Source organism: Pseudomonas sp. GL-B-26, assembly GCF_019947405.1.
In the GTDB taxonomy this organism is placed as follows: domain Bacteria; phylum Pseudomonadota; class Gammaproteobacteria; order Pseudomonadales; family Pseudomonadaceae; genus Aquipseudomonas.
Map to the genome: position 1 here is coordinate 57,672 of NZ_JAGYGJ010000022.1, position 44,429 is coordinate 102,100.

A 44,429-nucleotide genomic window follows, 5' to 3' on the forward strand; every position below is an offset into this window, starting at 1 on the left:
CGGTCGCTGGTGCCGTATTCCATCAGATCCGCCAGTACATCACTGACCAATCGATTGGCTTCAGCTTGCTTGAGCAAGGCCGGAATCTGCCGAATGGCCAGGGATTCAGGGCCCAGACGCTGCAATTCAAAGCCCAGGCGCTGGAACCACGCGACGTGTTCTTCGGCGCAATCGGCTTCACGCTGACTGACCGCCAGGGACTCCGGCACCAGCAACGGCTGACCGCTCAGGCCTTCGCTGGCCATGGCGATTTTCAGGCGTTCGTACATGATCCGCTCATGGGCCGCGTGCATGTCCACCAGCACCAGCCCTTGGGCGTTTTCCGAAAGAATGTAAATGCCTTTGAGCTGCGCCAGTGCATAACCCAGCGGCGGAATATCGTCCTGTCCGGCCGGCAGCGCGACCGCGTTCGCTTCTGGCAACGGCGCAAAAAACTCGCGATAAGCTGCCTGGGCCTCAGCAACCGGCACGCCGGACTGAGGCCGCGGCGAGTACTGATATTGATAACCGGCACCAGCGCCCGAGCCGGCCGGCGTATTGAACGACGGCTGAGCCTGAGGCTGTTCCAGCAAGGCATTGGCCGCCAGACGCATTTCGCCCTGTGGACCGAACTCGCCAGCATCAATGCCGGTCGGTCGAACGATGGCCGTCGCGACAGGCGCGGCCAGATGGTCTTCCGGCCGCACATCGCCCAAGGCGCGGTGCAGGGTGCCATAGAGGAAATCATGAACCATACGCCCGTCACGGAAGCGCACTTCGTGCTTGGTCGGGTGCACGTTGACGTCCACGCCTGCCGGATCGACTTCGAAAAACAGCACGAATGTCGGGTGCCGACCGTTGAACAGCACGTCGCGATAGGCCTGGCGCACCGCGTGGGCCACCAGTTTGTCGCGTACAGCACGGCCGTTCACAAAGAAGTACTGCAAGTCTGCCTGGCTACGGTTGAACGTCGGCAAGCCGACCCAGCCCCACAAATGCAGGCCATTGCGCTCGATCTCGATCGGTAGCGCCTGCTCGAGGAAACCCGAACCGCAAATCGCCGCCACACGCCGGGCACGAGCCGCGTCGTCATGGGCTTCGTGCAGGCTGAGGATGGTCTTGCCGTTGTGGCGCAGATGGAACGCCACGTCGAAGCGCGCCAACGCCAGACGCTTGATCACTTCTTGCAGGTGATCGAATTCGGTTTTTTCGGTTTTGAGAAACTTGCGTCGCGCCGGGGTGTTGAAGAACAGGTCGCGCACTTCCACCGATGTGCCCACCGGATGGGCCGCGGGCTGCACGCGAGGCGCCATGTCCCGGCCTTCGGTCTCGACCTGCCAGGCCTGATCGGCATCTTTAGTGCGAGAGGTTAGGGTCAGACGCGCCACGGAGCTGATCGACGCAAGGGCTTCACCACGAAAGCCCAGGCTCATGACCTGTTCAAGGTCTTCCAGATTACGGATCTTGCTGGTGGCGTGACGCGCCAGAGCCAGCGGCAGGTCATCGGCAGAAATGCCGCTGCCATCGTCGCGCACCCGCAGCAGCTTGACGCCGCCCTGTTCCACGTCGACATCGATACGCCTGGCGCCGGAGTCGAGGCTGTTTTCCAGCAGCTCCTTGATCACCGAGGCCGGGCGCTCAACCACCTCACCGGCGGCAATCTGGTTCGCCAGTCGCGGGCTGAGCAGCTCGATGCGAGCCGTATTGGTCAGCACCTGGTTCATTCTTTGGCCGCCAGTTCAGTGCCGGGGATGGTCAAGTGCTGACCGATCTTGAGCTCATCACTCGACAGGTTGTTGGCGCTGCGCAGCGTGGCCGGAGACACCTGATATCGCACGGCAATCATAGCCAGCGTCTCGCCGGGGCTCACCCGATGGTCACGAGGACCTTGTGCGATCCCGCCGGAATCACGCAGCCAGGCAATGTAGGTGCCCGGCGGCGGATTCTGCTGGAAGAACTGACGCACGCCGCTGCTGATCGAGCGCGCCAGCGCCTGCTGGTGATTCGCTGCGGCAAGCTTGGAAGCTTCGTTGGCGTTGGAGATAAACCCGGTTTCCACCAGGATCGATGGAATATCCGGCGACTTCAGTACCATGAACCCGGCCTGTTCCACACGTTGCTTGTGCAGCGGCGTGACGCGGCCGATGTTGCTCAGGACCTTCTGGCCGACGTTCAGGCTGGAGGTCAGCGACGCGGTCATCGACAGGTCGAGCAGCACGCCCGCCAGCATGCGGTCCTTGTCGTCGAGGCTGACGTTGCCGGCACCGCCGATCAAGTCGGAACGGTTTTCGCTGTCGGCCAGCCAACGGGCCGTTTCCGAGGTAGCACCGCGATCAGACAGGGCAAACACAGAGGCACCGAAGGCTGCGGCCGAAGGCGCGGCGTCGGCGTGAATCGAAACGAACAGGTCGGCGCCCTTCTTGCGGGCGATTTCGGTACGGCCGCGCAATGGAATGAAGTAGTCGCCGGTGCGGGTCAGTTCGGCACGGAAGCCTTTCATGCCGTTGACCTGACGCTGCAGTTCGCGGGCGATGGCCAGTACCACGTCTTTTTCACGCTGACCGCGAGAGCCCGAGGCACCCGGGTCTTCGCCGCCGTGACCGGCATCAATGACCACAATGATGTCGCGCTTGCCGGCCGGGGCTGGCGGCAGCTTCACTGCAGGCTCCACCGGAGTGACCGGCACCGGAGCGACCGTCGCGACGTTGGTCGGCGCAGGAATTGGCGCGGCGTCGGCCGCGTTATCGAACAAGTCGACCACCAGGCGATTGCCGTACTGGGCGTTTGGCGCCAAGGTAAAACTTTTCGGCGTCACGGCTTTTTTCAGGTCGATGACCACTCGCAGGTCGGTCGGCGTACGTTGAGCCGAGCGCATGGCGGTGATCGGCGTGTTCGAGGTGTTGACGTTCAGCGGCGCACCAAGGGTCGCGCCATTGATGTCGATGACCAGCCGATCCGGGGCGGACAGGGTAAAGACGCTGTGCTGGACAGGACCGGTCAGGTCGAACACCAGTCGTGTGTTGTCCGGAGCCCGCCACAGGCGAACGCTATTGACCTTCGTCTCGGCCACAGCGTCGACGGTCACCGCCAAAAACAACAATCCTACGGCAGCTACCATCGCGCGAAAGCGCATACCTGACCCCATCATTTAATTGGTTTCCAATGCCAAAGCGGCACACCACGACTCGCCACGCGAGCCCTGGGACAAAATTTTCAGCGAACGCCCGCCATCTTGCGGGCTAATGGTAATGGTCAGGTCGGGCTTTGGCAAAAAGCCTGCACCCTTTTCGGGCCACTCGATCAGGCACAACGCGTCGTCTTCGAAGTAGTCGCGGATGCCGAGGTACTCCAGCTCTTCAGGATCGACCAGGCGATAGAGGTCGAAATGGAAGGTCCGGATGTCGCCAATCTCGTAGGGTTCGACCAGGGTGAAGGTCGGACTTTTTACCGCGCCCACATGCCCCAAGCCACGGATGATGCCCCGGGACAGCGTGGTTTTCCCCGCGCCCAGATCCCCCTCGAGAAAAATCAGACCGTGCCCCTCAGTGGTTTGTGCGATGCGTGCGCCAAATGCGGTCATCGCCTCTTCATCAGCCAGGTACAGGGTTACTTCAGACACGGTGCTTGCTCCTCCAACAACTGACGAATGGCTGGAATCAGATCACTGGCCGCCAGCCCACGGCCCGATTTACCTTCTTGCGCGCCAGCATTGGCATGCAGCCAAACGGCCAGGCAGGCGGCGTCGAACGCCCCCATGCCTTGAGCCAGCAACGCGCCGATCAGACCGGCCAGCACATCACCCAAACCGGCGGTGGCCATGGCCGGATGCCCCTGATGACACAACGCCAGGCGCCCATCGGGGCTGGCGATCAGGCTGCCGGCGCCTTTCAGCACCACGACAGCTGTATATTTTTTACTCAGTGCGTGAGCCGCCGCAGGACGATCAGCCTGCACTTCGGCAGTGCTCATCCCCAACAAGCGCGCCGCTTCGCCCGGATGCGGAGTGATCACACAATCCTTGGGCAAGCTCACGTGCTCTGTGGCCAGCAGATTCAATGCGTCGGCGTCCCAGACTTGCGGCAGCGGCGCGTTGGCAGCCGCCGACAAAAGGCTGCGCCCCCAGGAAGCCTGACCCAAGCCTGGGCCAACAACCAGCACGGAAACCTTTTGCAGCAGTTCCATCAGTTGATTGGCCGACGAAGTGCCCAGCACCATGGCTTCGGGAATTCTCGCCAGCGCGGCCGGAACATGCTCACTGCGCGTCGCCACGGACACCATGCCCGCACCGCTACGCAGCGCACTTTGCGCGCTTAGCAGGATGGCTCCGCCAAAGCCGCGATCACCGCCGATCAGCAGGACGTGGCCAAATTTGCCTTTATGGGAGGTTGGAGCCCGGCCCGCCAGACGCGGCAAGTAACTGGCCGTCAGGCGACGTGCACTGATGGCAACTCCATTAAACGACTCGGGGGAGGCTTGCAGATCGTTGAACACCAACTCGCCGACCCTGTCTGCAGCATCGCCGGTGAACAGACCCAGTTTCAGGCCGATGAACGTCACCGTCAGGTCAGCCCGCACCGCAGCACCGAGTATTCGGCCGGTATCAGCGCACAACCCGGAAGGGATATCCACTGCCGCAACCGGCAGCCCGCAGCCATTGATCGCCGCAATGACGCCCGCGTAGGGTTCTCGCACCTCTCCCGTCAGACCGGTGCCAAGCAAGGCATCCAGCACAATACCGCGCAACTCGGACTGTGCGCTCCAGGCTTGAACCGCGACACCTTCGGACACGGCCTCGGCATGGGCCAATGCCGCGTCACCCTGTAAACGCTTGGGATCACCGGCCGCCAGCACCCGCACATGCCAGCCGGCACGTCTGGCCAGCACGGCCACCAGATAACCGTCACCGGCGTTATTGCCGTGGCCGGCCACAACACTCAATTCGTTCGCCGTCGGCCAATGACGGACCAGCGCACGCCAGGTCGCCCGCGCCGCGCGCTGCATCAATTCGAAGCCCGGTGTGCCGGCCGCGATCAGGCTCGCATCGAGTGCTCGCACTTGCGCGGCGCTATACAGCACGTCGGGTAAATCATCTTTAGTGTGCAGCATGCGTCTTCGGGCTCCGATGTCTGGCAGAATTATACGCACCTCAGCTCCGGTTTCTCTCGCCTCATGCCCGCAATTACCACAGACCTGCCCGCCCTCGCCCAATCCATCAAGGATTGGGGCCGCGAGCTGGGCTTTCAGCAAGTCGGCATCAGCGGCCTCGACCTGGCCGAGCATGAGCAGCACCTGGAGCGCTGGCTTGCGGCCGGCTATCACGGCGAAATGGACTACATGGGCGCCCACGGCAGCAAACGCTCACACCCGGAAGAGCTGGTGCCCGGCACGCTTCGGGTGGTTTCCCTACGCATGGACTACCTGCCGGGCGACACCGAAATGGCCAAACGTCTGGCACAACCGGAAAAAGCCTACGTCTCGCGTTATGCCTTGGGCCGCGATTACCACAAATTGATCCGTAAACGCGTGCAACAACTGGCCGATAAAATTCAGGCCGAGATCGGCCCGTTTGGTTTCCGTGCCTTCGTCGACAGCGCGCCGGTGCTGGAAAAAGCCATCGCGGAACAGGCCGGTCTTGGATGGATCGGCAAAAATACCCTGGTCTTGAATCGCAAGGCTGGCAGTTATTTCTTTCTCAGCGAACTGTTTGTCGACCTGCCGCTGCCGGTTGACCCGCCACACAGCACCGAACATTGCGGCCGTTGCACCGCATGCCTCGACATCTGCCCGACCAACGCCTTCGTCGGTCCTTATGTACTCGACGCCCGACGCTGCATTTCCTACCTGACCATCGAACTGAAAAGCGCGATCCCGGAAGATTTGCGACCACTGATTGGCAATCGGGTGTTCGGTTGCGATGACTGCCAGATCGTCTGCCCGTGGAACCGCTTCGCACGCCCCACTGGAGAAAGCGATTTCAAACCACGACACAATCTGGACAACGCGGAGCTGGCAGAGCTGTTCATGTGGGATGAGGAAAAGTTTCTCAGCAACACCGAAGGTTCGCCGTTACGCCGAGCGGGTTACGAGCGCTGGCTGCGAAACCTGGCGGTAGGGCTGGGGAACGCGCCGTCGAGCATTCCTGTGCTGGAAGCGTTGAAGGCCCGCAGGGATTACCCGTCGGAGTTGGTGCGTGAGCATGTGGAGTGGGCGCTGAAGCAACATGAGCTGCGCGCTGGCAGCCATGGAACGAGCCCTTAGCGATGCAAGTTTATCCACTTGGCACTTCGCCCCTTCCCAGTTGATTCAATTAACCCTTCAGCTTTCAATGAACGCAAAACCATACGCACGGTGTCACGACTCACGCCAGGGCAAGCCTCTTCAAGCTCAGTAATCGAAAACGGTAGGGTGCGCTTCAATGCCTCAACTCGAACTCGATCGCTTTTGCCTCCATGGCGCTTATCGATCTTACCGACACGCTCCTCAAACTCCTTGTAAGCGCGAAGTAGCGCGCCCCAGAAATAGTTGAGCCATGGCTGAACATCGTGCCTGCCTTCATGCCAACCTTGAGAGCTGACCTCAAGTGTTTCGTAATAGCTTTCCTTTGAGTCCTCGAAGATCCGTTCAAGGCTGATAAAACGGCCTACGCGATAATCAAACTGGTAAAGCAACAACAAAGTAAGCAGGCGAGCTACACGCCCGTTGCCATCTGAGAAAGGGTGTATGCAGAGAAAGTCGAGAATACTCAGAGGGACCAATACGAGCGGGTCTGCCAGATTCTGATCCAGTACTCTGCGGTACTGCGTGACCATATCGACCATTGCAATGGGTGTCAGATGTGCAGCTACCGGTTGAAAGCGAACACGCGAACTGCCATCCAGATGGCGCTCGATGATGTCATTGTTCGTTGCTTTCCACTCCCCGCCATCCTGCGGTAGATAGCGATAAAGCATGCCGTGCAACTGCCGAATGACGCCCTCGGAGAATGGCATCCCCTCTGCCGCTTCATGGATAAGAGAAAGCGCATCGCGGTAACCCGCAATTTCTTGCTCGGAGCGACTTTTCGGGTCGGCATTTTTGATAATCAACGACTTCAAACGACTTGGCGATACAACCACCCCCTCCAATCGGTTCGATGACTCTGCGGACTCGATGACTGCAAGCTGCTTCAGGTCCTGAAGAATTTCTGGGGATTGGGAAACGAACAATTGTTGCTTGCCACGATACTCACCGAGAGCCCGCAACGTCGCGACCTGCAATCCGTTGTAGCGAAGTGTTGAGAGAAATTCGGGAGTGAGTGACCGCATATATGTTTTACCTGCCAAATAGGGTAATTCAAGCACTAAACAGGGTAATTCAATAACGCACCACCCCATTTATGGACTTTTTACCCTATTTTCACTGAAGAGCCTAAGCGACTTCCTCGACAGGATATTTCGAACACACACTTATCCGACCATGCCACCCCGCTGAAATCAGGCTTCGTCGTTGTAAACGAATTTCGGCATTTCCCAGTGAAAACGGATTGCCAGTAACCGCAACAGGAAGCCGCCAAACAAGGTGATGAGAATCGCCTGTTCGCCGGGCAATTGCAGGTAAATGCAGAGCATGTAGCACCACGCCGCAGCAAACGAGACGCTGGCGTAGAGTTCGCGGCGGAAGATCAGCGGGATGTCGTTGCAGAAGATGTCGCGCAGGATGCCGCCGAAAACCCCGGTGATCACACCGCTGACGGACGCTACGAGCATGCCGTGGCCCATTTCCAGCGCGGTCATGCAGCCGATCAGGGTGAACGCCACCAGGCCCACGGCGTCGAGCACCAGAAACAGCGAGCGCAGATGGCGCATCCAGCGTGCAGCGAAGACCGTGAACATCGCCGCCACTGAGGTCAGCACCAGGTATTCCGGGTGTTTGACCCACGTCAGCGGATAGTGGCCGAGCAGCACGTCACGCACCGAACCCCCACCCAAAGCCGTGACGCAAGCAATCAGCACCACGCCAAACCAGTCCATCCCGCGACGGCCGGCAGACAGGGCACCGGTCATGGCTTCGGCGGTAATGGCGATCAGGTAAAGCATCAGCAACATGGCGGCGGTCCTTGCAGGAAGGCGCGCAGTCTAGCCATTTAGTCGCGGCACCAAAAGAGGGCGAGACCGACACAATCCCATGCAGGAGCTGCCGCAAGCTGCGATCTTTTGATCTTAAAAAATCAAAGTCAAAAGATCGCAGCCTGCGGCAGCTCCTACACAGGGACCGTAGCCCGCAGTCAGAACTTGATGAAATGCTTGCGGTAGTGCTGCAGCTCGGCGATCGATTCGCGAATGTCGTCCAGGGCCAGGTGAGTGCTGCCCTTTTTGAAGCTGTCGCGCACGTCCGGCGCCCAGCGTGCGGCCAACTCTTTAAGGGTCGAGACGTCGAGGTTGCGGTAGTGGAAGAAGCTTTCCAGGGATTTCATGTGGGTATAAAGGAAGCGACGATCCTGGCAGATGCTGTTGCCGCAGATCGGCGACTTGCCCTTCGGCACCCATTGTTCCAGGAAGGCGATGGTCTCGGCTTCGGCTTCGGCCATGCTGATACGGCTGTCGCGAACGCGCTGAGTCAGCCCGGAGCCGCCGTGTTGACGGGTGTTCCACTCGTCCATGCCGGCGAGAATTTCGTCGCTGTGATGGATGGCGATCACCGGACCTTCGGCCAAGGTGTTCAGGTCACTGTCAGTGACGATGGTGGCCATTTCGATGATGACGTCGGTATCAGGGTTCAGACCAGTCATTTCCAGGTCGATCCAGATCAGATTCTGCGGGTTTTGCATGTGTCGGCTCCTAGGCAATGCTGCGCAGTTTAGCCTAGGCAGCCGGCCGGGCGTGCTAAACTCGCGGCCGTTTTACCTAATCGCTGCATTCTTGATACGGAACACCCATGGCCAAACGCCAACTCAATCGTCGTCAAAACTGGCGCATCGAAAAGATTCAGGGCGAACGCGCTGCCCGCGCCGCCAAACGCGAGTCCTCGGCTGTCGAGGCACTTGAGGGTGGCGATCTGGGTCCGGAACAAACGGGCCTGGTGATCGCGCACTTCGGTGTGCAGGTCGAAGTCGAAGCCCTCGATGGCGATTTGGCCGGCCAGGTGTTCCGCTGTCACTTGCGCGCCAACCTGCCGGCGCTGGTGACCGGCGATCAGGTGGTCTGGCGTGCCGGCAACCAGGGCATCGGTGTGATCGTGGCGCAACTGCCGCGCAAAACCGAACTCTGCCGTCCGGACAGCCGTGGTCAGCTCAAACCAGTAGCGGCCAACGTCGACATGATCGTCATCGTCTTCGCGCCACTGCCCGAGCCTCACGCCAACTTGATCGACCGCTATCTGGTCGCTGCTGAGCACGCTGGGATTCGTCCGCTGCTGTTGCTCAACAAGTTCGACCTGATCGACGAGCAGAACGCCCCGGCGTTGAATGCCTTGCTGGCGGTTTACCGCACGCTGGGTTACCCGGTGCTGGAAGTCTCGGCGCACCACGGCAACGGCATGGAGCAACTTCAAAAACAATTGGACGGGCGCATCAGCGTGTTCGTCGGCCAGTCCGGCGTCGGCAAGTCGTCGCTGGTCAACAGCCTGTTGCCTGAAGTCGAAGCCCGTGTCGGCCCGTTGTCCGAGTTGTCCGGCCAGGGCACTCACACCACCACCACCGCGCGGTTGTTCCACTTCCCCGGTGGCGGTGAGTTGATCGACTCCCCGGGTATCCGCGAATTCGGCCTGGGCCACGTCAGCCGTGCCGACGTTGAAGCCGGCTTCATCGAGTTCAACGACCTGATCGGCACCTGCCGCTTCCGCGACTGCAAGCACGACCGCGAGCCGGGTTGCGCCCTGCTCAAGGCGCTGGAAGAAGGCCGCGTACAGCAGCAACGGATGAACAGCTATCGTTCGATCATCGCCAGCCTGCCCGAAACCAGCTACTAAACAGACGCGCCCGCTGCCTCGACACTGACGGGGCGGCGCGCCGCTTGTAGCATCCTACAAATATCCTCACCACTTAAACGTCAGAAACTTCTGTAAGGCTCCTTCACGCCTGCTTGTAGGGGAATTCTCTTTATCCGTGCGGGTCTTGTTGCGACCACTCAAGTGCATACATTCGAGCCCTCTTCGCATTTTGGCGATACCGAGGGATACCCATGCAAACCTATCATTTGTTCATCAGCCATTCGTGGAACTACCCCCACGCCCACGACAACCTCGTGCGGCTGCTCAACGCTAAACCCGGCTTCACGTTCAAAAATTTTTCGGTGCCGCCGGACAACCCGATCATCGGCGCGAAAACCGACAAACAGCTGGAAGAAGCCATCGAAAACAAAATCCGGCCCTGCTCGGCAGTGCTGATCATGGCGGGGATGTATTCGACCTACAGCAAGTGGATCAACAAGGAAATCGAGATCGCCAGGCGTATGGGCAAGGTGATCATTGCGGTGAAGCCGTTTGGTGCGGAGCGGATTTCTACCGTGGTGCGCCGGGCAGCACACGCGGAGTGTGCGTGGAACACCAACAGCATCATCAGTGCCATTCGCACTCACGCGGCGGGTTGAACCATGCGCAAGGGATTGTTCATCGGGATCAACAACTACAACCATGTTTCCCAATTGAGTGGCTGTAGCAACGACGCGATGGCCATGGCGTCAGTACTGAAAACCGACGCCGACGGAGACCCGAACTTCAAGAATATCGTGCTGACCTCAGCCGAAGATTACCTAGGCCGCGAGGTACTCGAAGGCCATATCCAGGATTTGTTTTCCGGGGACTGTGATGTTGCTCTGCTGTATTTCGCCGGCCACGGCAATTTCGACACCGATACCGACGAAGGCATGCTGCTTCCCCAGGACTACAAGTCAGCCAAGGACGGGATACGGCTCAGTGACATTCTGAACTGGGCCACCAAAGCTACTAAAATCAAAAACAAAGTCATCATTCTCGATTGCTGCCAAGGCGGCGCTGCCGGTGAAATGCGGGCCCTGCGTAGCGAAAGTAGCGTGATTGGCGAGGGAATGACCATTCTCACTGCCTGTAAAAAAGAACAGCCGGCAATGGAAGGTTCAAGTCACGGCATCTTCACCGGGCTGTTGCTGCAGGCACTGCACGGTGGCGCCGCCAATATTCTGGGGAAAATCACCCCCGGCAGCCTCTATTCCTTTGTCGACAACGCGCTCGATGCCTGGGAACAACGGCCTGTTTTCAAGACCAATGTGTCTCAGTTCATTTCATTGCGTGAGGTCTCGCCACTGATCCCCAAAGAAATACTGCGCAAGCTCCCCGACTGGTTCGCCGAGGCAGAATCGGTGTTCCCGCTCGACCCAAGCTACGAACCCACCGAAACATCGTTCTATCCAGACCACGGCGATGTTTTCGCCCAACTGCAAAAGTGCAACCGTCACAGCCTGATCGAACCGGTGGACGCCGAGCACATGTACTACGCCGCCATCAACTCCACCAGCTGCCGCCTGACCGCCCTCGGCGCCTATTACCGCGAACTCGCGATCAAAGGACATTTCTGATGCCCGTATTCATCAGCTACCGCCATAGCGATCGGCCCCACGCCATCGCCATTAACACCCGTCTTATTCAAGCCAACATCAAGACCTACTTCGACGTGCTGGATCCGGAATCACAAACCACTGAAGACATCACCGGGGTCATCACCCGCAACATCACCGCGTGCACACACTTGCTCGCCGTGATTTCGGAGAACACCGCACAGTCCTGGTGGGTTCCGTTCGAAATCGGAGAAGCGACCATCAGCAATCGCCGCATCTGCTCGTACCAGGTTGGCCCCAGCGCTTTACCGTTGTACCTCGACAAATGGCCGAAACTGAGCGGCGAAACGGACATCAATTTTTTCATTGATGCTTATCGTGAGGAGGTGATAACCAAACGCTCGATAGGACTGGAATCGATCAGTGAGTCGGTTCGCAGCATCTACAAAGGAAATGCAGACCTGTTCCACGACCAACTCAAGAACCGCATCCGACGCGGTTTCTGACAGACACAAAAAAGCCGCGATGATCGCGGCTTTCTGGTCTTCAGCATTCAGGACTGCGACGTCTTGCATGCGCTGAGCTGTTGACGCACTGCATATGATGCTGTTGAGCAATAACCGCTCAGCCAACAAATCTTACGTCCCAAAATTGGCGTTACAGAGCCCTCTCGGCCAAATAACAGGATTTTTGCACGCTATCAGCGCTAGTGATACCGTGCGAAAAAAATGAATTTATTGAGGCTGAAGGCTACTTGAATGGTCTTGATCAAGCGGTCGCCATCCACCCTTTTGTAACCTTCAGGGTTTGACGCAGGCTCAGCGAGCACCATTTTCTGTCTGATCAATTGCGTGAAGCGAACAACCCTTCTGAGCATTTAACAGGGCTCTGGAGGACTGCCGAGCCCAATATAGATTAGGGCTTAATGAATTGACCGACGGGCGCGAGGTATTGAGAAAGACAGGTATGAGAGTGATGTTCATCACGTCCGGCACCGAATGCCATTCTTAGAACCTTGTCATATTTTTCCGCAGCCACAAGGGACTGAGCGTGTATGAGCTTCGTGCTGATATGCGGGAAACCGTATATTTGGATTGTTTTCAGAATGATCGACTCGACACATTCCACGCGCTGGAAAAGTATCTGCTTTGCTCTATCTGACTGCGACATCAAGATACCCACGAGTGCGCGCTTGTCACCCGTGGTAAATGAGTAAGGTTGCTGATTTTGATAGAGGGAGAAGGCATGCATCAACAACAAAAGCTCGCCACCATCGATGCTGTCGATTTGAAGCAATTCGTCCATGAAATCCAAGTCTTCATCGGCCGCACCAAGCACGCGGCATGAATGGACGAGACTACAAAGCCGATCATAGGATTGGTAGCTGCCGACGCGCCTGGATACGCACTTTTCCACATCATTTAAGTAGAGAGAGTGCTTGGCACTGTCTAGAACGTAGCAATCAGCAAGTCCACACTGAAAAACTGATAAAGCTTCTTCAATCAAGTCACATTGAGCTAGCTTTACCAATATGTCGTTGTCGGTGAGGAGAATCATTTATGCGATCAGTTTCCGCAGTAAATGCTCGCTGTCGTCTTTGAGATTCTCTCGAAGCTGCCGGAAAACAAAATCTGTAACCATCGCCTGATCAGTGCTTTCTCCAGCGATGAAATTTGCGGCAGAAACACACAGTGCAAATATGCTCTTGTTGTTATGAGCGCAATTCAAAACGATATGCGTAGGATCGATTTGATGGTCTTTTCCATACTGCATTGCCATTCGCGCCAGCACAGGTGCTTTGACCAGCTGCTGAAGCTTTAAATTGCCATGAGCATTACCGGTCAATAACTGAATCGCAAACTGGTCTGCGGCAAGTTCGTCGGCATCTTTGTCTAGCGCGTCGCCTTCCTTGATTTCATCATCGACAATCGTTCCATTTGCACCGACATGACCCAAGGCAATATGCCCAAGCTCATGTGCCAAATGGAAAAGCAAGAAACCGCTTTTTCGATTGTTAGAAAGGACGATCGATGGCCGGCCATTGATCGCCATGGCGATGCCATCCATTTTCCGGCCGAGCAGAGGTGTAGCCAAGTGGATAACTGGGATGCCAATGCTCCAACAATAGTCGAGCAACGCAGACAAGCCCACCCAAGGAGCCCCCGACGAAAGAAAGTGCTCCCGAATCGCCAGTGCGTCCGGTGGAGGCGGAGCGAATTGAGTATCGAGCGCAGAAAGCGCGAGGCGCGAGGCGCTACGAGCCAAGGCAACCGCAAGATTCACGTCTGATTCAGAGGTTTTGGCAGACTTTTTAAATCGCTTATCTGCCGGTAAATCGAATTCAATCCGGGGAGGCGTTTCACTGAAAGGACGCATACGCAGGCTTAATGCCTTGGCTAAATAAACCTTGGCTTGCTGCACACCTGACGGCGACGCCTCTACCTCATCTGTCCACCAGTCAGGCAGCAGAAGAGCGAGCTTTTTTTTCGAAATGCCCTGTTTGTCTAAGGCGGAGTAAAGACTTTGAACTGTGGTCATAGATCCTTCCTCCCTAGAATGGCATCACATGAAACGGGTAGCTCAAGCAGTAGACATCATGTCTTGCCGCAAAACTCACGGGACAGTATAGATTCTTTGTAGCAGTTGCAAGGTATGCAGAGATACAGACCGTGTTGCTCATCGGAGTCAGCCAGCGCCCCTGCCGGAACACAGGTTCTGGTGGCACCTCCCCCCTTTTTTAGCCGGTTTCCACAGGTCAAAAAAAGCCGCGAATACCGCGGCTTTCTGATCTTCAGCGCGTTGCCTTTTCCAGCTTCCAGCCCAGCGCATCCAAGGCGTCGCAGCCGTCCTGAATCAACATATGCGCAGCATTGGCGAAATGCTCCAGGTCGTGTCCTTCGGCTTCTTTGACGCACAGGCAGGTGACGCTGTTAAGCAGATTACGCGCGGCTTTGAGTCGGTGGACGGCGGTTTCAAGAAGGTCGGAAGCACGGGCTTCAGTGTCGATGTATAGCGTCGGGTCGACGCTAAAGTTGCCTTGGAGCGGGTGAAATTTAGGCATGACTTGAATCTCATCTGATTGGTGAAACTCCCACCCTTTCGTGGCTAAACGAATTGGGGTGGTAGCTGTACGCGGGTTAGCCAACCGGACAGATGAACCCGGCACACCCGAAGGTGTCCCACGCACAGCCACCATAGACATGTAGATGTCAGGCAGCAAAAAGCGCCGCGATTATACGGGCGCTTGTGCATCATCTGTTACGACTGGCTAAAGTCGATCACCGATTCGTCGGCGACGGACAAACTATAGGCGAGCCTTAAGCGAAGAAAAACCCGGTTTATACGTCTCGGAGACTTCCTACACCTTTCTCGGACATGCCCTCATTCCATGATTTTTACCGCAATCGGTCGGACTTAAATTCATTCTTACAGGCACAAAAAAGCCGACATCGCTGTCGGCTTTTTCATGGGTCACTGCTTGGGTGGATCACCCGGTTTCGGTGTCGGGTTGTCGAACAGGTTCAACCGCTCGCGAAGTTCGTGCGCCGGCAACGGTTCTTTATCCGCCGGCAACGCATTCGGATCGGCTGGCGTGACGGGCACTTCGCCCGGGCCGCCCTGCCCTTGCGCCGGCTCTGGAGCCGGTTCCGTACCTTGCGAACCTTCGATGGCACGCTGGGCTTTCTTGGTCAGTACCACGATGTCGATACGGCGGTTGACCGGATTGAACGGGTGCTCGCGATCGAACAGTGCTGACGAGGCATAACCGACGACACGCGCCACCTGCGCATCCGGATAGCTGCCGGCAACCAGCGCACGACGTGCCGCGTTGGCACGGTTGGCCGAGAGTTCCCAGTTACCAAAGTCACCGGTGCCCGTGTACGGCTTGGCATCGGTGTGGCCGCTGATGCTGATCTTGTTCGGCACCGCTTTGATGGTGTCGGCCATGGCCAGCAGGATGTCTTCGAAGTACGGCTTCAGACGAGCACTGCCGGAGTCGAACATCGGCCGGTTTTCGGCGTCCACGATCTGGATGCGCAAACCGTCCGGCGTGATTTCGAAACTGATCTGGTCTTTGAATTTCTTCAGCTGCGGGTTCTCTTCAACCTTGGTCTGCAGTTCTTGCAGCAACAACTCGAGACGTTCCTTCTCGACCTGCTCGGCCATGCCTTCAACCTGCTCGGCGTCGATGGTCACCTTGTCGGGCTGCGGCTGAGATTTCACCTCGGGGTTGAGGGTGTTCTCCGGCGCCAGGGTCGGCGTACCGCCCAGGTCGATGATGTACGGCGTGCCGCTTTCGGAAAAGCCGACCGGGTCCTTGAAGTAACCGGCGATGGCGATCTTCTGTTCAGGCGTTGCGGTGGACAGCAGCCACAGCACCAGGAAGAACGCCATCATCGCCGTCGCGAAGTCCGCGAAGGCGATTTTCCAGGCGCCCCCGTGATGCCCGCCGGCGATGCGCTTGACGCGCTTGATGATTATCGGCTGGTTATTTTCCATGACTTAGCGACCGCGAACCGCTTGTTCCAGCTCAGCGAAGCTAGGACGATGCGCCGGGTACAGAACCTTGCGACCGAACTCTACCGCCAGCGATGGCGGCATGCCGGAAGCCGAAGCCACCAGCGAGGCCTTGATGGCTTCGTAGACGTTCAGTTCTTCCTTGGCATCGTGGGCCAGGGAATGGGCCAGCGGACCGAAGAAACCGTACGCCGCGAGAATACCGAAGAAGGTACCGACGAGTGCCGCACCGACGTGCAGGCCGATGGATTTCTGATCGCCTTCACCCAGGGAAGCCATGGTCACCACAATACCGAGTACCGCCGCGACGATACCGAAACCGGGCATGGCGTCGGCAATACCGTTCACCGCATGGGACGGATGCTCGAGGTCTTCCTTGAGGCTGTAAAGCTCCATGTCGAACAGGCCTTCAAGCTCATGGGGAGCCATGTTGCCGGAGGACATGATGCGCAGGTAATCGCAGATGAATGCGGTCATGCGTTCGTCTTTGAGCACAGCCGGGTACTTGGCGAAAATCGGGCTCGCGGCGGCATCTTCAATGTCGCCTTCGATCGCCATCATGCCTTCGCGGCGGCTCTTGTTGAGGATCTCGTAGATCAGGCCCAGCACTTCCAGATAGAACGTGTGGTTGAAACGCGAACTGAACATGCCCAAGGATTTCTTGAGCACGTGCAGGGTCATGTAACCGGGGTTGGCCTGCAGAAATGCACCGAGTGCCGCACCACCAATAATCATCACCTCGAAGGGCTGAATCAGGGCGGCAATTTTGCCGTGGGAGAGCACGTATCCGCCGAGCACGCTCGCGAATACGACGATGATGCCGATAATTTTAGCCATAGGTAGGAGAGCACTTACTGAGTCGGGTTCAAGGTCATATTCGGAAGTTAAAAAATCTCTTCTTCTACTTATCGGCAAAACTGCGCCAGACTATAGCCAGTTCAGGCGAAAAGCCAATTTGGCCCGCTCCGGGCATAGGTAATGCAGACGATGATCGCGTCCAACCATGGCTAACGAAACGAACGTTCCAACTCCAAAACCAACCACTCTCGAAGGCTGGGTCAAGCTTCTCGATGGCGTGCGCCTGCCCGTTCCGCAAGCCAGTCATGACCGTGTCTGCAAGGCCATCGCCAACAGTCGCAGCTCTTTGCGCGATATCGCCGAACTGATACAGGACAGCCCCGCGCTGGCCTTGAGCGTGATTCGCGAAGCCAATCGTCACACCCATGGCAGCATGACCGAGCCTGCGGAAAACCTTGAGGTGGCGATCAATCGCCTCGGTTTGAAGCGCACCGAAGAACTGCTCGCCCGCCTTCCCGCCGTGCCTCAGTTAGACACTCCGATCGCCCTGCGTCAGCTGCAGCTGATCAGCCAGCACGCGACCCAACAGGCCAACGGTTTTTTCGCCAGTCGCCTGGCGCGGCTGTGGCAAGACATCCATTGGGGCAGCCTGCTGTTTCTCTCGCCCCTCTGGCCGATGGCGTTGACCCATCCGCAGTTGCTCGAAGAGTGGGAGCTGCGGGTCATGCATAAAGGCGAGTCGGCGCGCAAAGTTGAAAAGCAATTGTTCGGCGTACGCCTGCTGGATATCTGCCTGGCGCTCGTGGACATCTGGCGCCTGCCGATCTGGGTGCAGCAGGGTTATCGGCTGCTGCTCAACGAGCAGCGTGAGCTGGTGAAAGTCCTGCGCATCGCGCGCGACAGCGATCATCCATTGCGCCAGCAGAACCGCCTCGATGACGATCCGACCCTGCGCCGCTGGCTCAATCAACCGGCCAATACGGTGCTGCTGGCCAACGGTCTGGCGCTGTCGGCGCAACAGGCCTGGGACAGTCCGCACAGCGAACGCTGGCAGTACCTGACCAGCCTTTACCTGCAAATGCCGATGGACGAAGTGCAGCAGCAGTTGCACGAACAGGCCGCCAATAGCGCCCGTCATCATGCGATGCCAGACCTTTGGCACCCGGCCGTTTCACTGATCTGGCCGTGGGGCATGAACCGCGTGCACGCGGGCTTGCTGCCGGCCCCGGCACCGACTGCCGAAGACCTGGCGAAATGGCGCAGACAATGTGCAGAGTTGCTGGTCGAGCCGAGTCGCTTCACCAATGCCATGCACTTGACCACGTCTGCCCGGGACGCTTTGGTCGCGTGCGGCATGCGTCGGGTGATGATCCTGATGGCCGACCGCACCCATGACAATCTGCGAGTGCACCAGACGGCCGGGCTGCCAAAAGAAGTGGCCGGTCTGAACTTCGTCGTCAGCCAGAGCACCGTGCTGCAACGCCTGCTCTCGCAGCAGGCCCAGGTACGCCTGACGCCGGCCAACAACGCGCAATTTTCGGCCCTGTTACCGGCCAGCCTGCGCTCACAGTTCGGCGGCGAACACTTGCTGTTGCGCTCACTGGTCAATAATGGTCGGGTGATCATGATTGTGGTGGCGGATCAGGGCGGCGGGCCGTTCTCGGAAATCACCGTGCAAGCCTTCGGCAAAACCGCGCAGTGCATCGAGAAAGCCCTGCACAGCTTTAGTCACCGCGGCCAATGACGCTGCTATACAATCCTCCCCTTTGTGTTCTGGAGACCTCACATGTCTGACTTCTCTGGCTTGCCGCTGGTGATCGAGCCGAGCGACTTGCTCGCCCGTCTCGACTCCCGCGAACTGATTCTGGTGGACCTGACCAGCAGCGCCCGCTATGCCGAAGGGCATATCCCTGGTGCGCGTTTTGTCGATCCGAAACGCACACAACTCGGTCAGGCGCCTGCGCCGGGCCTGATGCCGTCGCAAGCGGCACTCGAAACGTTGTTCGGTGAGCTGGGACACAACCCCGATGCGGTCTACGTGGTCTATGACGACGAAGGCGGCGGTTGGGCCGGGCGCTTTATCTGGCTGCTGGATGTCATCGGCCACAGCAAGTACCACTATGTCGACGGCGGCCTGAAAGCCTGGCTGGCAGAAGGTTTGCCCATGTCGATCCAGATCCCGGCAGCGGTCGGCGGCCCGGTTGCGTTGACCTTGCACGACGAACCCACTGCCACCCGCGAGTACCTGCAAAGCCGTCTAGGTGCCGCCGACCTGGCGATCTGGGACGCACGTGGGCCTCTGGAGTACTCCGGCGAGAAAGTCCTGGCGGCCAAGGCCGGGCACATTCCCGGCGCGGTCAATTTCGAATGGACCGCGGGCATGGATCAGACGCGCAACCTGCGCATCCGCACCGACATGCCGCAGATCCTGGAAAAACTCGGGATCAGCAAAGACAAAGAAGTGATTACCCACTGCCAGACTCACCATCGTTCTGGCTTCACCTATCTGGTGGCCAAATCCCTCGGTTATCCGCGGGTCAAAGGCTACGCCGGTTCCTGGGGCGAATGGGGCAACCACCCCGATACGCCCGTAGAGATTTAAGGTTTTTAAGGACAGTTAATGAATAAGCGTTTGTTTATCCTCAGCCAATACCTGCTGCCCCATCACCTGCTGTCGCGACTGGCCGGCTGCATTGCCGAATGCCGCGTGCGCTGGTTCAAAAACGCGTTTACCGCGTGGTTCGCCAAGCGTTATCAGGTGGACATGTCGCAGGCGCTGGTCGAAGACCTGACGGCCTACGAGCATTTCAATGCGTTCTTCACTCGCGCCTTGAAGGACGGCGCTCGCCCGCTGGACGAGACGCCAGGCGCGATTCTCAGCCCGGCCGACGGCGCGGTCAGCCAACTTGGCCCGATCGAACACGGTCGCGTGTTCCAGGCCAAGGGCCACAGCTTCAGCGTGCTGGAATTGCTGGGCGGCGACGCTGCCAACGCAGCGCCGTTCATGGGCGGTGATTTCGCGACTATTTATCTGTCGCCGAAGGACTACCACCGCGTACACATGCCGCTGGCCGGCACCCTGCGCGAGATGGTCTACATCCCGGGCCGGATCTTCTCGGTCAACCAGACCACCGCTGAAAACGTTCCGGAACTGTTCGCCCGCAACGAGCGTGTGGCGTGCATTTTCGACACCGAGCGCGGGCCGATGGCCGTGGTGCTGGTGGGTGCAATGATCGTTGCGTCGATCGAAACCGTTTGGGCCGGGTTGGTCACGCCGCCGAAACGCGAGCTGAAAACCTTCCGCTACGACGAAGCTGCCCGTGCGCCGATCCATTTGGAGAAAGGTGCAGAACTCGGTCGGTTCAAACTGGGTTCGACCGCTGTCGTGCTGTTCGGGCCTGATCAAGTGAAGTGGGCTGAAGAACTGGCGGCCGGTTCGCCGGTGCAGATGGGCCAGGGCATGGGTCTGGCAAAAGCCTGATCCCTGATCCGACCCCGCGAACGTCTTCGCGGGGTCGGACATTTCGGTGGTGCCGTTACTCTATCTGTCCACGGAAGCCGATCGGCCCTTCGTTGGCGTAGGTATTGGTGCCACTGAGGTTTTTCCCTCCATCGCTGGAGGTCACGCTCAACGCCACAACGTTCTGATTATCCCGACCTCCGATGACCCATTTGCCACCCGGATGCCACGGGGCATCGTTGCCGCCCCATTGATTTTCAACGTTGTACTGGTTCTGGCCCGTGCGTTGAGCCTTGAAACCAATGGGACCTTCACCCGCATACGTCATGGTGCCGGTGAAACTCTTCCCGCCATCGCCCGATTTGATCTCGATCGCGACAACGTTCTGGTTGTCCCGCGCGCCTAGCGTCCAGTCTCCGCCCGGATGCCAGGGTGCCGAACTACCGCCCCATTGATTTGCCACTACATATCTAGACATAAACTTCATCTCCTTGAAGTTACAAAGAGACCTGCCCTGCGTAGGCAGCAGGCCGTACGACTGTGCGTATCCAGTCGCACGACTGTCAGATTAGTAGTACGCCCGGAGGGCATTCGACTGACAGACAAACGGTAGAAATCCATAGCTGCTACAGTCAGGTCATTCACTGCCCATTTACCGGTTGGAGTTTTTCCACGGCATGAATGAGACCAGCCCCCACCTGTTGCTACGCGCCCCGATCCCGACGCAGTTGCGCCTGTCGTTCTGTGAAGCCACCCCGCGTGATCTCAAGCGCTGGATCGCCAATCTCCCCAAAGCCAACATCGGCGAAACCGCTCGTCAGCTGTATCAAGGCTTGAGCGAACTCAACCAGCTGCTCACGCCCAGCGACAATCGCCTGCAATTGCTCGAACTGCTGCGGCCCGAGGTGTATTACGTCTGCAAACACCTTGAGCAGCATTTCCTGCATCAGTCGATTGTCCTCGACGAGCGTTCCCGCAAGATCGCCAACCTCTGCCAGGCGCTGCAAAGTCACTTGGCCATTGGTTATAAACAGATCGTCGTGCGCATCACACCGACATTCAGCAAGGACCGTGCGCCGCTGCTGACCCAGGCGCTGCAACGGGCGATCCATTGCCTGAACGGGCCGTTGATTCGCGCTACCAAACTTTATTGCCCAGTGCCGGAAGGCCTGTGGCTGGAGCTGCATCAGCTCTACCGGATCGCCTGCGCGCACCGGCTCGAGCACACGAGCCTGCGCGATGAGCTGGCCAGCCAGACACAAAACCTGAGCATCGAACAGACTTACGTGGTCGCCTTGCTGCTGGGCGCCTCACGCTGCAACCAACTGCGCCAGCACCAGATTGCCCGGGTTGCCGAGGTGCTGGAGCCCTGGAGCCAATGGATCAAGCTGCAACCCGACAAACCGGCCACCGGGCTGTTTGCCGTCGTGTCAGACCTCGACACCGGACCGCGTTACCGCGCCAAGTTCCGGGCCGAGCAGCAAGAGAGCTTGTTGGGGATTGATCCGCAGCCGTTGGTCGCGGCGATTGAAGCTCATTTGCAAAAAAATGACAGTTCATCGCCGCTGCCCGTGCCAGCAGGGTTAAGCCTGGATACGTTGCAACACCTTCATGCCGCCTGGGGCCAGACGGCCGAGCGCAGTTTCCAGCGCACCGTCGGCCAAGGCACGTTGACCCTGTGCATAGGCATGAGTGCGCTGCACTTTTATCTGGGTGGGCAACGCTCATTCAGCGACATCCTGAAAAACCACGGCGCCCGGCCTGCACAATTTTCGGTAACGTCGGCGTCCGGCCGGGAAAAGGACCAATGGCACCAGGCCTTCGACGCCGCTCCCCAAGGCAATGCAGATGCTCTATTGCCCTACGAAGAGATCGAATACCCGCAGCTTCAGAATGACGACAGCCACGAAGCATCCGACCGCAATCAGCACTTCCCGACCCATGTCCTGTCAGTGGTCAATCACAGCCCCGGCGGTTACTGCCTGGCCTGGCGCGCTGCTGTGCCGGCCGAGTTACAGGCGGGTGAGATGGTCGGTATCGAGGATTCTGCCGGTCAGGGCTGGAGCATCGCGGTGGTGCGCTGGATCCGCCAGGTGCGCGGCGGCGGCACGCAGATAGGCGTCGAGCAGGTTGCGCCCTGCGCCGAGCCTTGCGGCCTGCAACTGGTGCGCACCCGTGATGACCACAGCCAATACCTTCGCGGTCTTTTGCTACCGGAGATCAGCGCCATCGACCTGCCCGCCACGCTGCTTGCCCCGCGCCTGCCCTTTCAGGAAGGCAGCAAAGTGCTGATCAACACCAACGGCCAGGAACGCCGAGCCGGGCTGGATCGGCGGGTGGCGAGTACCAACAGTTTCAATCAGTTCGCCTACCGCCCATTGGAGGCCACCAGAAACGACAACGCCGCGGAGAGCGGCGCTGAGGAGGATTTTGATTCGTTGTGGAAGTCGCTTTGAGGGTAATGCCGGTAACTGTGGCGAGGGAGCTTGCTCCCGTATGGACTGCGTAGCAGTCCTTTTTTGGGGCCGCTTCGCAGCCCAACGGGAGCAAGCTCCCTCGCCACAAGGTTCTTTCAGCCCTGAAACAATCAGAGTTGCCCGTCGCGATCCCGGAAGCCCAGCAGATACAGCACGCCATCCAGCCCCAAGGTGGAAATCGCCTGCTTCGCCGACTGTTTCACCAGCGGTTTGGCACGGAACGCCACGCCCAACCCGGCAATCGCCAGCATTGGCAAATCGTTGGCGCCGTCGCCGACTGCAATGGTCTGCTCCAGACGCAAACCTTCCTTGTGCGCCAGTTCCTTCAGCAAATCCGCCTTGCGCTGTGCATCGACAATTGGCTCGACCGCCACGCCGGTAACCTTGCCGTCGACCACTTCCAGCTCGTTGGCGAACACATAGTCGATACCCAACTTGGCCTGCAATTGCTTGGCGAAGTAGGTAAAGCCGCCCGACAGGATCGCGGTTTTGTAGCCCAGACGCTTGAGTTCGGCGAACAGGGTTTCGGCACCTTCGGTCAGGCGCAGGGAGGCACCGATTGAATCCAGCACGCTGACGTCCAGCCCTTTCAACAAGGCCAGGCGTTCCTTGAAGCTGGCGCGGAAGTCCAATTCGCCGGCCATCGCCCGCTCGGTGATCGCAGACACCTGATCGCCCACACCGGCAGCCTTGGCCAGTTCGTCGATCACTTCGGCTTCGATCAGCGTCGAGTCCATGTCGAACACCGCCAGACGGCGGTTGCGGCGGAACAGCGAATCTTCCTGGAAGGCGATGTCGACGTTCAGCTCTTGCGCGACGCTGAGGAATTCCGCCCGCAGCGCTTGCGGATCAGCCGCTTCCCCACGAACGGAAAACTCGATGCAGCCCTTGCCCTGATCGGCCGGGGTGTCCAGCGGCATGCGCCCGGACAGACGATCGATGTGGTCGATGTTCAAGCCATATTTGGCGGTGATCGAACTCACGGCCTGCAATTGCCCGGCGGTCACTTTGCGGGTCAGCAGGGTCACGATGTGGCGTGTCTTGCCCTGATTGCCGACCCACTGCTGGTAATCCTCTTCGGACACCGGCGTGAAACGCACCTGCTGATCGAGCTTGTAAGCCGTGAACAGGATGTCCTTGAGCACCGACTTGCCTTGCTCGGTGTCAGGAATTTCAACCAGGATGCCGAATGACAAGGTGTCGTGGATCACCGCCTGACCAATGTCGAGAATGTTCACACCACCCTGGGCCAGAACGCCGGTAATGGCCGCAGTCAGACCCGGACGGTCGACTCCCGTGATGTTTATCAGGACGATTTCGCGCAAGGCGCACCCCCGCAGGTGGAAAAAAACCGCATTCTACCCACATTCAGTGACCATCGGGCACCGTGAGCGCTTTGACGGTCTAGGGCCTGTCGCTATACTGCGCGTCAACTTCACGGACAAAAGAGCCGAGCTCAAGTGAACCGGCCCACGCCAGTAAAAACCGATAACTTCTTTCTGCTGATCTTCCGTGCACTGCGCCACCGCCGTGTACCGATTGCATTGCGCATCGCCAGCCATAACGTGATCCTGGTCGCTCTGGCCCTGGTGATCTATGCCTGTGTGATGGGTTTGCAGTTCAAGCAGGCCATGCACGAGCAGGCGGATGCGCTGGGTGAAAGCCTGACCACCCAGACTGCCACGTCCGCCACGGAGCTGTTGGTGTCCAACGACATCCTCAGCCTCAACGTGCTGCTCAACAACCTGACCAAAAACAAGCTGGTGGCTCACGCCGCCATCTACAGCGTGGATAACCGCATCCTCGCCGAAGCCGGTCAGCGCCCCAAGCATAGCCTGCTGGGCGAAGCCGAAGGCATGTACCAGAGCAAGATCACTTTCCAGGACGTGACCGCCGGGCAACTGCGCATCAGCCTGGACATGGATCAGTTCCAGCAGCCGATGACCATCAGCCTGCAAAGCATGGGCATTTTGAGCGCGATACTACTGGCGCTGTCCCTGGCCTTGAGCCTGCGCCTGGGTCGGCACATCTCCACGCCGTTGCTGCAATTGCGGGTATGGCTGCGCCATATCGACGAATACACCCCGGCCACCGAGCGTCAGGATGAGATCGGCGACCTGGCTCGCCAGCTGCACGCCGACTTCGCGCCAGAGCCCGCCGAGCCGGAACCCGCTCCCGAGCCTGAGTACGACGAAAGCGACTACGAAGACGCGGACGATAACGAGCCAACCTTCGAAGTGCGCAATTTGCGTGACCCGAGTTTCGATGAAACCAAGCCTGTGGCCGGTCTCAAACCTGCGCCACGGCGCATTGTCAGCACCGTTGAAGACGATGATGATGACGATGCATTTGCCGACTTGCGTGATGAATCAGCGTCGACCGCGCCGAAACTGGTAGCCAAACCGCAACTATCGAACGTGCCGCAGCACAGCGCGGTACTGGCCGTGCAACTGGGCGCTCAGGATCAACTGCGTCGTCTGCCCCGCACACGTCTGGAAGAACTGCTCAAACGCTATCGCGACTGCCTCGATCAGGCCGCCTCGCTCTACCAAAGCGAGCTGCACACCCTGAACGATGGCAGCACGCTGATGCTGTTCCACACCGAAGACAGCGGCGACGACTACCTGACCAACGCCATCTGTTGCGGTGAGTTGTTGCGGGCTCTGGGCCATCAATTGCAGATCGAAGTCGCTGACAGCGGCATCACCTTGCAATTGCAACTGGGCCTGACCTTGGGTGACGAGCTGTTCGGTCTGAGCCAGATTGATCTGCTGTTGACCGAAACCGCTCAGGATGCGCTGGCCCTGTCGCAACACAGCCGCAACCTGTTGTTGGTGGAGCGCAAGATCGGTGACGACGCGCTGATCCGCCAGCGCGCACGAATCCGACCGATCGCAAGCCCGGAAGGCGCTTGTTGCGTAGAGCGGCTGATGGAGCCTTATCCGTCGATGCTCGAGCGGCAACTGGCGCGGATGCATGAACGTCGGGCGTAAATAGCCCCGTTATGAAAAAGCCCGCAGACGAGTAATCGTCTGCGGGCTTTTTGTTGCTACCTGATTCTTGTAGCAGCTGCCGAGCCTGCGAGGCTGCGTTCGGCTGCGCAGCAGTCGTAAAATCAGTCCGCGCCAGGGGTCATGCAATCGCGCGAACAGGATTTGCGAGGACTTCGGTCGAGCGCGACCCCGGCTCGAACGCAGCCTCGCAGGCTCGACAGCTCCTACAGAAACAACAAAGCCCGCACATGGTGGGCTTTGTTCTTGGATCAATCCAGGCCTAGAACCTGAACACTTCCATATCGGTCCGGATCGGCGACGCCATCGGGATCTTCGGCTGCTTTTCCGCTTCCGCCGCAGGTGCCGCCGGCTTGGCAGCCGGTTTTTTTGGTGCTTCGGCAATCGGTGGCTGATTGGCCAGCGGCTTGAGCGCCACCGAAAGCTGCTCGGCCAGACGCTGCAACAATACACCCTGAGCCTGAACCTGAGCCGCCGTGCCACCGGCATGCTGTTCCTGCAGGTGAACGATGCGGTTATCACGAACCTGGCCACGACGGTCGATCAGACGCCATTGCGCATCAAGGATCGCCGGTTGCGCCTCACCCGAGTCCAGGCGAGTAATCGTCAGAAGAACCTGCACATCCGGCGTGAAGCCCACGGTCGCTGGCGCCAGCACCACGCGCTGGCTGTCGAGATGACCGGCGACCTGACGCAGCAGCAACTGATCGATATCCGACGACAGGCTACCCGCCCAACGACCATCAGCCGACGCTTGCAGGCTGCCATCCGGCTGTCGCTGCAACAACGTTTCGCGTTGCAGGTAATCAGCTACAGTTACCGGACCCAGCAATACAGCCATGCCCGCGCTTTGCGCAGGCTGAGCCGGACTTCCGCTGTCCAGCTGATACAGCGACACCGGTTGGTGAGTGCTGCAACCCGCCAGGCCAAGAACGCCGGCGAGCATCAAAATAAAAGGAAGGCGCAGAGCAGTCATCGTCCCATCCAGGTGGTTGCCACAAGGCTAACCACAGTGAAAATACTCAATAAATATGAAGAACGCTCGGCCACGCCGGCGCTTGAAAGGCCATATCATCCGTGAATATGCGTTCCGACTCCAGCGCCAAAGCGTCGATCTACGCGTTAAATCGTAGATCGAGCGCTCTAGGACGCTTAATTGAGGTTTTCGACGAGCAGCGCATCTACCCTCTGAAAGCCACGTGGCAATTTGTTACCACGACGTCCACGCTCACCTTTGTAGTGTTCGAGATCGTCTGCTTTCAGTGACAAGGTACGTTTTCCGGCCTGCAGCACCAATGTGGCGCCATCCGGCAGAACGGCGATGTCCGTGACATATTCTTCGCGACTGGCCACACGCTCACCGGAAATCCCGATGATCTTGTTGCCTTTGCCCTTACCTAATTGTGGCAGATCGCTGATTTTGAAGATCAGCAGGCGACCTTCGGTGGTCACCGAGGCCAGCCAGTTTTGCTCACGATCAGCCACTGGCCGCGGCAGAATCACCTTGGCGTTGTTCGGCAGACTCAACAGCGCCTTGCCGGCCTTGTTCTTGGCTTGCAGGTCTTCACCCTTGACCACGAAACCATAACCGGCGTCGGAGGCGATCACGTACAGCGAATCGTCTTCCGGCATCAGCACGCACTCGAAGCTCGCCCCCGGCGGCGGCGTCAGACGACCGGTCAGCGGTTCGCCCTGGCCACGGGCCGATGGCAGCGTGTGCGCGGCCACCGAATAGCTGCGGCCGGTGGAATCGATAAACACCGCAAACTGGTTGGAGCGGCCGGGCGCCAAGGCCTTGAAACCATCCCCGGCCTTGTAGGAAAGCCCGGTGGCGTCGATTTCGTGACCCTTGGCGGAACGAACCCAGCCTTTTTCCGACAGAACGACGGTTACTTTCTCGTTCGGCAGCAGATCGTGCTCGGTCAGGGCCTTGGCTTCGGTGCGCTCGACGATTGGCGAACGACGGTCGTCACCGTAAGTTTCGGCGTCTTTGATCAGCTCGGTGCGTACCAGCTTTTTCAGCTTGGCTTCGCTACTCAGCAGGGCTTGCAGCTTGGCTTGTTCCTTGAGCAATTCATCCTGCTCGGCACGCAGCTTCATTTCTTCCAGTCGCGCCAACTGACGCAAACGGGTGTCGAGAATGTAGTCGGCCTGGATTTCGCTCAGGGCGAAACGCTCGATCAGCGCGGCTTTCGGGTGCTCCTCGGTGCGGATGATGTGAATCACTTCATCCAGGTTGAGGTAGGCGATCAACAAGCCGTCCAACAGGTGCAGGCGACGCTCGACCTTGTCCAGGCGGAATTGCAGGCGACGACGCACAGTCTGGACCCGAAATTCCAGCCACTCGACCAACAGCGCGCGCAGGTTTTTCAGCTGCGGCTTGCCGTCGAGGCCGATGATGTTGATGTTGACCCGGTAGCTCGACTCCAGCTCGGTGCTGGCGAACAGGTGCTGCATCAGCGCGTCGTGGTCAAAGTTTTTGCGTGCGCCCGGAATAATCACGATCCGGCACGGGTTTTCGTGGTCGGACTCGTCTCGCAGGTCTGCGATCTGCGGGGCTTTCGACGGTTTGGCCTGCATCATGGCCGCGATCTGTTCCAGCACCTTGGCGCCAGACACCTGATGCGGCAGCGCGGTGACGATGATGTCGCCGTCTTCGATGTGGTACACGGCGCGCATGCGCACCGAGCCCTTGCCGGTTTCGTACATTTTCAGCAGGTCGGCGCGCGGCGTGATGATTTCCGCTTCGGTCGGGTAATCCGGGCCCTGGATGTGCTCGCAGAGCTGTTCGACCGTGGCTTTGGGCTCATCGAGCAAACGCACGCACGCCGTGGCGACTTCGCGCAGGTTGTGCGGCGGTACGTCGGTGGCCATGCCCACGGCGATGCCGGTGGTACCGTTGAGCAGGATGTTCGGCAAACGTGCCGGCAACACCAGCGGCTCGTCGAGGGTGCCGTCGAAGTTCGGGCCCCAGTCCGCGGTGCCCTGGCCCAATTCGCTGAGCAGCACTTCGGAATAGCGCGACAGCCGCGCCTCGGTGTAACGCATGGCGGCGAAGGACTTGGGATCATCCGGCGCACCCCAGTTACCCTGGCCGTCGACCAGCGTGTAGCGGTAGCTGAACGGCTGGGCCATCAGGACCATGGCTTCGTAGCAGGCCGAGTCGCCGTGCGGGTGGAACTTGCCGAGCACGTCACCGACGGTACGCGCCGACTTCTTGTGCTTGGAATCGGCGTCCAGCCCCAACTCGCTCATCGCGTAGATGATGCGCCGCTGTACCGGTTTCAGGCCGTCGCCGATATGCGGCAAGGCACGGTCCATGATCACGTACATGGAGTAGTTGAGGTAGGCATTTTCGGTGAAGTCAGCCAGTGACCGGCGTTCTACACCGTCCAGGCTGAGATCAAGGGAGTCGCTCATGCGGGCCTCATCGGTTCGTTGTCTGGCGCAGCAGCATGGTGCCACCGCGCTGGGTAAATTCAAGTTTGTTCAGCGCGCTCATACCGAGCAGCACTTGCTTGCCATCCAGGCCTGGCACGACGAGGGCGCGCACATCACGCAGCACAATGTCGCCCAGTTGCAGCCGGTCGATGCGGGTTCGGTAACCCTGGGTGCGACCGTTGGCCGTGCTCAGGGTCACCCCAAAGCCTTTTTCCAGTTTCAGCCGTTCGGCCATTTCCGCCGGGATCGACACGTCGGTCGCCCCGGTATCGAGCATGAAATCCACCGGCTGACCGTTGATCTGGCCGCTGGCAACGAAGTGACCCTGTGTGTTGCTGGCCAGTTTCACTTCGATAAACCCTTCGCCCTGCTCAGAGCTGATGACGGTGTTGGGATTCTGCTGACGCGCTTCCCACTGGCCGAAAAACCGCGTCGCCAGAAACAGCGCCGCGCACCAGGCCAGCACCATAAATACCCGACCGGCGCGTTTTCCCGGCGGCTGCTGACTCATGGCTTGGCACTCCAGCCACCTTCAGGCGCGGCAAAGCGCCAGACAATCGGACGTTCCTCGCCATCGGCGCGGGCATCGTTGTTGTTGTCGGTGCCAATCCACGCGCCCTCGGCGTCAATAATCAACGCTTCGGTCAGGCCGTAAGGATTTTTATAGCGGCGATGCGCCTGCAAGGCTTCATCGGCAAACGACCAGCAGCGCTCGACCTTGGCTGTCACCGAATCACGGCGGCAGATCTGGTAAGCGTTGCGCTCAAGGGTAAACAGCTTGCCGTTGAACAGCGACAGGTCGGCAAAGTCTCGGGACACTGCTTTGGCTCGGGGAAACTGCGCCGGCTGCATTTCTTTCCCGGCCTCGCTCAGCAACACACAGCCACCATCGCAATCCCATACCGTTTGCTTGCGCTTGATCAGCAACAAGCCACGGCTTTGACGCTCGGCGGCGAGCCACAATTGATCGCCCGCCGGATTGATCGCCAAGCCTTCAAACAACGCATTGAAGTGCAACAGCATGCCGCTGGCCCGGGCTTCGCGAATCAGCATCGGCGAGATCTTCAGCCAGGACGATGGCCCAACGGGTGGCACTTGCAGAATCGCAGCATGGGATTCGCTCACGATGTAGCGATTACCGGCGCTGTCGCAGGTGATGCCTTCAAAATCCAGATCCCCACCACGGAAAAACGACGCCACCCAGGTCCGCGAACGCAAGCCCCAGGGCAAACCGCTGTCTGGCACCGGCGGCACGCCGATGCCCACGGTTTCGGCGTGCCATACCCTTTCGTGGGTATCGAGCCGGTAAATCTGATCGTCGTCGCGATCGGACACCGTCCACATATCCTTGCCACACTGGGCCAGCCCGGACAGGTTGCCACCGTGCATACCGTCAACGGGATGCTCGGACAACAGGCGCAGTTCCGGCACCGGTTCGGCAAACACCGAAATCGAGGTCAGAAGTAACGCACACGCCAGGGCAAAGCCAACCCGCATCAGCCAAGAACCTCGGCCAGGTTGCCTTTGGATTCCAGCCAGGATTTGCGGTCACCGGCGCGTTTCTTCGCCAGCAGCATGTCCATCATTTCCGAGGTCGCTTCAAAATCCTCCAGCGTCAGCTGCACCAGACGCCGAGTGTTCGGGTCCATGGTGGTTTCGCGCAGCTGCGGCGGGTTCATTTCACCCAGACCTTTGAATCGTGTGACCTGCGGCTTGCCGCGTTTCTTCTCGGCCACCAGGCGATCGAGAATGCCATCGCGTTCGGCTTCGTCCAGGGCGTAGTAAATCTCTTTGCCCAGGTCGATACGGTACAGCGGCGGCATCGCGACGTAGACGTGACCGGCATCCACCAACGGGCGGAAATGCTGGACGAACAACGCGCACAGCAAGGTGGCGATGTGCAGACCGTCAGAGTCGGCGTCGGCGAGGATGCAGATCTTGCCGTAACGCAGCTGGGCGATGTCCGCCGAGCCCGGATCGACACCGATGGCCACGGCGATGTTGTGCACTTCCTGGCTGGCCAGCACTTCGCTGCCATCGACTTCCCAAGTGTTCAGAATCTTGCCGCGCAACGGCAGGATCGCTTGAAATTCTTTATCCCTCGCTTGCTTGGCCGAACCGCCGGCGGAATCACCTTCCACCAGGAACAGCTCGGAACGCATCGGGTCCTGCCCGGCGCAGTCGGCGAGTTTGCCCGGCAGTGCCGGCCCCGCCGTGATGCGCTTGCGCTCGACCTTCTTGCTGGCCTTCAGACGACGGCCGGCATTGTTGATCGCCAGTTCCGCCAGCAACATGCCGGTTTCCGGGTTGGCGTTGAGCCACAGGCTGAAGGCGTCCTTGACCACACCGGAAACGAACGCGGCTGCTTCACGGGACGACAGGCGCTCTTTGGTCTGGCCGGAGAATTGCGGCTCTTGCATCTTCATCGACAGCACGAAAGCGATGCGTTCCCAGACGTCTTCCGGCGCCAGCTTCACGCCACGAGGCAGCAGGCTGCGGAATTCGCAGAATTCGCGCATCGCATCGAGCAAGCCCTGACGCAGACCGTTGACGTGGGTACCGCCCTGCGCCGTCGGGATCAGGTTGACGTAGCTTTCCTGAACGCTGTCGCCACCTTCCGGCAACCACAGCAGCGCCCAATCGACCGCTTCTTTGTTACCGGCCAGGCTGCCGCAGAACGGCTCGTCTGGCAGACGCTCGAATCCGTTGACAGCGTCCACCAGGTAGGAGCGCAGGCCGTCTTCGTAATGCCATTCGACTTTCTCGCCGGTGGCCTTGTCTTCAAAACTGACCAGCAGCCCCGGGCACAGAACGGCCTTGGCCTTGAGTACGTGCTTGAGGCGGCTGATGGAGAATTTCGGCGAATCGAAGTATTTCGGGTCCGGCGCGAAGAACACGCTGGTACCCGTGTTGCGCTTGCCGACGGTACCAATGATTTCCAGCTCGGTTTTCTTGTAACCGTCGGCGAAGGTCATCTGGTATTCGTTGCCGTCACGCTTGACGCGCACCCGGACTTCGTTCGACAAGGCGTTGACCACGGAAATACCCACCCCGTGCAGACCGCCGGAGAACTGGTAGTTCTTGTTGGAAAACTTGCCGCCCGCGTGGAGCTTGGTGAGGATCAGCTCGACGCCCGACACGCCTTCTTCGGCGTGGATGTCCACTGGCATGCCACGGCCGTCATCGCTGACTTCCAGGGAGTGATCGGCGTGCAGGATGACCTGCACCGAGGTCGCGTGCCCGGCCAAGGCTTCGTCGACGCTGTTGTCGATGACTTCCTGGGCGAGGTGGTTCGGCCGACTGGTGTCGGTGTACATGCCGGGGCGTTTGCGCACCGGGTCGAGGCCCGAGAGGACTTCGATGGCGTCTGCGTTATAAGAGCTAGCGCTGGGAGTGGCCATGGGGTCTCGTCGTCCGCCTGTAAAAAGAGTGTTCTGTGAAATAGAGGCGATGGCTCACAGTGCTGTGAAATCGATCGCCTGATACAAATCTGCGCCGATGCCGGCAAAACTCAGCATTGCCGGCAATTGTTCGGCAAAACCCTGAAAACTATGGTCGCCGCCGGCCTGGATGCGCAAGGCACAGGCCCGGTAGTACTGCTGGGCAAGGCGGTAGTCCAGCGTTTCATCGCCGGTCTGCAACCACACCTGATACCGCTGCGGGTCCTGGGGCGCCGGCACTTCCAGCTCGGCCAGGGCCGTCACGTGGTCGTGGGTCAATTCCCAGGCCTCATCGGTATACAGGTTTTTCTGCGTCCCCAGATACCCGTCGAACATCCGGTGCGGACTGACGGCAGGATTGATCAACAGGGCCTTGAGGCCATGGTGCTCGGCCAGGTGAGTCGCATAGTAGCCGCCGAGTGAGCTGCCGACCAGCAGTGGCCGCCCAAGGTCCTCAATCGCCTTGTTCAGCTGACCGATGGCCTCACGCGGATGGTGATGCAAGGCCGGGACGCGCAACTGATCGCTCAAGCCCAGACGTTCCATCACTTGTACCAACTGCGTGGCCTTTTTAGATGAAGGCGCGCTGTTGAAACCGTGGATATAAAGGATCGAACCAGACATTTGAGCTCCCTGTGCGTCGGGTAAAGAGGCGCAGTTTACAGGGTGTCGGGGGAATCGGGGATATCCGCAGAAATGAGGGTGTCTGTGCCGACGCCTTCGCGAGCAAGCCCGCTCCCACATTTGACCTGCGGTGTACACACTCTGTGAACACCCGAGATCCAGTGTGGGAGCGGGCTTGCTCGCGAAAGCCGCGACTCGGTCCTGTTGAATGACAAAAAAATCAATAGCCGTTGGAGCCGTAGTCGACCTCAAAGTCGAAGCCGGTAACGCGTTCCACGCCGGTTTCGAGCTGGCCATCAGGCAACAGCCGCAACCAGCGATACCCCGGCGCCTGGTCACTGACCTTGAAATCATCACTGCCCGGTTCGAACTGAATACACGTCGAAGGCGAGGCAATCAGCCGCACACCCTTGCGAACCTGGTCGATCTCTTGATGCACATGCCCCCATAAAACCGCGCGCACCTGCGGAAACCGATCCAGCACGGCAAACAACGCGTCTGGGTTGCGCAATCCAATCGGCTCCATCCACGCACAGCCGATCGACACCGGATGATGATGGAAGCACACCAGATGATGGCGCTCCGGCGCCTCACTCAACGAACGGGCCAGCAACTGTAGCTGCTCATCCTGCAAATACCCCGGCACCGAACCCGGTACGGCCGAATCGAGCAACGTGACACGCCAGTTACCGACATCCACCACTGGCTCCAGCAACGTGCTCTGCACAGCGGCCTCCGCCATGATCCGCGGCTCATCGTGGTTACCGGGAATCCAGCGCGCCGGCGCATCGAGCTGCCGCGTCAGGTCGCGAAACTGCTGATAGGACTCCAGCGTCCCGTCCTGAGAAAGATCGCCACTGGCAATAATCAGGTCGATCTGCGGCTGCTGAAGCCGCACCAGTTCGATGACTTTTTGCAGGCTGTCACGGGTATTCATGCCCAACAACGTCCCGTCCGTTTCGGCAAACAGATGACTGTCGGAAAGTTGCACCAGCAACGCCGAATCGGCGGTGGTCAATGTGGATACGCTCGGCAAGGCGTTCTCCCAGGGCTGAATCACGGGATGGATGAGTACCGCGATTATGCTGGGGGATGATCAAAAGGGGAAACTTGTGAAGCTGACGCAGTTCACATCTATCGCACGACGGCGTACTCGTGTCCGCAGGCCAGGCAATGGCTCAGCCATTCGCCCAGAAACATATTCAGCTGGGCCTTTTCGTCCGGCTGATGCATTGAGGCATTCGGGTAAGGATAGATGCCGCGAAAGCGTCGCGCATGTTCGGCGCTGACGACTTCGGCCATGCACGCGTCGTGATAGACCTGGACTTCCAGTTGCGGCACCGGCAGCCACGGCAGGCTGTGTTCCTGGCGCACTTGCAGGGTTGTGGTATACGGACAGACTTGCAGCACTTCGAGGGCCAGCACGCCGAGCATCTGGTCGCCGTGGGTCACGGCAATGCGCCGTGCCTCCGGCTCGTTGCGCATGTCCGGCAACAGTCGCATCAGGCGCGCGTAGTTGGCCTCGCAGGAGGCTTGCAGCCCCACAAGGTCAACCCGATAGCGATCGCGCAGTTTGTTTACGACCATAACCCCCTCACTTCAGCGCGGTTCAAAGCTAGCCATTGCAAGGCAATGATGCTGGCCGCGTTGGCAATTCGTCCGTCGCGTACGGCCTGCAGGGCATCTTCGAACGCCCAGACCGTGACGCGGATATCTTCTGCTTCTTCCTCCAGCCCATGCAGGCCGCCGACGCCGGTGCTGTCGCAACGCCCCAGGTACAAGTGCACAAATTCATTGCTGCCGCCCGGCGATGGAAAGTATTTGGTCATCGGCCAGAGCGCCCCGAACACAAGCCCAGCTTCCTCCTGCGCTTCGCGGTGAGCAACTTCTTCCGGTACTTCATCCTTGTCGATCAGACCGGCGACCAGTTCGATCAACCAAGGATTATCAGTCTTGCCCATGGCGCCGACGCGAAACTGCTCGATCAACACCACTTCGTCACGTTGAGGATCGTACGGCAGCACGCACACTGCATCGTGGCGAACGAACACTTCACGATTGATCTCGCGACTCATGCCACCGGCAAACAATTCGTGACGCAAGTGCACACGCTCGAGCTTGTAGAAGCCCTCGTAGCACTTTTCGCGCCGAACGATATCAACGGCGGTCGGAATGGCGTTGGCAAAATCAGTCATGACAATCCTCGTTTACTGCAAATCCGATCCGAGGCTCCTTTTTGTTACTTGCAACCTCGACTTCGCGCCATCCTAACGCGCCCGTGACCTTTGATGCAGCCCCTTTACAGTCAGCGGGATAGACGGTGAGGGCGAAACCAACTCTAATTAGCTTAGTGGCGAACTGACTGCTTCGTTGAGAGTCGAAGCGGATAACTTTTCGCCTTTCCCTGTTTTATGAAGGACGCCCATGTCGCTTTTTAAAATCGCCTCCGTGGCTGTAATCGCCCTGACCCTGGGCGCCTGCCAGAGTTTGTTCCAACCCAACTACCGGACGCCGCTGGAAACTACCCGCGACGCTTCCGAACAGCTGAAACCGGGTTGCACAACACCTGACTGCCCGCTGGTGAACATCGATACGCTGCGCTTCCCCGCCGAACCGCAGTTGGACGGCATCATCGAAAAACGCCTGCTGCAAATGACCCGCACCTCGCCCGACGCCCCGGTGGCGCCGACGCTGGCAGCGTATCGCGAGCAGTTTTTGAGCAGTGCCGGCCCGCGCTACAGCAGCTATCTGCAAGCCAAGGTACGTGAGCAGCATGACGGCTTGGTGATCGTTGAATTTTCCAGCTACCTGGACACCGGCGGCGCCCATGGCACGCCAGGCCGCAGCTTCATCAACTATTCGCGCCAGCAACACAAAGTGCTGACGCTGTCGGACATGTTGGTGCCGGGGCAGGAAGAGGCGTTCTGGAAAGCTGCGCAGGTGGCGCACAACAGCTGGCTGATCAGCACCAAGCTCGATCAGGAACCGGAGTTCGTGAAGCAGTGGCCGTTCCAGAAAACCCAGAACGTGGCGCTGACGTACGGCGGGGTGATCCTCAAGTACGAAGTGAGCACCATCGCACCTTACGCGCTGGGTCACGTCGAACTGAAGATCCCTTACCCTCGCCTGAACGGCATTATCAAGCCCGAGCTGTTTCCTGGCCGTAACTGAAGGCCCGACCCAGCACGAGTTGCAGCAGCCCTGCCAGAATCAGTGACGGCAGGGTTGCGCCGATGTCCGGATACAGATTAGCCAGCAAATGATAGGTGCTCACTCCGCCCAACCAGGCGAGCAACGCCGGCCAGCGCAATGCGGCTGACGCCATGCGAGCACCGCGTTTGCGCAGGATGAAGTGATCCACCAGCACCACGCCGAACAGCGGCGCAAACACCGAACCGATCAACAGCAGGAAGTTCTGGTACTGGGCCAATGGCGCCAGGCACGCGATCAGTGTGCAGATCACGCCGATGGCCAAGGCCAGGTGCTCGACTTTCAAGCGCAACAGAATTCCGCTGGAAACGGCCGCCGAGTGAATGTCGGCGAAGGCATTTTCCGACTCGTCCAACAGGATCAGCAGCAGCGGAATCCCCAGACCTGCACCGGCCAACGCCAACAGCAAGGCATTCACTTCACCGCTCGGCGCGAACGCCAGGGTGTAGGCCACGCCGAGGCTCATCAGCCAGAAGTTACCGATAAAGAAACCCAGCGCCGTGCCGCCAAACACATTTTTCGCACGCTTGCCGAAACGCGAGTAGTCGGCAATCAGCGGCAACCACGAAAGCGGCATGGCGATGGCAATGTCGAAGCCCACGGCGAACGGCATCGAACCATCACCGGCCTGCGCCCACAACGCCGCCAGATCGGCTTTGGCGAACAGGTTCCAGGTCAACCAGATGCACGCGGCCAGCAGCAACCAGATGCCCCACTTGCGCAGGATCTGACGGACGAATGTCAGCGGACCACTGACGGCCAGCAAAGTAGCCAAACCACCAAAGAACACGGTCCAGAGCAGCGGATTGGACAGCAGACTGCCTTCGCTGAACGCCCGCGCGCCGAGCAGGCTGGCGGCGTCGCGCATGACGATGATTTCGAACGAGCCCCAGCCGATCAATTGCAGCAGGTTCAATACGGCAGGCAGGCTAGCGCCTTTTGCACCGAGGCTGAGTTTGAGTGCGGCCATCGATGACAGGCCGGTGTCGCTGCCGATCACGCCGACGGCGGCCAGCAGCAAAACGCCGACCAGGGTGCCGAGGAAGATTGCCAGCAACGAGCCGGACAGGCCCAGACCTGGCGCGAGCAGTGCGCCGGTCTGCAGGACCATCAGGCCGATGCCGAGGGAGAACCACAGGGAAAACAGATCGCGGCCGCCGAAGACACGTTTGTCGATCGGAACCGCAGAATCCGGGGAGTAAGTGCTGGGTTGAATGCTCAAGGGTGTTATCTCAGAGGGACATTTTTTGTTGTGTAGATCGCTATCGCCAGCAGGCTGGCTCCCACAGGGGACTTGTGAACACCACAAATCCAGTGTGGGAGCCAGCCTGCTGGCGATGGGGCCCTTTCAGGCCCCACCTTTTCAGGTCAGATCAAACCTTCTTGTACAGCTGACTGCCTTCCTGTTTGAACCGCTCGGCCTGGTCCGCCAATCCCTGGGCGACTTCGGCGTCGACGGTTTCGATGCGCTGGTTGGCCGCGTATTCGCGGACTTCCTGGGTGATCTTCATCGAACAGAATTTCGGCCCGCACATGGAGCAGAAGTGCGCGACCTTGGCCGAATCCTTCGGCAGGGTCTCATCGTGATACGAACGAGCAGTGTCCGGATCAAGGCCCAGGTTGAACTGGTCTTCCCAACGGAACTCGAAACGCGCCTTGCTCAAGGCATTGTCGCGGATCTGCGCGCCCGGATGCCCTTTTGCCAGATCGGCGGCATGCGCGGCGATCTTGTAGGTGATGATCCCGGTCTTCACGTCATCCTTGTTCGGCAGACCCAAGTGCTCCTTCGGCGTCACGTAGCAGAGCATGGCGCAACCGAACCAGCCGATCATCGCCGCACCGATACCCGAGGTGATGTGGTCGTAGCCTGGCGCGATGTCAGTGGTCAGCGGGCCGAGGGTGTAGAACGGCGCCTCGTCGCAGCATTCCAGCTGCTTGTCCATGTTCTCTTTGATCAACTGCATCGGCACGTGGCCCGGGCCTTCGATCATGCACTGCACGTCGTGCTTCCACGCGATCTTGGTCAGCTCACCGAGGGTTTCCAGCTCACCGAATTGTGCAGCGTCGTTGGCGTCGGCAATCGAGCCCGGACGCAGGCCGTCGCCCAGCGAGAAGCTGACGTCGTAGGCCTTCATGATTTCGCAGATGTCTTCGAAATGGGTGTAGAGGAAGTTCTCTTTGTGGTGCGCCAGGCACCACTTGGCCATGATCGAACCACCACGGGAAACGATGCCAGTGACGCGTTTGGCGGTCAGCGGCACGTAGCGCAGCAACACGCCGGCGTGGATGGTGAAGTAGTCGACGCCCTGCTCGGCCTGCTCGATCAGCGTGTCGCGGAACAGCTCCCAGGTCAGGTCTTCGGCGGCGCCGCCGACTTTTTCCAGGGCCTGATAAATCGGCACTGTACCGATCGGCACCGGCGAGTTACGGATGATCCACTCACGGGTTTCGTGAATGTGCTTGCCGGTGGACAGGTCCATGACCGTGTCCGAACCCCAGCGAATGCCCCAGGTCAGTTTCGCCACTTCTTCTTCGATGGACGAACCCAAAGCACTGTTGCCGATGTTGCCGTTGATCTTCACCAGGAAGTTACGGCCGATGATCATCGGTTCCAGTTCGGTGTGGTTGATGTTGGCTGGAATGATCGCGCGACCGCGGGCGATCTCGTCACGGACGAATTCAGGGGTGATGATTTTCGGCACGCTGGCACCGAAGCTGTGACCGGCGTGTTGCTGGTCCAGCAGGCCAGCGGCGCGCGCCACTTCAAGTTTCATGTTTTCGCGGATGGCGACGTATTCCATCTCGGCGGTGATGATGCCTTTGCGAGCGTAGTGCATCTGGCTGACGTTGGCACCGGCCTTGGCCCGGCGCGGGTTGTTCACGTGGGCGAAACGCAGCTTGGTCAGCTCGGCATCGGCGAGGCGTTCCTGGCCGAAGTTGGAACTCAGACCCGGCAGACGCTCGGTGTCGCCACGGGACTCGATCCACGGCGAACGCACATCGGCCAGGCCTTTGCGCACGTCGATGATGACGTTGGGGTCGGTGTAAGGGCCCGAGGTGTCGTACACAACGACAGGCGCGTTGACCTCGCCGCCAAAGTCGGTCGGCGTCACATCAAGGCTGATTTCGCGCATCGGCACGAGGATGTCCGGGCGAGAGCCCTGAACATAGATTTTTTGCGAGCGGGTAAACGGCTGAACCGATTGCTGATCGACTTGGGCCGAATCACTCAGGTTCGTAGTGTTTTTTAGTTTTATCGTCATCACGGGCTCTCCAGACACACATCCAGGCAGTGGATTTTTGTCGGAGCGAACCTGTAAACGAATGGACGCACGGGCGCTGGGGAAACCAGCAGTGCTGTGCTCAGTGCTCGAGGGGTGTTCGATTGTCGAACAACATCCCGGACGAAGCACAAGAGGACTCGCCGGGTGACGAGAAATCTTGTTCCCTACGCAGGCGCTAACCTGATCAGGTTCAACGGGATCCGAAATTATTCGATCTCAGCCTCATAGCAAGGCACCCCGACAAGAACCCGGCCAGTCTAGACACAACTGGCAAAGAACGCCAACACCGCGGTAAACACCATGATGAATGGCGTAATTACAGGATTGTTGCGGTCGTTGCGCACAACTACACTCGCAACCCATACCGCACCTTGACGCTGTATGAGCCGCGCCGTAGCCTTGGCGCTCAAATTATCAGCGTAATTTTTTAGGGATGGCCTCATGCTGCGCAAACTCTCACTGGCCCTTGCCGTGTCTTGTGCGTCCAATGGAATGGCCTGGGCAGCAGAAGCGCCCTTATCGACCAAGAACGATCTGGTCAGCGTCTATCAGGAAGCGGTGGACAACAACGCCGACCTTGCTGCAGCCATCGCTCAATATGGCGCTCAGAAAGAAGTCGTACCCCAGGCCCGCGCCGGGCTGCTGCCGAACCTCTCCGGCGGTGCCGAAGTGGCCAACGTGCGCACCTCGATCGATCAGCCTTCGTCCACCTTCAGCCGCAATGCTCATTCGTATCAGGCAACTCTTGCGCAACCGCTGTTTCGAGCCGATCGCTGGTTCCAGTTTCAGGCCGCCAAGGACGTTAATGAACAGGCTGCGCTGCAACTCTCGGCGACCCAGCAAAACCTGATCCTGCAGACAGCCGAAAGCTACTTCAACGTATTGCGCACCCAGGACAACCTGGCCTCGACCAAGGCCGAAGAAGCCGCATTCAAACGCCAGCTCGATCAATCCAACGAGCGCTTTGATGTCGGCCTGTCGGACAAGACCGACGTGCTGCAATCGCAAGCCAGCTACGACACCGCACGAGCCAACCGGATCCTCGCACAGCGTCAGGTGGATGACGCGTTCGAAGCCCTGATCACCCTGACCAACCGTCAGTACAACTCGATCTGGGGCATTGCCCACACTCTGCCGATCCTGCCGCCATCACCGAACGACGCCAAAGCCTGGGTCGATACGGCGGCCAAGCAGAACCTCAACTTGTTGGCCAGCAACTACGCCGTCAGCGCCGCTGAAGAAACCCTCAAGCAGCGCAAGGCCGGCCATGCGCCGACCCTGGATGCAGTGGCGAAGTATGAAAAAGGCGATAACGACGCCCTGGGTTTCAGCAACCCGAATGCCTTCGGCGCGCCTTACAAGGGTAACGTCGACCAGACCACCGTGGGCCTGCAGCTGAACATCCCGATCTACAGCGGCGGCCTGATCAACTCCCAGGTGCGTCAATCGTATGCGCAACTGGATCAGTCCGAACAGCAACGGGAAGCCCTGCGCCGGCAAGTGGTGGAAAGCACCCGCAATCTGCATCGCGCAGTGAACACTGACGTTGAACAGGTGCAGGCACGCAAGCAGTCGATCATCTCCAACCAGAGCGCCGTGGAAGCGACCGAAATCGGTTATCAGGTGGGAACGCGAAACATCGTCGACGTACTGGATGCGCAGCGTCAGCTGTACACCTCGGTGCGCGACTACAACAACACGCGTTATGACTACATCCTCGACAACCTGCGCTTGAAGCAGGCCGCGGGCACCTTGAACCCGGGGGATTTGCAGGACCTCGCGCGTTACCTCAAGGCCGACTACAACCCGGATAAAGACTTCCTGCCGCCGGATCTGGCGAAGGCTGCGGCGGCGCAGTTGAAGGCAAATCCGACGCAATAAAAAAGCAAAAGATCGCAGCCTCGTTTCACTCGGGTAGGAGCTGTCGAGTGAAAAGAGGCTGCGATCTTTTTATGTCAAGCGACTCGGTCTAACGCTCGATCAACCGCCCCAACCCATCCAGCAACCGCTGCAACGCGCCCTGATTGGTGCGCATCACTTTCAACCCTGCCTCCGCCATCCGCTGCGCATCGCGCGGCAACTCGAACAGCCGCTGCACCGCCAGCGCCAGACCTTCGGCATCCTCCACTTCCTGCAACGCCCCGGCGTTGCGCAGTTGCGCGGCGATTTCGAGGAAATTGAACAGGTGCGGCCCGCTCAATACCGGTTTCGCCAGAGCCGCCGGTTCCAGCAGGTTATGCCCGCCGTTCGGCACCAGACTGCCGCCGACAAAAGCGCTGTCAGCCAAGGCATACAGAAACAGCAGCTCACCCATGGTGTCGCCCAGCAGCACCGACGTACCGGCGGTGACGGGTTCGCCAGCGGAACGACGGACCGTGGCGAAACCCTGCTGCCGACACAACTCGAACACCGGGTTGAAACGCTCTGGATGGCGCGGCACCAGAATCAGCAACGCATCGGGATGATTGGCCAGCAACTGACGATGAGCCGCCAGCACCACTTCGTCTTCGCCTTCATGCGTACTGGCCGCAATCCACACCGGGCGCTCCTGCGCCTGCCATTGCGCGCGTAACTCGGCGGCACGCTGAAGCAGTGCCGGGTCGATGGTCAGGTCAAACTTGATCGAACCGGTCACTTCCACGGTTTGCGAACGTGCCCCCAAATCGCGGAAGCGCTGCGCCTCGGCCTCGGTCTGCACCGCGAACAGGCTCATCTCAGCGAGCATCGGCTGAGTCAGCTTACCGAAGCGGCCATAGCCCTTGGCCGAACGCTCGGACAGTCGCGCATTGGCCAGGGCCACGGGAATCCCGCGCCTGGCGCACTGATGGATATGGTTCGGCCAGAGCTCGGTTTCCATGATCACCGCCAGTTTTGGCTGGACCCGATCAAGGAATCGCTTCGCTGCGCAAGGCAAGTCGTAAGGCAAATAGCAGTGCTGGATGCGCGGCTCATTGGCGAACAGTGCGTGGATGCGCTCCGAACCGGTCGGGGTCATGCAAGTCACGGTAATGGGCAACTGTGGATAACGTTGCAGCAAGGCGCGAATCATCGGCGCCGCGGCAATGCTTTCTCCCACTGACACCGCGTGCACCCAGATGCCGCCCGTTTTCATCGCCGGTAACCCGAGGGAGAAACGTTCGCCAATGCGTTTGGCATACGCCGGCGCCTTGCGCGCCCGCAGCCAAAGCCGAATCGCTACCAGTGGCAGCCCCAGGTAAAACAGCGCGGTGTAGAGAGTTCTATTCATGGCGGCGGAGTTTATCGGCTTTTTTCACCAATCGTCTGCAAGTGCACAGCAAAACGTTCGGCCAACCAACGAGCTGCCGGCCCCAGAGGTTCATCGCGGCGCCAGACCAGCTCCACCACCAGCGCTGGCGGGGTCCATTCGCTGACCAGTTCGACCATCAGGTCCTGATAGGCCGGGTACTGCACCACGTGGCGCGGCAGCCAGGCCCAACCGAGTCCGCGCACCAGCCATTCAGCCATCACGTAAAAACTGTCGGCCCGCCAGACTTGCGGGCTGGCGGGTTCGCTGCCGGGATAGACACTCGACTGTGTGGACATCAGCAACTGACGATGCTGCGCCAGTTGCTGACAGTCGACCTGAGCCTGTTTCGCCAGTGGGTGGCCGACGCCGCACACCGTGACCATTTCGACGCTGCCCAACACCCGCCGCTCGAGCGCTTCGGGAATCTGATCGTGATAAAACAGCAACCCCAGATCGGCCCGACGCTCCACCAGTTTGCGCGCCACATCGCCCTGGGCGGCACTGGTCAATTGCACTTCAAGGCTGGGAAATTGTTGAGCCAGGGCTTCGAAGCTTTCGATGATCGGCTGATAGGGCATCGCCTCATCCTGGGCTACACGCAAACGCGCCTCCTGGCCGCGCATCATGGCCAGCGCCCGACCGTTCAGGCGTTCGCATTGGCGCAGCACTTCCCGCGCCTCATCCAGCAATGCGTTACCGGCCTCGGTGAGTTTCGGCTGGCGGCCGCTACTGCGGTCGAACAGGCTGACACCCAAGTCCTCTTCCAGCAGCGCAATCGAACTGCTGACCGCCGACTGCGCCTTGCGCTGATCCCGCGCCACCGCAGAAAACGAACGCTGCTCCGCTACGCTGACAAACAGCCGCAGCTGCTCCAGATTCCATTGCGTGTTCATGGTTCAACCCATCTTCAGAACAGATAGGTAATGACTTTACCGCATCTGGAGAATCTCTAAAATGCCGACCTCAGAAAGCAACACTTCACACGAGGATGCACCTATGACCGCTTACTACTACCTGGCCATTGCCATCTGCGCCGAAGTGATCGCCACTGTTTCGATGAAAGCGGTCAAAGGCTTCAGCACCCCGCTGCCGCTGATTCTGGTTATTGTCGGCTACGGCATCGCCTTCTGGATGCTGACGCTGGTGGTGCGCAGCGTTCCGGTGGGCGTGGCTTACGCGGTGTGGGCCGGCATGGGGATCGTGATGGTCAGCGTCGCGGCGCTGTTTATCTACGGGCAGAAGCTGGATGTGCCGGCGATGCTGGGGATGGCGTTGATTGTGCTCGGCGTCGTAGTGATCCAGCTCTTCTCCAAAACCGCCGGCCACTAAAGCCGAAACACGATTCATTGTGGGAGCGGGCTTGCTCGCGAAAGCGGTGTGTCAGTCAACATTTGTGTCGACTGGCACACCGC

Annotated in this window: 40 protein-coding genes and 1 riboswitch (1 of these 41 only partly in view); of the genes, 13 read left to right on the plus strand and 27 right to left on the minus strand. The window is 59.3% G+C overall.

What is annotated here, in order from left to right:
* The 4 genes in view from mutL to KGB23_RS16090 are tightly spaced (each overlapping or abutting the next) and all read right to left on the minus strand, a layout consistent with a single transcriptional unit that may run on beyond the window.
* On the minus strand, positions 1-1,703 hold the 5' portion of the coding sequence (mutL, locus tag KGB23_RS16075; protein WP_056746359.1) for a DNA mismatch repair endonuclease MutL. It extends 208 nt beyond the left edge of the window; only the first 1,703 of its 1,911 coding nucleotides appear in the window; it begins with the start codon at positions 1,701-1,703; its stop codon lies beyond the left edge, outside the window.
* The gene (locus KGB23_RS16080) at positions 1,700-3,127 is read right to left on the minus strand and encodes an N-acetylmuramoyl-L-alanine amidase (RefSeq protein WP_317851620.1); all 1,428 of its coding nucleotides are present in this window, start codon (positions 3,125-3,127) and stop codon (positions 1,700-1,702) included. Before KGB23_RS16080 ends, mutL begins: the two co-directional genes overlap by 4 nt.
* Positions 3,128-3,598 (minus strand): tRNA (adenosine(37)-N6)-threonylcarbamoyltransferase complex ATPase subunit type 1 TsaE, encoded by a 471-nt coding sequence (gene tsaE / locus KGB23_RS16085; protein ID WP_223431781.1) that lies wholly within the window; start codon positions 3,596-3,598, stop codon positions 3,128-3,130.
* Complete coding sequence (locus KGB23_RS16090) at positions 3,586-5,085, minus strand: NAD(P)H-hydrate dehydratase (RefSeq protein WP_223431782.1); 1,500 nt, start codon at positions 5,083-5,085, stop codon at positions 3,586-3,588. Before KGB23_RS16090 ends, tsaE begins: the two co-directional genes overlap by 13 nt.
* A gap of 63 nt (positions 5,086-5,148) precedes the next feature.
* On the opposite strand from KGB23_RS16090, the gene queG reads away from it, so the two are divergent.
* Complete coding sequence (gene queG, locus KGB23_RS16095) at positions 5,149-6,237, plus strand: tRNA epoxyqueuosine(34) reductase QueG (RefSeq protein ID WP_223431783.1); 1,089 nt, start codon at positions 5,149-5,151, stop codon at positions 6,235-6,237.
* Here the strand turns inward: queG and KGB23_RS16100 are convergent.
* The 3 genes from KGB23_RS16100 to orn all read right to left on the minus strand — a co-directional run bounded on the left by KGB23_RS16100 (position 6,234) and on the right by orn (position 8,785).
* Positions 6,234-7,283, minus strand: coding sequence for a Fic family protein (locus KGB23_RS16100; RefSeq protein ID WP_223431784.1), 1,050 nt, complete (start codon positions 7,281-7,283; stop codon positions 6,234-6,236). The two genes, queG and KGB23_RS16100, sit on opposite strands and share 4 nt — an antisense overlap.
* Before the next feature lie 168 nt (positions 7,284-7,451).
* Positions 7,452-8,063: a trimeric intracellular cation channel family protein gene (locus KGB23_RS16105; protein WP_008153267.1), complete on the minus strand. Its 612-nt coding sequence runs from the start codon at positions 8,061-8,063 to the stop codon at positions 7,452-7,454.
* Between the two features lie 179 nt (positions 8,064-8,242).
* Positions 8,243-8,785, minus strand: a complete 543-nt coding sequence (gene orn, locus KGB23_RS16110) for an oligoribonuclease (RefSeq protein WP_056746367.1) — start codon at positions 8,783-8,785, stop codon at positions 8,243-8,245.
* 107 nt (positions 8,786-8,892) lie between these two features.
* On the opposite strand from orn, the gene rsgA reads away from it, so the two are divergent.
* The 4 genes from rsgA (at position 8,893) to KGB23_RS16130 (ending at position 11,992) form a co-directional block, all read left to right on the plus strand.
* Positions 8,893-9,924, plus strand: a complete 1,032-nt coding sequence (gene rsgA / locus KGB23_RS16115; RefSeq protein WP_046056847.1) for a small ribosomal subunit biogenesis GTPase RsgA — start codon at positions 8,893-8,895, stop codon at positions 9,922-9,924.
* A 212-nt stretch (positions 9,925-10,136) separates the two neighbouring features.
* A complete protein-coding gene (locus KGB23_RS16120; RefSeq protein ID WP_123369060.1) occupies positions 10,137-10,544 on the plus strand; it encodes a TIR domain-containing protein in 408 nt (135 codons plus the stop codon).
* Positions 10,545-10,547: 3 nt separating this feature from the next.
* On the plus strand, positions 10,548-11,507 hold the full coding sequence (locus tag KGB23_RS16125) for a caspase domain-containing protein (RefSeq protein WP_223431785.1): 960 nt from the start codon (positions 10,548-10,550) through the stop codon (positions 11,505-11,507).
* On the plus strand, positions 11,507-11,992 hold the full coding sequence (locus tag KGB23_RS16130) for a toll/interleukin-1 receptor domain-containing protein (RefSeq protein ID WP_223431786.1): 486 nt from the start codon (positions 11,507-11,509) through the stop codon (positions 11,990-11,992). The genes KGB23_RS16125 and KGB23_RS16130 overlap by 1 nt, the downstream gene beginning before the upstream one ends.
* Positions 11,993-12,401: 409 nt before the next feature.
* On the opposite strand, the gene KGB23_RS16135 is transcribed toward KGB23_RS16130, so the two are convergent.
* From KGB23_RS16135 to motA, 5 genes are all read right to left on the minus strand, one after another.
* Positions 12,402-13,043 (minus strand): hypothetical protein, encoded by a 642-nt coding sequence (locus KGB23_RS16135; RefSeq protein ID WP_223431787.1) that lies wholly within the window; start codon positions 13,041-13,043, stop codon positions 12,402-12,404.
* The gene (locus KGB23_RS16140) at positions 13,044-14,024 is read right to left on the minus strand and encodes an ImmA/IrrE family metallo-endopeptidase (RefSeq protein ID WP_223431788.1); all 981 of its coding nucleotides are present in this window, start codon (positions 14,022-14,024) and stop codon (positions 13,044-13,046) included.
* A 253-nt stretch (positions 14,025-14,277) separates the two neighbouring features.
* Positions 14,278-14,547 carry a hypothetical protein gene (locus tag KGB23_RS16145; protein WP_223431789.1) on the minus strand — a complete coding sequence of 90 codons (270 nt, stop codon included), beginning with the start codon at positions 14,545-14,547 and terminating at the stop codon, positions 14,278-14,280.
* A 410-nt stretch (positions 14,548-14,957) separates the two neighbouring features.
* Complete coding sequence (motB, locus tag KGB23_RS16150) at positions 14,958-15,986, minus strand: flagellar motor protein MotB (RefSeq protein WP_223431790.1); 1,029 nt, start codon at positions 15,984-15,986, stop codon at positions 14,958-14,960.
* 3 nt (positions 15,987-15,989) lie between these two features.
* On the minus strand, positions 15,990-16,841 hold the full coding sequence (motA, locus tag KGB23_RS16155; protein WP_223431791.1) for a flagellar motor stator protein MotA: 852 nt from the start codon (positions 16,839-16,841) through the stop codon (positions 15,990-15,992).
* 166 nt (positions 16,842-17,007) lie between these two features.
* Between motA and KGB23_RS16160 the strand changes: the two genes are divergently transcribed.
* Genes KGB23_RS16160 through asd form a run of 3 tightly spaced genes read left to right on the plus strand, consistent with a single transcriptional unit; the run spans position 17,008 to position 20,283 of the window.
* The gene (locus KGB23_RS16160; protein ID WP_223431792.1) at positions 17,008-18,546 is read left to right on the plus strand and encodes an HDOD domain-containing protein; all 1,539 of its coding nucleotides are present in this window, start codon (positions 17,008-17,010) and stop codon (positions 18,544-18,546) included.
* Positions 18,547-18,588: 42 nt separating this feature from the next.
* Positions 18,589-19,404, plus strand: coding sequence for a rhodanese-like domain-containing protein (locus tag KGB23_RS16165; protein ID WP_223431793.1), 816 nt, complete (start codon positions 18,589-18,591; stop codon positions 19,402-19,404).
* Positions 19,405-19,422: 18 nt separating this feature from the next.
* Complete coding sequence (gene asd, locus KGB23_RS16170) at positions 19,423-20,283, plus strand: archaetidylserine decarboxylase (protein ID WP_046045706.1); 861 nt, start codon at positions 19,423-19,425, stop codon at positions 20,281-20,283.
* 55 nt (positions 20,284-20,338) lie between these two features.
* Here the strand turns inward: asd and KGB23_RS16175 are convergent, their stop codons facing one another.
* A complete protein-coding gene (locus KGB23_RS16175; protein WP_042932429.1) occupies positions 20,339-20,740 on the minus strand; it encodes a hypothetical protein in 402 nt (133 codons plus the stop codon).
* 199 nt (positions 20,741-20,939) lie between these two features.
* Between KGB23_RS16175 and KGB23_RS16180 the strand changes: the two genes are divergently transcribed.
* A complete protein-coding gene (locus tag KGB23_RS16180; protein WP_223431794.1) occupies positions 20,940-22,718 on the plus strand; it encodes a molecular chaperone in 1,779 nt (592 codons plus the stop codon).
* 131 nt (positions 22,719-22,849) lie between these two features.
* Here KGB23_RS16180 and serB read toward each other — a convergent pair whose 3' ends face one another.
* Positions 22,850-24,064 (minus strand): phosphoserine phosphatase SerB, encoded by a 1,215-nt coding sequence (gene serB / locus KGB23_RS16185; protein WP_223431795.1) that lies wholly within the window; start codon positions 24,062-24,064, stop codon positions 22,850-22,852.
* A gap of 135 nt (positions 24,065-24,199) precedes the next feature.
* Between serB and KGB23_RS16190 the strand changes: the two genes are divergently transcribed.
* The gene (locus KGB23_RS16190; RefSeq protein WP_223431796.1) at positions 24,200-25,732 is read left to right on the plus strand and encodes an AhpA/YtjB family protein; all 1,533 of its coding nucleotides are present in this window, start codon (positions 24,200-24,202) and stop codon (positions 25,730-25,732) included.
* A gap of 280 nt (positions 25,733-26,012) precedes the next feature.
* On the opposite strand, the gene KGB23_RS16195 is transcribed toward KGB23_RS16190, so the two are convergent.
* The 9 genes from KGB23_RS16195 to KGB23_RS16235 all read right to left on the minus strand — a co-directional run bounded on the left by KGB23_RS16195 (position 26,013) and on the right by KGB23_RS16235 (position 35,450).
* A complete protein-coding gene (locus KGB23_RS16195; protein ID WP_223431797.1) occupies positions 26,013-26,726 on the minus strand; it encodes a membrane integrity-associated transporter subunit PqiC in 714 nt (237 codons plus the stop codon).
* 176 nt (positions 26,727-26,902) lie between these two features.
* Positions 26,903-29,170, minus strand: coding sequence for a DNA topoisomerase IV subunit A (gene parC / locus KGB23_RS16200; protein WP_046056739.1), 2,268 nt, complete (start codon positions 29,168-29,170; stop codon positions 26,903-26,905).
* Positions 29,171-29,177: 7 nt separating this feature from the next.
* Entirely contained in the window at positions 29,178-29,702 is a 525-nt protein-coding gene (locus KGB23_RS16205; RefSeq protein ID WP_095127420.1) for a TIGR02281 family clan AA aspartic protease, read from the minus strand.
* On the minus strand, positions 29,699-30,688 hold the full coding sequence (locus tag KGB23_RS16210; protein WP_223431798.1) for an esterase-like activity of phytase family protein: 990 nt from the start codon (positions 30,686-30,688) through the stop codon (positions 29,699-29,701). Before KGB23_RS16210 ends, KGB23_RS16205 begins: the two co-directional genes overlap by 4 nt.
* Positions 30,688-32,592 (minus strand): DNA topoisomerase IV subunit B, encoded by a 1,905-nt coding sequence (gene parE / locus KGB23_RS16215; protein ID WP_150656652.1) that lies wholly within the window; start codon positions 32,590-32,592, stop codon positions 30,688-30,690. The genes KGB23_RS16210 and parE overlap by 1 nt, the downstream gene beginning before the upstream one ends.
* 54 nt (positions 32,593-32,646) lie before the next feature.
* Complete coding sequence (locus KGB23_RS16220) at positions 32,647-33,255, minus strand: YqiA/YcfP family alpha/beta fold hydrolase (protein WP_223431799.1); 609 nt, start codon at positions 33,253-33,255, stop codon at positions 32,647-32,649.
* A 220-nt stretch (positions 33,256-33,475) separates the two neighbouring features.
* Complete coding sequence (gene cpdA, locus KGB23_RS16225) at positions 33,476-34,291, minus strand: 3',5'-cyclic-AMP phosphodiesterase (RefSeq protein WP_223431800.1); 816 nt, start codon at positions 34,289-34,291, stop codon at positions 33,476-33,478.
* A 98-nt stretch (positions 34,292-34,389) separates the two neighbouring features.
* Entirely contained in the window at positions 34,390-34,842 is a 453-nt protein-coding gene (locus tag KGB23_RS16230; RefSeq protein ID WP_008153350.1) for a DUF1249 domain-containing protein, read from the minus strand.
* Complete coding sequence (locus KGB23_RS16235; RefSeq protein WP_223431801.1) at positions 34,833-35,450, minus strand: NUDIX domain-containing protein; 618 nt, start codon at positions 35,448-35,450, stop codon at positions 34,833-34,835. Before KGB23_RS16235 ends, KGB23_RS16230 begins: the two co-directional genes overlap by 10 nt.
* Positions 35,451-35,679: 229 nt before the next feature.
* Between KGB23_RS16235 and KGB23_RS16240 the strand changes: the two genes are divergently transcribed.
* Positions 35,680-36,426 carry an RsiV family protein gene (locus tag KGB23_RS16240; RefSeq protein ID WP_095127425.1) on the plus strand — a complete coding sequence of 249 codons (747 nt, stop codon included), beginning with the start codon at positions 35,680-35,682 and terminating at the stop codon, positions 36,424-36,426.
* On the opposite strand, the gene cytX is transcribed toward KGB23_RS16240, so the two are convergent.
* Both cytX and thiC read right to left on the minus strand, forming a co-directional pair.
* Entirely contained in the window at positions 36,395-37,687 is a 1,293-nt protein-coding gene (gene cytX / locus KGB23_RS16245) for a putative hydroxymethylpyrimidine transporter CytX (protein ID WP_223431802.1), read from the minus strand. The two genes, KGB23_RS16240 and cytX, sit on opposite strands and share 32 nt — an antisense overlap.
* Before the next feature lie 151 nt (positions 37,688-37,838).
* Positions 37,839-39,728: a phosphomethylpyrimidine synthase ThiC gene (gene thiC, locus KGB23_RS16250; protein WP_150656657.1), complete on the minus strand. Its 1,890-nt coding sequence runs from the start codon at positions 39,726-39,728 to the stop codon at positions 37,839-37,841.
* Between the two features lie 165 nt (positions 39,729-39,893).
* A riboswitch (TPP riboswitch) is annotated at positions 39,894-39,999 on the minus strand.
* 191 nt (positions 40,000-40,190) lie between these two features.
* Between thiC and KGB23_RS16255 the strand changes: the two genes are divergently transcribed.
* On the plus strand, positions 40,191-41,630 hold the full coding sequence (locus KGB23_RS16255; protein ID WP_223431803.1) for a TolC family outer membrane protein: 1,440 nt from the start codon (positions 40,191-40,193) through the stop codon (positions 41,628-41,630).
* 88 nt (positions 41,631-41,718) lie between these two features.
* On the opposite strand, the gene waaA is transcribed toward KGB23_RS16255, so the two are convergent.
* Positions 41,719-42,996, minus strand: a complete 1,278-nt coding sequence (waaA, locus tag KGB23_RS16260; protein ID WP_223431804.1) for a lipid IV(A) 3-deoxy-D-manno-octulosonic acid transferase — start codon at positions 42,994-42,996, stop codon at positions 41,719-41,721.
* An 11-nt stretch (positions 42,997-43,007) separates the two neighbouring features.
* Complete coding sequence (locus KGB23_RS16265; RefSeq protein ID WP_008146219.1) at positions 43,008-43,910, minus strand: LysR family transcriptional regulator; 903 nt, start codon at positions 43,908-43,910, stop codon at positions 43,008-43,010.
* A 103-nt stretch (positions 43,911-44,013) separates the two neighbouring features.
* Here KGB23_RS16265 and KGB23_RS16270 point away from each other — a divergent pair, with 103 nt between their 5' ends.
* Positions 44,014-44,346 (plus strand): DMT family transporter, encoded by a 333-nt coding sequence (locus tag KGB23_RS16270; protein ID WP_008027887.1) that lies wholly within the window; start codon positions 44,014-44,016, stop codon positions 44,344-44,346.
* The last annotated feature ends 83 nt before the right edge of the window (positions 44,347-44,429 follow it).

Coding starts and splice junctions, on each gene's coding strand:
- KGB23_RS16080 (WP_317851620.1), bottom strand. CDS start 3,127: ATGATGGGGTCAGGTATGCGCTTTCGCGCGATGGTAGCTGCCGTAGGA.
- KGB23_RS16090 (WP_223431782.1), bottom strand. CDS start 5,085: ATGCTGCACACTAAAGATGATTTACCCGACGTGCTGTATAGCGCCGCG.
- queG (WP_223431783.1), top strand. CDS start 5,149: ATGCCCGCAATTACCACAGACCTGCCCGCCCTCGCCCAATCCATCAAG.
- KGB23_RS16100 (WP_223431784.1), bottom strand. CDS start 7,283: ATGCGGTCACTCACTCCCGAATTTCTCTCAACACTTCGCTACAACGGA.
- KGB23_RS16105 (WP_008153267.1), bottom strand. CDS start 8,063: ATGTTGCTGATGCTTTACCTGATCGCCATTACCGCCGAAGCCATGACC.
- orn (WP_056746367.1), bottom strand. CDS start 8,785: ATGCAAAACCCGCAGAATCTGATCTGGATCGACCTGGAAATGACTGGT.
- rsgA (WP_046056847.1), top strand. CDS start 8,893: ATGGCCAAACGCCAACTCAATCGTCGTCAAAACTGGCGCATCGAAAAG.
- KGB23_RS16120 (WP_123369060.1), top strand. CDS start 10,137: ATGCAAACCTATCATTTGTTCATCAGCCATTCGTGGAACTACCCCCAC.
- KGB23_RS16125 (WP_223431785.1), top strand. CDS start 10,548: ATGCGCAAGGGATTGTTCATCGGGATCAACAACTACAACCATGTTTCC.
- KGB23_RS16130 (WP_223431786.1), top strand. CDS start 11,507: ATGCCCGTATTCATCAGCTACCGCCATAGCGATCGGCCCCACGCCATC.
- KGB23_RS16135 (WP_223431787.1), bottom strand. CDS start 13,043: ATGATTCTCCTCACCGACAACGACATATTGGTAAAGCTAGCTCAATGT.
- KGB23_RS16140 (WP_223431788.1), bottom strand. CDS start 14,024: ATGACCACAGTTCAAAGTCTTTACTCCGCCTTAGACAAACAGGGCATT.
- KGB23_RS16145 (WP_223431789.1), bottom strand. CDS start 14,547: ATGCCTAAATTTCACCCGCTCCAAGGCAACTTTAGCGTCGACCCGACG.
- motB (WP_223431790.1), bottom strand. CDS start 15,986: ATGGAAAATAACCAGCCGATAATCATCAAGCGCGTCAAGCGCATCGCC.
- motA (WP_223431791.1), bottom strand. CDS start 16,841: ATGGCTAAAATTATCGGCATCATCGTCGTATTCGCGAGCGTGCTCGGC.
- KGB23_RS16160 (WP_223431792.1), top strand. CDS start 17,008: ATGGCTAACGAAACGAACGTTCCAACTCCAAAACCAACCACTCTCGAA.
- KGB23_RS16165 (WP_223431793.1), top strand. CDS start 18,589: ATGTCTGACTTCTCTGGCTTGCCGCTGGTGATCGAGCCGAGCGACTTG.
- asd (WP_046045706.1), top strand. CDS start 19,423: ATGAATAAGCGTTTGTTTATCCTCAGCCAATACCTGCTGCCCCATCAC.
- KGB23_RS16175 (WP_042932429.1), bottom strand. CDS start 20,740: ATGTCTAGATATGTAGTGGCAAATCAATGGGGCGGTAGTTCGGCACCC.
- KGB23_RS16180 (WP_223431794.1), top strand. CDS start 20,940: ATGAATGAGACCAGCCCCCACCTGTTGCTACGCGCCCCGATCCCGACG.
- KGB23_RS16195 (WP_223431797.1), bottom strand. CDS start 26,726: ATGACTGCTCTGCGCCTTCCTTTTATTTTGATGCTCGCCGGCGTTCTT.
- parC (WP_046056739.1), bottom strand. CDS start 29,170: ATGAGCGACTCCCTTGATCTCAGCCTGGACGGTGTAGAACGCCGGTCA.
- KGB23_RS16205 (WP_095127420.1), bottom strand. CDS start 29,702: ATGAGTCAGCAGCCGCCGGGAAAACGCGCCGGTCGGGTATTTATGGTG.
- KGB23_RS16210 (WP_223431798.1), bottom strand. CDS start 30,688: ATGCGGGTTGGCTTTGCCCTGGCGTGTGCGTTACTTCTGACCTCGATT.
- parE (WP_150656652.1), bottom strand. CDS start 32,592: ATGGCCACTCCCAGCGCTAGCTCTTATAACGCAGACGCCATCGAAGTC.
- KGB23_RS16220 (WP_223431799.1), bottom strand. CDS start 33,255: ATGTCTGGTTCGATCCTTTATATCCACGGTTTCAACAGCGCGCCTTCA.
- KGB23_RS16230 (WP_008153350.1), bottom strand. CDS start 34,842: ATGGTCGTAAACAAACTGCGCGATCGCTATCGGGTTGACCTTGTGGGG.
- KGB23_RS16235 (WP_223431801.1), bottom strand. CDS start 35,450: ATGACTGATTTTGCCAACGCCATTCCGACCGCCGTTGATATCGTTCGG.
- KGB23_RS16240 (WP_095127425.1), top strand. CDS start 35,680: ATGTCGCTTTTTAAAATCGCCTCCGTGGCTGTAATCGCCCTGACCCTG.
- thiC (WP_150656657.1), bottom strand. CDS start 39,728: ATGACGATAAAACTAAAAAACACTACGAACCTGAGTGATTCGGCCCAA.
- KGB23_RS16255 (WP_223431803.1), top strand. CDS start 40,191: ATGCTGCGCAAACTCTCACTGGCCCTTGCCGTGTCTTGTGCGTCCAAT.
- waaA (WP_223431804.1), bottom strand. CDS start 42,996: ATGAATAGAACTCTCTACACCGCGCTGTTTTACCTGGGGCTGCCACTG.
- KGB23_RS16265 (WP_008146219.1), bottom strand. CDS start 43,910: ATGAACACGCAATGGAATCTGGAGCAGCTGCGGCTGTTTGTCAGCGTA.
- KGB23_RS16270 (WP_008027887.1), top strand. CDS start 44,014: ATGACCGCTTACTACTACCTGGCCATTGCCATCTGCGCCGAAGTGATC.